The sequence below is a fragment of the Bacillus sp. JZ109 genome, assembly GCF_053903135.1.
This window is the reverse complement of record NZ_CP096388.1, coordinates 56652-114322: the sequence shown is the minus strand read 5'-3', so window position 1 is coordinate 114322 and position 57671 is coordinate 56652. Positions and strand designations below refer to the sequence as shown.

The following is a 57671-nucleotide window of genomic DNA, read 5'->3' as shown; positions in this document are numbered from 1 at the left end:
GTTCACCGTTGTCTTTCTTACAGAAAAGGTACCACCTTATAATAGGTCCGAGAAAAGAAGAAAGCAAATGAGGGGGATTTTACAATGGAACAGCAAGTAAAGGACGACATCCAGCGTGTCTTTCAGCTTCAGAAAAAACAGCAAAAAGCATTGCGCGCTTCAACAGCGGAACAGCGGAGAGAAAAGCTTCAACGCTTTTTAGATTCCGTCATCGCCCATGAAGAAGAAATCATCGAAGCGATCCGCAAAGACGTCCGCAAACCATATCACGAAGTCAAAAAAGCGGAAATCGAAGGAACAAAAAAAGCGATCAGAGATAATATGAATAACCTGGAACAATGGATGGCGCCTAAAGAAGTCGGTTCATCGTTAAGCCCTGACGCAAACGGAATTCTTATGTACGAGCCTAAAGGCGTCACACTCATCCTCGGCCCGTGGAACTATCCGTTTATGCTGACGATGGCGCCACTTGCCGCTTCTCTCGCAGCCGGAAACAGCGCGATTGTGAAGCTGTCCGATTTCACGATGAACACGAGCAACATTGCCGCTAAAGTGATAAGAGACGCTTTTGATGAAAAAGAAGTCGCGATTTTTGAAGGAGATGTTGAGGTGGCAACCGAACTACTTGATCAGCCGTTCGACCATATTTTCTTCACTGGAAGCACAAATGTCGGGAAAATTGTCATGACAGCGGCTGCCAAACACTTGGCATCTGTCACACTTGAGCTTGGCGGCAAGAGCCCGACGATCATTGACAGTGAATACGATCTGATGGACGCAGCGAAAAAGATCGCCGTCGGGAAATTCGTAAACGCCGGCCAAACCTGCATCGCACCTGATTACCTGTTCATTAAAAAAGACGTTCAGGACAGGTTCGCGGGGATTTTACAAACAGTCGTCAACGCTGGATTTATGGAGGATGATCATACCCCAGACCGCAGCAAATTTACGCAGATCGTCAATGACCGCAACTTCAACCGCGTCAAAGATCTGTTCGACGATGCCATCGAAAAAGGGGCGGAAGTGGTGTTCGGCGGCGTATTCGATGCCAGCGACCGCACGATCTCGCCAACCGTTTTGAAAAACGTCACGCCTGACATGAAAATCATGCAGGAGGAAATCTTCGCACCGATCCTGCCAATGATGAACTATGAAGACATCGACGAGGTCATCGATTACGTAAATGACCGCGATAAACCGCTTGCACTTTATGTGTTCAGCAAAAACCAAGACCTGATTGACAACGTCCTTCAGCACACGACATCAGGAAATGCGGCCATCAATGATGTCGTCGTCCATTTTAGTGACGTCAACCTGCCATTCGGCGGCGTAAACACAAGCGGAATCGGCTCCTATCATGGGGTATACGGATTCAAAGAGTTTTCTCATGAGAAGGGTGTATTTATTCAAGCCTCCAAATAATCGTAACGAAGAGAATCTGCATCATCTTGCAGGTTCTTTTTTTATCTTTATATCACCTAAATAAAGAGATTAAAAGTGATAAAATACCATTTTTACTACGAGACCAAACCTGCAGCCTCTAACGTATAATATCCCAGAAAACTTCAAAGGAGTAAAATGATACATGGAAAAACCAGCAGGATTTTGGATTCGGGCAGCCGCCTCTATTATTGATGTATTTATTATAGCTATATTCTCTTTCATTATGATTTTATTAACACCTTCATTGTGTTGCCACTCATTGATGCAGCAGGTACACACATGTCAGAAGCCCGATATGAGTTTTTCATGTTGATCATTGGCACAATCCCTGTTTTGGCCATCATATTTATTTTCGCTATTCTTTACTATAGCTTGCTGACTTCCTCAAACATGCAAGCAACATTGGGAAAAAAACTCATGGGCATCATCGTTGTCAATCAGTATGGCGAGCGAATTTCATTTTGGCACAGCTTTGGCCGTTTTTTCGCTTACATACCATCCGGAATTTTGTATATCGGTTACATTATGGCGGCTTTCCCCTCTAAACTGGCATTACACGATTATATTTGCGGGACAAAGGTTGTCTATAAAAATAAGTATCTTGATTGATCAAAAAACAGGCTGCCGAGTTAACCTCGCCAGCCTGTTTTACTATTTCCCAAAAGCCATCAGCTTCGTATAACTTCCTATATAAAGCGTTCCGTCCTCAGCGAGCTGAGGAGAAGACACGACGTTGCTGTCGGTTTGATAGCTCCATAATTCATTGCCGTTTGCGTCTGCCGCATAAACCTTCATATCATCTGACCCGAAATACACCGTTCCCTTCGCGTCAATCAGCGGCGCCGTTCTGACAGGGCCGTCTGTGTAGAATGACCAGTTCATATCCCCGTTTTTGCTGATGGAAAACAGCTCGCCGCTTCCTGAGCCGATGTAGATATTGCCATTATGATCAATCGCAGGAGATGAGCTGGAGAACCCGTTTAACGGGAATGTCCATTTCAAACTGCCTGTTGATGTATAGGCATACAGCTGTCCGTCTTGGTTGCCGGCATAAACGTTGCCGTCCTTATCAATCACCGGATATCCTTTAAACGCATTTGACGTCGTTCTGGACCATTTCACCTGTCCGGTTCCGGAGTTGATCGCATAAAACACGTAATTATATGTGCCGACATACACGGTGCCGTTTTTGGCAAGCACCGGCACAGAGCTGACGACACCATTTGTTTTCAACTTCCAGCGCTCTGTCCAGGTTGATTTTGACGTCGGTTTGATCGCGTGAACATAATTATCAAGTGTTGAGAAATACAACGTCCCGTCTGAACCGATCACAGTTTCAGAGCTTGGCCCGCCGCTTAACGGAACCGTTGTTAAAATTTCTCCCGTTTCTTTGTCAATAAAATAAATCTTTTTGTCATAGGATGCCAAATAGATAACGCCGTTGGTCCCAAGTACAGGAGATTGCGTATATGTTTTTCCAAGATTGCCAGTCACCCATTTGACTGAGCCGTCTGGATTAAAGGCTTTCATTTCCCCGTCTCTGGAATGAAGATATACTGTGCCGTCTCCGTCAATCACAGCCCCCGCTCCATTTTGCGGAGTCGTTCTGATGTCGTTTTGCCATTTCAGCGTCCCGTCTGTATTTCCGGCGAACCGGCTTTCGCGTGACCAGTTAAACATGGCAGGCGCCATCGCTTGTACATCATATCTTCCTGGCAAAAAGCCAGATGCTCCATTATTTTGAGAAAACACCGTTTCCGCCGCATAAGCAGCTATCGGCTGAAGCACTTTGGCAGTGGGCACATCAGAAACAGCGCCGGCCGAAACAGCCGCCGCCACCGCAGCTCCCGCAATCAAAGCTTTCATACGAAATGACTTGACCATCATTGAGACCCCCATTATATGTAACTTCTAATTTGTGACCATCATAACATATTCATCCATTTTATAAATCTATTTCACAAAACCATCACAAACTAGAAAACTATGTAAGTGTATGCGCAGACGTTTTTTCAGCACCCGGCCGAAATGCAGACACAAACCAAATGACGTTGACAGCAGCCGCAGCGAGACTAATTCCGAAAACAAAGATCACCTCAGAAAGCAGATGGTCACTAAAGAAACTAAACATCAAGATAAAACCGGCCGAAGACAAATGAATCAAAAGCCCGAAGCCGCAAAGCACCGCCATGACATACCTCATTGCATCGACTCCGAGCATATAAACGAGAAATGGAATGAAATACAATACAAGGATCATACCGACAGCTGACCACATGCCAACTGAATTAAACTGATTGGCCGCCGCTCCCGTTCCGGCCAGCGGCGAAAGTGAAGCCGCCACGATCACAGCACAAAAAAGAAACGCAGAAATGGCTGTCATGATCGCCACGCTGTTTTTTCTAGACATCAAACTCCTCCTTAGATAGAAATATTAACCTTTTCATTATAAAAGAGCTGTGTAGAAAATTCATTATTTATTAAAAAATTCCAGAATGCATACACAAATGCTATGCTTCTTTCTAGTATATTTATATAGTAAAAAACAAAGGATAAAAGACTCATTTTTCTGTAATATCAGGATTTTATCACCATACCATATTGCATGTACTTGTTTTTCAAAGTATACTATTCCAGATTAATTCAGAGGAGAGAGAAAAATACATGGAAAAACCAGCAGGATTTTGGATTCGTTTTTTAGCTTATTTTATTGATGGCATTATTGTATCTGTTCCTAGTTATATTATTCTATTTGTGATCAATTCTGTTTTTGTAGCTGGGGCTGTGGCAACAAACCCTTACATGACGGAAGAAGAGTATTTAGTGAAATACATGACGCTTGCATTTTTGCCTACTATGCTGATCATGATCGTCATCAGCGTATTATATTACGGGCTGCTCACAGCTTCTAAAATGCAAGGCACACTTGGCAAAAAAATTCTTGGCCTGAAAGTGGTCAATGAACAAGGCGAACGGGTTTCTGTCGGACAGGGAATTGGCCGTTACTTTGCCTATATCTTATCTGGAATCATCTTTTATATCGGGTTTATCATGATCGCCTTTGGAGAGAAAAAAGGCCTGCATGACATCATTTGCAAAACACGTGTCGTGTATAAATAATAGAAAAAAGTCTAGACGCCAATAGGCATCTAGACTTTTGTTTTCTTTACAATAGGCTGCCACGACAGATACGTAGCGCTTCTCCACAGCCACTCAAACGGCCCCATCCGAAAGACACGAAGCCAAAGGTGGCTGAAGACCATTTGAACGGCACAAACAGCAATTGTAATGAGCACGCCCGCAGCAGGGTACACTTTTCCATACAGGCCCAAGCCGTAATGATAAAAAATCCAAGTACACACAATAGACTGCATCAAATAATTGGTAAATGCCATCCTCCCAACAGCGGAGAATGATTGCAACACTGTTCTCACTTTTGTTTTATGATAAAGATAGACAACCGTTGTAACATAGAAAAACATGAGGAAAGGCGCGCCAATCAGCAGAAATAGTTCCTTTTCCGTTACACTGTACAGCACATGGGCGCCGATGCCGATGACAAGCCCAGCCATCCATAATCGTTTTAATCCTTTGCGATGCTTTTCCGGTTCATGCAAATACCGTGATTTTGCTGCCGCAGCTCCCAGCAAAAACATGCTGAAATATGGAATGGATGCAAAGAAAAAGTTGAGCGGATTATACGTAAGCATGCCATTCGAAGACATGTAAACAAGACGATCATGGATCCGTTGTTCTGCAATGTCCCTCAGGCTGCCGCTTCCATAAACATGAATCGCTTGTTTTGCCTGCTGTGTTACCGCTTGTACCCATTCCTGTCCGTTTGATTGATCAAAACTTGTCAACATGAACGGAATGGAAAACAGAAGATACAAAGAGACCGCCCATATCAGCAGTGTTTTCGGCTTTGCTTTTCGAAACAAGAGCAGGACAAAACCGAGCAGGGCATATTCTGTTAAAATATCCCCGTCCCATATCAAAAAGGCATGAATCGTTCCAAACAAGAGAAGCGCCATTAACCTTCTCACATATAACGGAACAAACCGTTTCCCTTTGTTTTCTGCTCTCTCCATCATGACAACCATGCCAAATCCAAATAAAAAGGAAAACAATAAAATACATTTTGTTTGAATGAAGAATTTCAGTATGTCTGCGGCGGCAAAATCAGCTTCAGACCACTTATCCATGAAAAAATTCTCTTTTCCAAGCATAGACAAATACATATCCGGATAACTAAAATGTGCCAGATTGACAAATAAGATGCCGAAAATCGCCATTCCTCTCAGCACATCAAGCACACCGATCCGCTCATTTGTTAAAGTCGGCTGTAATGAAGACATAGCCATCACGCTCCTTTTTTCTGTACCTTAAGGGTATGAAAAAATGAAGCGCGGAAACATCGATTTAGGTGTCAGGCCGGCATGAAAACCTTACAATCTTGTCATCTTTATGGTTTCATCACCTTTAAATCTAATGCTTCGATATTCTGCAAAACGCGATCAAAGCGCAAAGCCTGAGGCTCACATGGGAAGATGTGGCCTTCATACGGGTCGCCTAACGTCCGGAAAAACGGTTCAAATAAACCAGGAACCAATACGCCCACCATCTTTGTATAGTAAGAATCAAGGCGATAGGAGTGAACGGTATTTGCAGGGACATGCAGGAAATCTCCCGGATTCAGCTGAATTTCCTGGCCATCTGCCCACATCGTCATCTGACCTTCAAGGCAATAAAATGTTTCTGTATGATGTTCATGGTAGTGATCAACGATTCGGTCACCTTTAGGGCCTTCAGAGGATACGACGATAAACTGGCCATCTGTATTTTTTTGTGCAGCCACAATGCGGTGAAGCTGATCTCCAGTCAACAGGCGATCTCCTTCTCCAGATTCAAGAACGTATGGAACCGCTCCATCTGGCAGCTCTGTAAGTTCCGCTAATTTGGCCGAACATGCAGGCTTTCCTTCATCTAGAAATACAATGTCCGCTACAGCGGCTGCTTCTGCAAATCGCTCGTTTGAGACTTCTTCGCTTGCGTACGGCGGATGTTCAGCGTGATCATACGGATTCCCAATAACGGAATACAAGTGCGCTACGTTTCCTTTCATCGTAAGATACCAGTCTTGTTCTGTGGCTCTGCATCCGGTAGCTGTGCGGTGTTCCCGCCGGAATGTTCGCATAATCACCTGATATTAATAAATAGCGTTCACCATCAAGTGTCAGTTCCAGTTTCCCGTCCAAAACGAGAATTCCTTCATGTGTGTCCTTGTGGACGTGAAGCGGAAAGGCATCTCCTTTTCCCCCGGAAAGAAGCACGATCTCAAACAAATCACCTGTGCTCCTCCCATTCGCCATCACCGTGGCAACCTGTCTGCCGAACAGATAGCGCTCGCCTTCTCCGCTCCGGAGCAAATAAGGCATTTTTTCTTTAGGCAATGAATGTGTACATAATGTTTTCATATTATCGCTTCCTCCAATTTAGACCAGTCTATATATTATCATTTATTTGTCTAGACCGTTCTATATAATTGTAGGAGAAAGGATAACAAAATGCTACCCTTTTTTTCTCACCAGCACTGGTATTTGTTCGGCAATGAGAAGAAGAGGCGTTTTGTCTTTATTCGTTAACGAAAGCATGATGCCGCCCTCAATCATCGAATTAATCAGCGTTCCAAGCTGATTTGCTTCTTCTTCTGCAAATCCGTTTTCCATTAATTTTCTGGCAAAAACCGCTTCCCAGCTTTTAAACACCTTCATGCAAACCGTCCGCAGCGGTTCACTGATTAACGCTGTCTCACTCGCCAGCAAACCGACTGGAATACCTTTAATGCTTTCTGTGTTATCAAATTGGCTGGCTGTTTTTTTGATAAAAAGCTGAATCGCTTCAACAGGATCAGAGGATTCATCCATGCTTTTCTGTATCAGATGTTCAACGATCTTACCTGTATATGTAACCGCTTCAATTGCTAGTTCTTCTTTGCCCTTCGGAAAAAAGTGATAAAGCGATCCCTTAGGAGCACCGCTTTCTTTTACAATCTGGTTCAAACCTGTCGCGTGATATCCTTGCAGCTGGAACAGACGTGACGCCGTGTGAAGGATTTTTTCACGTGAATCTCCTCTGCTAGTCATTAAAACATTCCCTCCTAGGTATGGTAGAGCGACTTATATAATATAAAAAAGAACCCTGTGATTGTCAAAAGGGGTAAGACCCTTCCGGATGGGGTAATGTACAAAAACAGCGTCTAGGAGGGATCTCTCAATGACAATCGATCATTCAGTCACGAATACAGAACAGCTTGAACGACAAAACCCCGCCATAAAAACAAAGCTCAAACTGAAAAAGCTTAAGGATCAGGTGATCGTCATTACCGGCGCTTCAAGCGGTATCGGACTTGTCACGGCGAGAATGGCAGCTGAAAAAGGCGCAAAGGTCGTGGCAGCAGCGCGAAATGAAGAGGCGCTGAAGGAGCTCACTGATGAACTAAAGGAAAAAGGGCACGACGCCATATGGGTAAAGGCGGATGTCGGAAAAGAAGAGGACGTCAACCGCATCGCAGAAACCGCGATCAGCACATTCGGCCACTTTGACACATGGGTCAACAATGCGGCCGTCTCGACTTTCGGACATGCCATGGACGTCACCGTCGAAGACATGAAGCGCATGTTCGACACAAATTTCTGGGGACCTGTTTACGGAACAAGAGCGGCTGTCAAACACTACACCGGCAGAGGTGTGCCGGGCGCACTCATTAATGTAGGAAGCCTGTTCGGAGACAGGGGAACGGTCATTCAATCCACATATGCGTCTGCCAAATTTGCGCTTCACGGCTGGACGGAAAGCATCCGAATGGAGCTCGAAAAGGAACAGGCGCCCGTCTCGGTAACGCTCATCCACCCGGGCAGAATTGACACACCTTATAACGAGCATGCGCACAGCTACCTCGACAAACAGCCGGCTCATTACCGCTCCATGATCTATCCACCGGAAGCAGTCGCCGAAGCGATCCTGTTTGCCGCCGAACACCCTAAGCGCGACATGTACATCGGCTCACAGGCCAAAGCCATCGCCATGCTGGGCGCGCTTTTCCCTCGTCTGACCGACAGACTGATGGAAAAAATCATGTATCACAGCCAGCATGCCGAAAGACCGTCCAAACCGCGAGAAGAAAGCGCTCTTTATGATGCGGGCTGCGGTATGCATGACAGAGGCACAAATAAAGGATGGATGAGGTCAAGAAGCTACTACACAAAAGCGACGAAGCGCCCCATTGTATCGGCGGCTGTTGTTGCCGGACTAGTGGCTTGGGCTGCCGCCAAACGATGCAGATAATCTCTGACCATAAGAAAAACCCATGCTGTTCCAGCGAACCATGGGTTTTTCAGCAGTTAATCGATAAAAGCCTTGTTCATACGCTGCAGCAGCTCGCCAAACATCTCTTTTTCCTGTGTTGACCATTCTTTCAGCATCTGTTCATAACGTTCAAGGCGCTTTTGCTGATCGGCTTTTAATAGTTGTTTGCCGAGTTTTGTAATGGTAAACAGGCTGACTCTCCCATCAGACGGGTCTGAGAAACGATAGATGAGCTCCTTTGCCTCTAATGCAGCTGCTTGTCTTGAAAGAGTAGAAATATCAAGCTTAAACGATTCAGCCAATTCCTTAACACGAGCAGGCCCAAACTCATCCAATTGTCTCAGTAATAAGTACGAAGATCTCTCCAAATTCCCTGTTCTTTTCTCTGATTGATCCAGATAAACAGCTCTCCTGATAAAAGTCGTCAGCTCATATTCAATTAATTCAACTGGATTTTGATTTTGCAATCGCTCTCGCTCCCTATTCCAATCTCCGGCATTGACAACATCATATATACTTGTATAATACAAATGTACATTAACTGAATAAATACAAGTCGTTATATGAATAAATCAATCATTATACTTGTATAGTACAATCATATAAAAAGAAAGTAAAGCGATTCCTCAGAACCATCCTAGAAGCAAGCACCAGAAAGGAGGAAGCTGTTCTGATTGGAGAGCAGCACTTGATGTGAAAGTCATACGAATTATCTTGCAAGTGTTGATATTATATGTATTTTTTATGATCGGGGAAGCCATTCAGCATCTGTTTCATTTACCTGTATCAGGAAGCATCGTTGGATTGGTATTGCTTCTGATCTGCTTGGGCCTCCGTATTGTTCCCGTCTCCATCATTGAAGACGGAGCAGGGTTTTTATTATCCTTCCTTCCATTGTTGTTCATCCCGGCAATGACAGGAGTGATAAACTATCCGTCTCTCATTTCATTCAATGGTCTGATGCTGCTGATTACAGTCGTTCTGAGCACCATCGTCACGATCATTGCGGCTGGATTCGCCAGCCAGCTATTAGAGAAAAAAGCAAAAAAACGGGAGGAGAAAGAGAAATGCAGCAAGCATGTATAGCGATCATTATAATTCTTTTAACAGTTGCCGCTTATTTAGCGATGGTCAAACTCTATAAGCGATTCCCGCTTCCATTTCTTATCCCCGTTCTCACAACGACCATTTTGATTGTAGCGGTTTTGACGATGTTCCATGTTTCCTATGAAGGCTATATGATCGGGGGGAAATGGATCAATTCTTTGCTTGGGCCGGCTGTTGTGGCACTGGCCTATCCGCTATATAAACAATGGCATATCATTGTCAAACATTGTGTTCCCATTTTAGGCGGCGTCCTGGTCGGATTATGCATGGGAATGATCAGCGGGCTGATCTTCGCAGAAGCATTCGGGATTGATCATGATCTCTTATTATCCATTCTGCCAAAGTCGATCACAACCCCTGTCGCTATTCAGATCGCCGCCGGTCTTGGCGGCGTCCCTTCCATGACAGTCGTATTTGTCATGATTGCGGGCTTTTCAGGCGTCATCCTCGGGCCTCTTTTCCTAAAATGGCTTCGCATACGCAGTTCCCTTGGACAAGGCATTGCATTAGGAAGCGCCTCCCATGCACTGGGTACCTCCAAAGCGTTGGAATATGGGGAATTGGCCGTATCCATGAGTTCCGTCTCCATGACGCTTTGTGCGGTGCTCGGCTCATTCTTCGGCCCGCTCGTCGTCTGGCTGTTTCATATTTAACATAGAAAGACTGCCCCGGGGGAGGGCAGTCTTTTTCGTTTAAGAAGCAAAAAAATCAATCAGCGGCTGAAAGTCCTTAGATAAATCAACGTCATTCGGTTCTGCTTGAAGCAGGCGGTCAATCATGCGCTCCAGCTCCTCAACATCATTCTTATCCGTATATTCAATGAAGTTTAAGCTTTCAAGCCAATCCCGATATGAATGTTTGGCTTTGCCATAGCTGTTTCCAAAGACAAGGCAAGGTGTTTTGGTGATAATCGAGAAAATCATCGCGTGAAGGCGGTCGGTAATCACCAATTTACTGGAGCCGATGCGGTCCAGCATCTCCATAAAATGCTTTTCACGATCAGCGTAATCGATGGTGTCTACCGTATCCAGCACCGTATCGGTACGCTCTGTGTAAGTTGTTTTTTCTGCCCATTGCTTCATCTGTGAAATAAAATCTTCGTCAGTCACTTTCTCCTTATCCGCTCTTAAAATAAAGAGAACGCCGTCCCGCTCGAGCTCTCGCGGCACAATATCCAAGGAAAGCACCATGTCCGGTGTAAAGATCACATTGGAGTTGAAGGTCTCTTTCACAACATCCAGTGTTTGCGTCTCACGCGCAGCAATCGTTAAGTTTGTATTTTGATGGTACGCATCCTGTGTTTTTTTCTTTTCCTTCTGTCCTTCCTCTGTATCCTCAAAATAAACGGATTGTGGCAGAGAAATTGATTTGTAGTCTTTAAACGCCGAAAAGACCTTTCTTCTGTCTTCCTCAATATCAAGATAAAGGTTTCCTAAATTCCCTCCGCCTGTAAAGCAGACAATATCGTCTTCACGAATGATCTCCTTCACCAGTTCAATGCCCTCATCCGTCGCATAATCCATAATCTCAATGTATTCATAATACGGAAAATGATTTTTGACAAATTTCTCTTCCGCATACGCAATCGCTTGGTCGCCAATGTTTGTGTAACTAGGGGAACCAAACAAAAATACTTTTCGTTTATCATTTAACAGAGCTTCCGGCTCCACATTTGGCGCAATGCCTTTTACTAGTTTTTTGCCTTTGATTTCTTGTACAGTCATATCTGCGTCCTCCTTCTGGGATGAATTCCTCATTGTGTGTTAACTGTCTCTACCCAAAAAGAAGGATGGCTATGCATTGGCATGTGCATCGGCTATATCAGAAACATCGTTTTCGCCAATTTGATAGACGCTGCAATGTCCCGCGCCGTTCTTTCCATATATTCCGCGGCATGTTCAAACGCATCTTCTAGCGGCACGGCTCCGGGGACGATGCTGAAAAGCGCATCGATCCCGTGTTGATAGACGGCATCACTGTCTCGTGATACTGATCCCGCAATACCGATGACAGGCACATCGTATGATTTAGCCGCCTTGGCTACGCCGATCGGCGTTTTTCCATGAACCGTTTGGCTGTCGATCCGTCCCTCGCCGGTAATCACAAGATCTGCATCCTGAACGATACTTTCAAAATCAATCGCATTAAGGACAATATCAATGCCTCTTTTCAGGTCAGCCTGAAGATAAGTCAGCAGGCTCCATCCAAGACCGCCCGCTGCACCGGCGCCCTCTGTATCTCGGAAGGTTGATCCGAGCTCTTTTTCTGCCATATCAGCGAAATGGCTTACGTTCTGGTCTAGTACATCCAGCATGTCGGCCGTCGCGCCTTTTTGCGGCCCGAAAACAGCCGTAGCACCCTTTGGTCCTGTTAACGGATTGTCCACGTCACAGGCAACTTCCAGTTTGACATTCCGCAATCTGGAATCAAGCCCGCTAACATCTATTGATGCAAGCTGAGATAACGCGCCGCCCCCTGGGCCAATCTCGCGGCCTGAGTTATCAAGAAGCCTTACGCCCAATGCCTGAATCATCCCGGCTCCCCCGTCGTTCGTGGCGCTTCCACCGATTCCGATGATCAAACGCTCCGCTCCTGCATCAAGAGCTGCCCCGATTAATTCTCCCGTTCCCCTTGTTGTAGTGATGAGCGGATTTCGCTTATCTACAGGCACCAGATGCAGCCCTGAAGCAGCAGCCATTTCAATCACAGCTGTTCTCCCATCTCCCATCATGCCAAAGAAAGCTCTAACCGGTTCCCCCAGCGGCCCTGTGACAACTTGCTCTATGATCCTTCCATTGGTCGCATCGACCAGAGATTGAACGGTTCCCTCGCCGCCATCCGCCACCGGCAATTTTCTGTAATCAGCACCCGGAAAGACCGATTTGAAACCTCTTTCTATCGCTTCGGCTGCCTCCAGAGCTGATAAGCTTTCCTTAAAAGAATCAGGTGCAATGATGATTTTCATCCAAATCGCCTCTTTCAAAACATGATTCACTTAACCTATTGATCTCCAATGTACCATACTTGATCTGGAAATACATACCATGCAATATGGGAAAAATTTTATTAAAAATTAGAAATGAAAGTGTTTGCATAAAAGAAATATTCACGTTATCATACTTGTATACAAGTATACTCCTTGAGTGAGGAAGGTGAGTGTATGCTAGACTCCAAAGACCTGTTGTATCCCACAAAATGGCTCTCAAAAGCGTCAACCGGGGTTCGTGTCGCATACGAGCTGAGAATGCGGATCGTTTCAGGCCTGATTGAAAGCGGTACCATTTTATCAGAAAATACAATCGCCGCCGAGTTTTCAGTAAGCCGTTCGCCGGTTCGCGAAGCGCTAAAAATACTCGCATCCGAAAAAATCATCCGCTTAGAACGAATGGGAGCGGTCGTAATTGGTTTAACTGAGAAGAAAATCGCGGAAATTTATGATGTGCGGTTACTATTAGAAACATTTGTCTTTGAACGGCTTGTCAAAATAGACATTGAGCCTTTAGTTAAGGATCTCAGCAAAATTCTTGAAATGATGAAAGTCTCAATCAAATATGAGGACGCTGACGAATTTTCATTTCAAGATGTGCTGTTCCATGAAACCATTATCCGAGCGATTGATCATTCATACATTCAGATGATCTGGAACAATCTAAAACCCGTCATGGAAAGCTTTATTCTTTTATCGATGCGGGTACGGTTAAAGGAAAAGTATGAAGACTTCACAAGGATTTTAGATAACCACGAGCTTTATATTCAAGCCATCAAAACAAAGGATAGGGCGCTGATGATTCAGTCTCTTCACCAAAACTTTGATGATGTGCAGGATAAGGTAGAAGACCTATGGCTCTCACAACAAATGCTGGCAAAAGGAGCTGAATACAGCAATGACTAGTTATATGTTAGGAATCGATATCGGCACGACAAGCACAAAAGCTGTGCTGTTCAGTGAAAACGGAGATGTGGTACAGAAAGAAAGCATCGGCTACCCGCTCTATACACCGGACATCTCAACAGCTGAACAAAATCCGGAAGAGATTTTTCAGGCAGTCATCCATACAACAGCGAGAATTACAAAACAGCATCCCGAAAAACAGATCTCTTTCATTTCATTCAGCAGCGCCATGCACAGCGTCATTGCAATCGACGAAAATGACAAGCCGCTGACGCCATGCATCACATGGGCCGACAACCGAAGTGAAGGCTGGGCGCATAGGATCAAAGAGGAATTGAACGGACATGAGGTGTACAAACGGACGGGAACACCGATTCATCCGATGGCACCGTTAAGTAAAATTGCCTGGATCACGAATGAAAGAAAAGAAATCGCTTCCAAGGCAAAAAAATATATCGGCATCAAGGAATACATTTTTAAACAGCTGTTCAATGAGTATGTCATCGATTACTCCTTGGCATCAGCGACAGGCATGATGAACCTGAAAGGCTTGGATTGGGACGAAGAGGCACTGCGCATCGCAGGCATCACGCCGGATCACTTATCCAAACTCGTGCCGACAACCCAGATCTTTCAGCACTGCAGCCCGGAAATAGCGATCCAGATGGGAATCGATCCGGAAACGCCTTTTGTCATCGGGGCCAGCGACGGCGTGCTGTCCAACCTCGGCGTCAACGCCATTAAAAAGGGCGAAATCGCCGTCACCATCGGAACAAGCGGTGCCATCCGGACGATTATTGACAAGCCGCAAACCGATGAAAAAGGGAGAATTTTTTGCTATGCCTTGACGGACAAGCATTGGGTTATTGGAGGACCTGTGAACAATGGGGGCATCGTCCTTCGCTGGATCAGAGACGAGTTTGCCTCCTCCGAAATCGAAACAGCGACACGGCTGGGCATTGATCCATATGACGTGCTGACGAAAATTGCCCAACGCGTCAGACCCGGTTCTGACGGTCTGCTGTTCCACCCATATCTCGCCGGAGAACGCGCTCCGTTGTGGAATCCGGATGTACGCGGCTCATTTTTCGGCCTGACCATGTCGCATAAGAAAGAGCATATGATACGCGCGGCATTGGAAGGCGTCATTTACAACCTGTACACGGTGTTCTTGGCGTTAACTGAATGCATGGATGGCCCGGTAACCCGCATCCAAGCGACAGGGGGATTTGCAAGGTCGGAGGTTTGGCGCCAAATGATGTCGGATATCTTCGAATCAGAGGTTGTCGTTCCGGAAAGCTACGAAAGCTCATGTCTCGGCGCCTGCATTTTAGGCCTGTATGCAACAGGAAAAATTGACTCATTCGACGCCGTGTCCGACATGATCGGCAGCACATACAGACATACGCCGATCGAAGACTCAGCCAAGGAATACAGAACATTAATGCCGATTTTCATCAATCTATCAAGATTATTAGAAAATCAATATACACAAATTGCAGATTATCAGAGGGGCTTAATCACACACAAATAGTACATGACATGAAGGGGAGGGCATTACCATGCCGTTAATCATCGTTGCACTTGGGATCTTAGCATTACTATTTCTGATTATGGGCTTAAAATTAAACACATTTATTTCCCTGCTGGTCGTATCGTTCGGCGTGGCACTGGCACTCGGGATGCCGTTCGATAAAGTTGTCAGCTCCATCGAAGCAGGAATAGGGGGGACTCTTGGCCACATCGCTCTCATCTTTGGACTCGGTGCGATGCTGGGCAAGCTGATCGCGGATTCAGGAGGCGCACAGCGCATTGCGATGACGCTCGTCAACAAATTCGGTGAGAAAAATATTCAATGGGCCGTTGTCATTGCCTCATTCATTATTGGGATTGCGTTATTTTTTGAAGTAGGACTGGTTCTATTAATTCCGATTGTCTTTGCGATTTCAAGAGAATTGAAGATTTCTATTTTATTTCTCGGAATCCCGATGGTCGCGGCACTATCCGTCACACACGGTTTCCTGCCGCCGCACCCGGGACCTACGGCGATCGCCGGTGAGTATGGCGCAAACATTGGAGAAGTGCTGCTGTACGGCTTTATCGTTGCTGTTCCGACAGTGCTCATCGCAGGGCCGTTATTTACAAAGTTCGCGAAAAAAATCGTTCCTGCATCATTTGCGAAAAACGGCAATATTGCATCACTCGGCACACAAAAAACGTTTAACCTTGAAGAAACACCCGGCTTTGGAATCAGTGTCTTTACTGCAATGCTCCCGATTATCATCATGTCGGTCGCGACCATTATCGACCTGCTTCAAGAAACAATCGGGTTTGCAGATAACGGAGTTTTAGCTTTTATCAGATTGATTGGAAACGCATCGACTGCTATGATTATTTCGTTATTGGTCGCAGTCTATACAATGGGCATCAAGCGCAACATTCCAGTCAAAACCGTGATGGATTCTTGTTCAACTGCCATTTCACAAATCGGCATGATGCTTTTGATCATCGGAGGAGGCGGCGCCTTCAAACAAGTGCTGATCAACGGCGGTGTCGGCGATTACGTAGCAGACTTATTCAAAGAAACGGCATTATCGCCAATCATTCTGGCATGGCTCATCGCGGCGATCCTGCGCATTTCTCTAGGATCAGCAACTGTTGCCGCACTAAGCACAACAGGTCTGGTCATCCCGTTATTGGGCCATTCTGATGTTAACCTGGCGTTAGTCGTGCTCGCAACAGGCGCTGGAAGTGTCATCGCTTCACACGTCAATGACGCCGGCTTCTGGATGTTCAAGGAATACTTCGGATTAAGCATGAAAGAAACATTTGCCACATGGACATTGCTGGAAACCATTATTTCCGTTGCTGGACTGGGATTCATTTTATTGTTAAGTTTAGTTGTATGAAATTAAGAAGGAGCTGTAACACATGTTCAATACGATTGGTGTCATAGGCTTAGGCGTAATGGGAAGCAACATCGCCTTAAACATGGCAAATAAAGGCGAAAACGTCGCTGTCTATAATTACACCAGAGATTTAACGGACCAGCTTATCCAAAAGCTGGATGGACAATCTCTCAGCCCGTATTACGAGCTTGAGGACTTTGTTCAATCGTTAGAAAAACCAAGAAAAATCTTTTTGATGGTCACAGCGGGAAAACCCGTAGATTCCGTCATCCAATCATTAAAGCCTTTGCTTGAAGAAGGCGACGTCATCATGGACGGAGGAAACTCCCACTATGAAGACACAGAAAGAAGATATGACGAGCTGAAGGAAAAAGGGATCGGCTACCTGGGAGTCGGCATTTCCGGCGGTGAAGTCGGCGCATTAACAGGGCCTTCCATCATGCCGGGCGGAGATCGCGACGTCTATGAGAAAGCCGCTCCTATCCTGACAAAAATCGCAGCCCAAGTCGGAGATGACCCTTGCTGTGTCTATATCGGACCAAAAGGGGCAGGGCACTTTACAAAAATGGTGCACAACGGCATTGAATATGCCGACATGCAGCTGATTGCAGAAGCGTATACGTTTCTAAGAGAAACGCTTCGTCTGCCGCTCGATGAAATTGCATCTATTTTTGAAACATGGAATCAAGGTGAGCTTAAAAGCTATTTAATAGAGATTACAGCTGAGATTTTACGCAAAAAAGACGAAAAAACAGGGCAGCCTCTGATCGATGTCATTCTTGATAAAACCGGACAAAAAGGCACTGGGAAATGGACGAGCATGCAGGCGATTGATAACGGTATCCCGTCCACGATCATCACAGAGTCCTTGTTCGCCCGCTACTTGTCATCCTTAAAAGAAGAACGGATGGCAGCTCAAGACGTATTAGCAGGCCCGGAAGCCGAAGAAAAACACTTGGATAAAGACACCTGGATTGAATACGTCAGACAGGCTCTTTACATGGGGAAAGTATGCGCCTATGCACAAGGCTTTGCCCAATATAAGATGTCATCTGAGCTTTACGGCTGGAATCTGCCGCTCAAAGACATTGCCTTGATTTTCCGAGGCGGCTGCATCATCCGCGCTGATTTCCTTAACGTGATCAGCGAAGCATTCAGTGAGCAGCCAAATCTGGCAAACCTGCTGATCGCGCCTTATTTCACAGATAAGCTCCATGCCTATCAAACAGGCCTGCGAAAAGTCGTTTGCGAGGGAATCAGCACTGGAATCTCCTTCCCATGCTTAACTACCGCGCTCTCTTATTACGACGGCTACCGCACAGGGCGTTCCAATGCGAACCTCTTGCAGGCGCAGCGCGATTACTTTGGCGCTCATACGTACGAACGGACTGATATGGACGGCGTCTTCCATACGAATTGGTCTGAATAACCTGTCATCAAAAACACGGTCAGTTTTCAACTGAACCGTGTTTTTTTCTTCTATCCCAAACAACAGAAGACATAAGTTATGTTTTAAATATCATAAACAGTGATACAATAATAGCTAGAAACAATCCCCAAGATCATCATGTGACAGCAGCTTGCTGTTCCGTTCTATTCTGCTTTTGGCCATTGTCCTTTGCCCTTGACCATGGTGTCATAAAATGTTCAAATGCCAAAACGGCCTGTCATTCTGATTTACAAAAGTCCCTGAAAACCTTGTCTAATTGAGAATCAGCCTCTCATTTGTTATAAAAGAAATGCATAAATCCTACCTGTCACACCTTTAGTAAGATGAAAAAAAGTAGGTTATGGCTTGACAAAAAATATATATTAATTAATAATTCATATATAATTAGAATTATTATTGAAAGCGAATATGCTTTCTAATACATTTTTAGGAGGAATATACATTATGTCTTTAATCGGTAAAGAAGTACTTCCATTCGAAGCAAAAGCATTCAAAAACGGTGAATTCATCGATGTAACAAACGAAGATTTGAAAGGCCAATGGAGCGTATTCTGCTTCTACCCAGCAGATTTCTCTTTCGTATGCCCAACTGAGCTTGAAGATCTTCAAGAACAATATGCTGCTCTTAAAGAATTAGGTGTTGAAGTATACTCTGTTTCTACAGATACTCACTTCGTACACAAAGGCTGGCATGACAGCTCTGAAAAAATCAGCAAAATCACTTACGCAATGATCGGTGACCCATCTCAAACGATCTCTCGCAACTTCGATGTTCTTGACGAAGAAACTGGCCTTGCTGACCGCGGAACATTCATCATCGATCCAGACGGCGTTATCCAAACTGTTGAAATCAATGCAGGCGGTATCGGCCGTGACGCAAGCAACCTTGTAAACAAAGTAAAAGCAGCTCAATACGTTCGTCAAAACCCAGGTGAAGTTTGCCCGGCTAAATGGGAAGAAGGCGGCGAAACTCTTACACCTAGCCTTGATCTAGTAGGTAAAATCTAAGGAGTGCATTCAATTGGTACTTGATGCAAATATCAAAGCACAATTAAATCAATATATGCAGCTAATTGAGAATGACATTGTTCTCAAAGTTAGCGCAGGCGAAGATGACATTTCAAAGGACATGCTGGCTCTCGTTGATGAGCTGGCTTCCATGTCATCGAAAATTTCAGTTGAAAAAGCTGAATTAAACAGAACGCCAAGCTTCAGTGTCAATCGTGTCGGAGAAGACACTGGCGTAACTTTCGCTGGTATCCCTCTGGGCCACGAATTCACATCATTAGTGTTGGCGTTGCTCCAAGTGAGCGGCAGACCGCCTAAGGTGGACCAAAAAGTCATTGATCAGGTGAAGAAGATCAGCGGTGAATACCACTTCGAATCTTATATCAGCCTGACATGCCACAACTGTCCTGATGTTGTACAAGCTTTAAACATGATGAGCGTGCTGAACCCGAACATTACGCACACGATGATTGACGGTGCAGCATACAAAGCAGAAGTTGAAAGCAAAAACATCATGGCAGTGCCGACCGTTTACCTGAATGGCGAATCCTTCGGAAGCGGCCGTATGACGCTTGAAGAAATCCTTGCGAAAATGGGCAGCGGCGCAGATGCATCTGAGTTTGCTGACAAAGAGCCGTTTGACGTTCTTGTTGTCGGAGGCGGACCTGCTGGTGCAAGTGCAGCGATTTACACTGCACGTAAAGGCATCCGCACTGGTGTTGTCGCTGAGCGCTTCGGCGGACAGGTGCTCGACACCATGAGCATCGAAAACTTCATCAGCGTCAAAGCGACGGAAGGACCGAAGCTAGCGGCAAGTCTTGAAGAGCATGTGAAGGAATATGATATTGATGTCATGAACCTTCAGCGTGCGAAACGCCTTGAGAAGAAAGATCTGTTCGAACTTGAACTCGAAAACGGCGCTGTCCTGAAAAGTAAAACAGTGATCCTTTCAACAGGTGCACGCTGGCGCAATGTCAACGTACCTGGTGAACAAGAGTTCAAAAACAAAGGTGTCGCATACTGCCCGCACTGTGATGGTCCATTGTTTGAAGGCAAAGACGTTGCGGTAATCGGCGGCGGAAACTCTGGTATCGAAGCAGCGATTGATCTTGCAGGTATTGTGAATCACGTTACTGTGCTAGAATTCGCGCCGGAACTGAAAGCAGACGAAGTCCTGCAAAAACGTCTCTACAGCCTGCCTAACGTCACTGTCGTGAAAAACGCACAAACAAAAGAAATCACAGGTGATCAGAGCGTTAACGGCATCACATATGTAGACCGCGAAACAGGCGAAGAAAAACACGTTGAACTTCAAGGTGTATTCGTCCAAATCGGTCTCGTGCCAAACACAGAATGGTTAGAAGGAACGGTTGAACGCAACCGCATGGGCGAAATCATCGTCGACAAACATGGCGCAACAAGCGTACCAGGCTTATTTGCTGCCGGCGACTGCACAGACAGTGCGTACAACCAAATTATTATTTCTATGGGATCAGGTGCAACTGCCGCTCTCGGCGCGTTTGATTACCTAATCCGTAACTAATATAAGAAAGCCGCAATATTGCCAGATTGGCAGCATTGCGGCTTTCTTTTTTATTCCAAAAATATTGCAAGTTTTATACAACTGTAATATAGTTGTAATGTTAGTGAATGGTCACTTCACACTCAGCATATTTGCTGTTTTTAAAGCGATACGCACTGATTTTCTATTTAACGTGCCCTGATACTTTTTGACCTTTTTTTTCAGATCTTTAATGGTTTTTTCCTTTTTGGCATTTTCTAATGCCATCAGCGCTTCCCAGCGTTTCGCTGTTTCTGTGGAACTGCAGCCGCTAACTGTAGTCACAGGCGGAAGAAGCTTCGTGTTAGATAGTTTTTCGTCAAAAGGAACGGTATCAGGAATCGCTTTCTCTTTATAAATATGGTCTAATTCATTTTGATTCAAGAAGCTGATGAAATGGTCAAAGTTTTGCGCTTGCCGTTTCTCAGGCTGATGAAAATCAAGTGTTTCAATTAATTCTGACAGTTTTGTCTGATCGGTTATCTCATTTGCCATGACATGCGTTAATTGATGGTACTCAGCTAATTCACGCATTCTGGCATCTTTCGGAAGCAACAGGCTCGGTGTACCGGCAATCGTCGCTGCGATATTTCCATGCAGCCTTGCGCCAAAGCTCAAATCGGCTTTTCTCAGGAAATCCAGCCAAGTCGGCACATTTAAAAAGAATCGGACTCTATCATTCTGATAAGCCGGGTCTTCCATGCTGACCGGATAATTATCAGCAGGCTTCGCTAGCGCAGGCGCACCCGCATACGTCAGAATCATTTCTTTTCGCCATTGCGGGATAAAGTAATGATTCGGGAACTCTTTCATGCTTCTCGTAATGAAGTCCAGTACATGCTTTGGAGACAGTCTTGATGAGTTAACCGTCACCATAGATTCTGTTGTGATATTAGTTTCTCTTATCTTCAGTTCTCTGCCAAACGCATACATAGAAGGACACCCAATCACCGTATGGTCAATGCCTTCACGGAAGCCTAATCTGGAAAGGTATTTCCCTGTAATTTCACCGCGGACACCGATCATATTTGATCTCTCCAGCACAGCACTTACAAACGCTTTTACATCCTCATCAAAAGGAAAACCTTCATTTAATTTTGGTTCAAACGGAGCCCGCAAACCAACACCAATCACAACAACCGGAATGGTTAGTTTCTTAATTAATTGGGTATATTTCCGTAAAGAAGGCACGAAATCCTCGCGGAATGCATCTGCCAGCGGAATAATATACATATCATAATTTTTATTAATTTGTTCAGCATCCGCTGGATTAATCCGATAATAATCAGGAGTAATCGTCGTTCCTTCTGTCATCAGCGTGCGAAACACACTGTAGGCATATACTAGGTTTCCTACGTTGCCGCCAATGGAGTTGCGAACAATCATTTCAGCTGCATTAAATGTATCAAATGGTGATATGCCAGCTCTTATTAAAATGTTTTTCAATGTGATGTTGCCCCTTCCTCGCCAAATTTTTTTCAGGAGATTTGCTTAGGGAACTCTATCATGATCTTAAAACTTCAGCCGGACACCCGCTTTCATCCCTTTTTACTCACAAACTCTCTCCCTTTCTTCCATTCTAATATTAAATTATACAAAAAAGGATCTTACAGGTGAAATCATAACATAGCAATCAGAGCTAGTAATCTATTCCCATTATTGGATATCGGATCGGATCATGCCAAAAACCCGAACCAGGCACTCCGGTAAACGTGCTCGATTCGGGCCAGCTTCTTATAGGTCCTCGCCATTCGTTTGAATGACATTTTTGTACCACTCAAAGGAATCTTTCTTATACCGCTTCATGGATCCGTTTCCTTCATTGTCACGATCAACATAGATCATGCCGTAGCGTTTTTTCATTTCGCCAGTTGTGAAGGAGACAATATCAATAATGCCCCACGGCGTGTAGCCAATTAAATCAACACCATCGTACGTGACCGCTTTTTTCAATGCTTCAATATGCGATTTTAAATATTGAATGCGTTCCGGATCATGAACCTTGCCGTCCTCCTCCAGCGTATCCACTGCGCCAAAGCCATTTTCAACGATGAATAACGGGATTTGGTATCGGTCATAAAAACGATTTAACGTATATCTCAGCCCGGTTGGATCAATCGCCCATCCCCAGTCACTCGAAGTGATGTACGGATTTTCGACACCATTCGGCAAGCCGCCATTTACAATATCGCCAGTGTTATCATTTTTCACATCGCTTTTCACAGTTGTTGACATGTAATAGCTGAAGCCTAAGTAATCGACGGTTCCGTTTCTTAAAATCTCATCATCGCCGTCTTCGAATGTGATGTTGTAGCCTTCGCGTTCAAATTCCTTCAACGCGTAGCTTGGATAATAACCGCGAACCTGCACATCAGGGAAGAAATAGCGCTGCCTCATTTCTTCTTCAGCCAGCATCACATCTTTAGGATTGGAGGAGAAAGGATAAATCGGCACGTGTGATACCATGGCCCCGATCTGGAACTCTGGATTGATGTCTTTTCCTTTTGCCACTGCTAATGCGCTCGCCACTAATTCGTGGTGCGCCGTTTGATACATGACTTCCTTGGCGTTTTCGTTTTCGCCAACCACAACACCTGAATTCGTCCATAGGAACAACGGATTGTTCACATCCATTTGGTTGTTGATCTCGTTAAATGTCATCCAGTACTTCACTTTCTCTTTGTAACGGGTAAAGCAAGCCTCTGCAAAGTTGACGAAGAAGTCCACGACTTTCCGGTTTCTGAAGCCTCCATATTCTCTTGCCAGGTGCAGCGGCATTTCAAAGTGAGACAGCGTAATGACCGGCTCGATCCCATGCTTCAGCAATTCATCAAACACATCATCATAAAACTGCAAACCCACTTCGTTCGGTTCAGCCTCATCGCCTTTCGGAAAAATCCGGCTCCAGCCGATGGACGTCCGCAGACATTTTAATCCCATTTCCGCAAACAAAGCGATATCTTCCTTGTATCTGTGATAGAAATCAATGGCTTCATGGTTTGGATAAAATTCGTTTTCTTCAATCGTATCCGTGATTTTTCTCGGCACGCCGTGCGCACCCGCTGTCATCACATCGACGACACTCGGCCCTTTACCGCCTTGATTCCATCCGCCTTCAAATTGGTGGGCAGCTAAAGCACCGCCCCATAAAAAATCCTTTGGCATGTTTCCCATGTTTAATTCCTCCTCAGCTTACGACTGTAAATATTTTTTGATGTAATGCACTTTCCTCAATCTCTTCAATGAAAGCTTTATCAAACTCAACAAGCACTTCGCCTTCTTTTACCTTCAAGGAAAAAGGCCTGCCGTCTAATGTCACCGTATCCAGCCCGATGTGCGCAAGCAATTCGACGCCGGACGCTGAACGCAGCTTTGTAGGCGCCACCATGACAACCGTAATGACGCCGGGATGGTGGCATCAATTTCACGATATCCTTCGCTTTAGGGGTAGACCGCTTCAGCACCAATCGAAGTCTGGTAGCGCAGCGAGAAGCCCCAATCACATTCTCTCCCCCGCCTACGGCCTCTAAAATGTCTTTTGCTAGTCTCGTATAATCTCTCACTTTCCCCGACATTTTCACCCACCCCTTCGTTTTGGTTACGCTTTCATTATAATTGTACCGGTATAATTTATCAATGCCGAAACAAAATATTTACGCACTTACTATAATTGCAAGCGGTTTATGCTATAATTTTGACAAGTGAACTAAACGAATAAATGAGGAATGCGTATGTTAAAATACCAGCAAATCGCAGCGGAAATTGAAACATATATAGAAGAACACCAGCTTCAGCAGGGAGACAAACTGCCAGTCCTAGAAACCCTCATGGCCCAGTTTGAAGTCAGCAAAAGCACCATCACAAAGTCCCTCGAGCTATTAGAGCAAAAAGGCGCGATCTTTCAGGTCAGAGGAAGCGGCATTTTCGTCAGAAAACATAAACGAAAAGGCTATATCAGCCTTCTGTCGAATCAAGGATTTAAAAAAGACCTCGAGGATTTCAACGTCACCTCAAAAGTTATCGAACTAGACGTGAGAAAGCCAACTCCGGAAGCGGCGGAAAACCTGAACATCGGAATGGACGAGGACATCTACTATGTCAAAAGGGTCCGTTACATCAATGGCCAGACCCTTTGCTACGAAGAATCCTATTACAACAAATTGATCGTGACGTATTTAAACAACGAAATCGTCTCCCACTCCATCTTCCATTACATCCGGGAAGGACTGGGGTTGAAGATTGGTTTTTCTGATTTGTTTCTGCACGTGGACCAGCTTAATGAGGAGGAAGCGGAATACTTGGGATTAGAGGCTGGACTGCCGAAGCTGTATATAGAAAGTATTTTTCACCTGACGAATGGGCAGCCGTTTGATTACTCGAAGATTTCGTATAATTATAAGCAGTCGCAGTTTGTCGTACAGGCTAATAGTTTTTTATTATAGGGCTGCTTCACTATGGAAGGTGGTCGACATGTACAAAATCATCATTCCTGCAATACTAGCCATCTTTGCGCTCTGGATACTCTTACAGATTTCACTAGAGATGAGTATCGTTAAGAATCCGATGAACTACTTTATCGTATTCATTATCTTTTTCCTCTTTGTAAAGATGGTGAAAGAAAAACAATAATAGTTTGGGCGATGCAAACAGAAAAACATCCTTCCCTTAACAAACTCAGCCAGTCACATGCATTAATCTTGATGTTAATGATATATAGGTACACATAAAAAGCTACTTCATTGTGAAGTAGCTTCCTTTATTAAATGCCCATTTTGATCCATCTAGTTTTAGAAAAGCGAAGGATAATCGCATTTATGATAATAATTGAAACTAAATAAAAAATAATAAATAAAACATCATTACTCCCAAGTGTCATGTTATCAGATTGCAGCACTCTTTCTATTCGGGGATACATAGTGTTACCTGCCTCAAAAGGAGCAATGAAACCAAACGTTTTATTGCTTATAGCTACTAAGATAACAGAAGTCATCCAATAAACGATACTGACACCTATACTAATTAATATATTAGGACATAACATGCTTATAGTTCCGATAATTAGAATATACTGCAGTATAACTGCAGAAAATAAAAAAAGTAATAATGCAAAATGCGAAAAATCATGGTACATCAACGATATGATTAGCAGGCCTAGCGCTATAAATGCAAAACATTCTAAAAATAAAACAGCTATCTTTTTATAAAAGAAAGTATAGATGTTCTCTCCAATTAACTTGTAAAAGAGAATATTTTTGTTTGAATACTCTCTATTAATAAAGAAAGCTATAACAAATGAAAATAACATCAAACCAAACTGGGTCGCAACAGTATAGGAGCTAAAGAAAAACATTTCAGGTGTAACATTGCTGACTTTATCAATTCCAACAAGTAAAAAATAACCCAGCAAAAATAAAAATACAAACATTGCTCCTAAAATAATGATAACTTTATTGCTAATACTCTTTTTAAACTCTAATTTCATCTCAAGCCCCCACTGTTTTATTACTCGTTTATATACACTTCAATTAATTTATCCACTGAATGATATTGTTGAATTTCTTGGTGATTAAATATATAATAATCCCCTTCTATCGCCTTTAAATCAGACAAATCATGTGTAATGTTGATGATAATCTTCTCGGGGTTCTCCTGAATATACTTGTTTAAGAAGCCATGAATCTCTATAACCGTTTTTTTGTCTAATGAATTCGTTATTTCATCTAAAACAATAATATTTTTATCCTCTAATAAGAAACTGAGCAATTTTAATTTTTGCTTTTGTCCATCACTCAAATTTTTGATCAGAACTTTTCCATCAATATTATCCAGATTAAGTAAATGTGCGATTTTATCTATCATTTCTGCATCAAATTTTTTACTCAAAAAGTGTAATAAAAAGTCCTTAGAAACATCATTAGGTATATTCGAAGAGCTGGATATTAAAGAAACATTTTGACGAATATCTCTGCCGATTCTTTTGCTATTATTCAACAAAAAGTCTTTAGCAAGCTGTGATTTACCGACTCCATTTTTTCCGACAACGTGATTAATTTTCCCGCTCGAAAAATGCAAGTCGGTGTCCTGAAGTAACGTTTTGCCTTTCACTTTTAAAGTGTAATTCGCTATATTCATATACATACTCCTAGGAAATATTTGCATAATAATAAAATGTTCTGCCTTGTGATTTGTTACTAATGTCTAAGCTTTTGAGGTACCTCTTTCGTTTCCGATCTGGAAGCGCAAGAAATGTTTTTAGATGGCTAATTTGGAGATCTTTTACTCTAGTTTACAATATATAATATCCAATGTACAACTGAATTCACTGCAAGGCCAATCCCTATAATTTGAATCGTAAGAACTAACCAATGATTTGTCTTAAAACGGCTATATTCATCTAAGCTCAGAAAAGCTAAAAGAATTTTGTAACCATCAGAATTCAGTATTGGAATTAAGTTCCACAATAAAGTAGACGAGAAAAGCATAAATGCCATAGTTAATGCTTCACTGGAAAATGTAAATTGATTTATTAATTCTAATGTGTTTATTAAAAAATAATTGATAAACAAGCCAAATAAATGAACGATTATCTTTTCATTTCTTGATAGCATATAGGTTTCATTCAATTGGACATAAAAAGCAGGAAATACATAAAAATTCAGTTTGAATCCCACTTTATCAAAGTTTTTCCCGAAAAATTTTAAGGAATAAATATGTCCCAGTTCATGAAGCACTATATTCATTATAAAGTAAATAACTATAATTATCCACATTTTCCAGCCGTAAAATACTGAGGACAATCCATTTTGCAATTTTATTAAATGAATATAATTTAATATGAACATGAGAGCCGTAAAGGATAAGAACAGATAAAAAAACTTTGGTGATACTTTCTCTTTATACATTTTAAAACGTAATAATTGTTCATCTGACAGAGAATTTAAACTATTTTTATAGTATTCTCCGCTTTTTTTGTCTTTTATAAATACGTTGTTTTGCACAAGCACTTCATATTTTTCATCTTCATACTTTAAAATTTTCATTATAGTATTTTTCCATATAAGGATAGAAGTAGTTTATTTTTTCTGCAGAGTTGAATAAGGAACCACAAACTCCACAAATAGAGGAAAATTCATAAGGAATGTCAAATTCCTCTATCTTGTTATTCTCTTTTAAAATATTCAAAAACCATTTGAATCCTTCTTTTCTAAGAATAAATAATAGCAAATTGGAATTTAACTTTTCCACGGTTCTTTCGAAACTTTGGTTATATTCTTCCCTTAGGGTTATTTTCGTTTCAAAAATAGCAGGGGAACAACATGGGTAAATTTCTCCATCATGATGATATACAATGTCATATCCGGGACAATGTAAGGAATCTTCATCTTCAAGACTGTAAAATTTATGTATGTTTTCTTGCTTAATTCTAGTTTTAGCAGCGCCAACTGATATCATTGGAAATTTTGTTATCTTTACACCTAAGATTGAATCCCCCAATTCCTCTAAAATATGGTTGGACATTTTGTCTTTGGTAACTGCCATATTAAGAGAAATATCGATATCAGGGTATTTCCTGCTATGTTCTAATATGTTTTTAATACTGGAAGACTTGACAAATGGAGCATGGTACTCATCATAACTTATAGTCAGTGCTATCACATTTAAAGAATTCATATCATGAAAGTACTCCTGGACCTTTTTCTTGCTCAAACCCCAAAATCCATTAGAGATCAACGTTATTTGTTTTTCATATGGTTTAATGATTTCCATTAGTTCTTTTAAAAATTTATAATCTAAAAAAACTTCCCCACCTGTAAAAGAAATCACTTGAATGGTTTTGTTTTTTGCAAATTCAGTTACTAACTCTCTTATGTATTCTTTTTCCATCCTGGTTGTTGAAGTTGGTGAACTAGAAAAACAACAATGGTCACAGGATGCATTACACCTTGAATCTAAATTGATTGATACAGTTTTATTATACATGAAATATCCCCCAACAAATGGTAAAGGAGAGTTAGACTCTCCTTTGTACCCCTCTAATTAATGACCACTTCCAAGAATCCAGCGATTTTCTTTTGATTTTACAAAATACCAAAGATCATTCACTTTTGCTAACTTTTGTGATTCATCTAATAGACCCTTAAATTCTAAGTTTTTCACAGTCTCATTGTTAGTGTTTTCCTTTTTCATATTATCCCTCCTTCTTTTCTAATATAAACCAATTATTCTATATGATTCAATACATGTCAATATATTGTACCTAAAAAATCTGAAAAATGTTACTATTCTTGGTATATAAAGCCTATAGTCCTCTAGCCCCTCTAAGCTATACCGAATGAAAGGCCATAGTTTGATTTAAAGCTTCGTAATGAAAAGTAAAACATCAATATTGACTACACTAGTTAAGGGATATAAAGATTTTAAGTGGAAGAAATGAGGCAAACAATCTTACCCTAAACCAACCTGTACTGAAAAGCTGTTTTAAGCTCTTGCTTACCCCATTTGGCACCTCTTTCACTCGTTTCAATTGTCTATAAAAGCAGTTATGCGGTACTATCATATAAAGGTCCAATGTTTAAAAATAATGTCATACTTTTAAATTCACCTTATCATGCACATGCTCATAAATAGGGGTTTATTCTAAAAAGGGGATGGACGGTTTTGGAAAGCAGGTACCTAGATCTACTCGCACAAAAATACGATTGTGAAGAAAAAGTGGTAACAGAAATCATCAATTTGAAAGCGATACTGAACCTGCCAAAAGGCACCGAGCATTTTGTCAGTGATTTGCACGGGGAGTATCAGGCATTCCAGCACGTGCTGCGCAATGGTTCAGGACGAGTCAAAGAGAAGATACGCGACATCTTCAGCGGTGTCATTTACGATAGAGAAATTGATGAATTAGCAGCATTGGTCTACTATCCGGAAGACAAACTGAAGTTAATCAAACATGACTTTGATGCGAAAGAAGCGTTAAACGAGTGGTATAAAGAAACGATTCATCGAATGATTAAGCTCGTTTCATATTGCTCCTCCAAGTATACCCGCTCCAAATTACGCAAAGCACTGCCTGCCCAATTTGCTTATATTACGGAGGAGCTGTTATACAAAACAGAACAAGCTGGCAACAAGGAGCAATATTACTCCGAAATCATTGATCAGATCATTGAACTTGGCCAAGCCGATAAGCTGATTACCGGCCTTGCTTACAGCGTTCAGCGATTGGTGGTCGACCATCTGCATGTGGTCGGCGATATTTACGACCGCGGACCGCAGCCTGATAGAATTATGGAAGAACTGATCAACTATCATTCTGTCGATATTCAGTGGGGAAATCACGATGTCCTTTGGATCGGCGCCTATTCCGGTTCCAAAGTGTGCCTGGCCAATATTATCCGCATCTGTGCCCGCTACGACAACCTGGATATTATTGAAGACGTGTACGGCATCAACCTGAGACCGCTTCTGAACCTGGCCGAAAAATATTATGACGATAATCCAGCGTTCCGTCCAAAAGCAGACGACAACAGGCCAGAGGACGAGATTAAGCAAATCACAAAAATCCATCAAGCGATTGCGATGATTCAATTCAAGCTTGAGAGCCCGATTATCAAGAGACGGCCGAACTTTAATATGGAAGAGCGGCTGTTATTAGAGAAAATAGATTATGACAAAAACGAAATCACGCTAAACGGAAAAACATATCAACTGGAAAACACCTGCTTTGCGACGATAAATCCGGAACAGCCAGATCAGCTATTAGAAGAAGAAGCAGAAGTCATAGACAAGCTGCTATTCTCTGTCCAGCATTCCGAAAAGCTGGGCCGCCATATGAATTTTATGATGAAAAAAGGCAGCCTTTATTTAAAATATAACGGCAACCTGTTGATTCACGGCTGTATTCCTGTCGATGAAAACGGCAATATGGAAACGATGATGATTGAGGATAAACCGTATGCGGGCCGTGAGCTGCTCGATGTATTTGAACGATTCTTGCGGGAAGCGTTTGCCCACCCGGAAGAAACCGATGACCTGGCGACAGATATGGCCTGGTATTTATGGACAGGCGAGTACTCCTCCCTCTTCGGAAAACGGGCCATGACGACATTTGAGCGCTATTTCATTAAAGAAAAGGAAACACATAAAGAAAAGAAAAACCCGTATTATTATTTACGCGAAGACGAGGCAACCTGCCGAAACATCCTGGCAGAATTCGGCCTCAATCCAGATCATGGCCATATCATCAACGGCCATACACCCGTAAAAGAAATCGAAGGAGAAGACCCAATCAAAGCAAACGGAAAAATGATCGTCATCGACGGCGGCTTCTCCAAAGCCTACCAATCCACAACAGGTATCGCCGGCTACACGCTCCTATACAACTCCTACGGCATGCAGCTCGTCGCCCATAAACACTTCAACTCCAAGGCAGAAGTCCTAAGCACCGGAACTGATGTCTTAACGGTGAAGCGATTAGTGGACAAAGAGCTCGAGCGGAAGAAAGTGAAGGAAACGAATGTGGGTGAGGAATTGCTGCAGGAAGTTGCGATTTTGGAGAGTTTGCGGGAGTATCGGTATATGAAGTGAGGGATGTGGGGTTCAGGGATTATTCTCTGAGCTCTTTTTTTACGTTACGAACTAAGAAGTCTCTTTCCCTTCCCACTATATTTGAGATGTACTCATATCCAACATTCATTTTTTGCATCTCTATTTGATATCTTGAAAGAATGATTTAAAATGGTGAGTGCTACCTGATGTAAAACCGTTACATCTATTCGTAACCACTTCGCCTCGCCTAACAGGAACACCCCCAACATCCAGCCATTCATTGGCAAGTGACTGACAAGATAGGACGTTAACATGATCCCAATCGCAGTTTCCGCAATACGATGAAAAAAAAAAGCGAATCGACTGATCTATCGTTGGCTGCAAACATAAGATAACAGATAGCAGCGCTAAATATGGATGATCAGAGCACACCAGTTTTACCGCTTCCCAAGAAACAGCAGATGCAATCGCCATCTTGCAAACCAAAGATGTTTTGTTTTGGATTTTTTCACTTTTCATCATACGCCCCCTCCTTTCAGAAACCTTTCCAATAGGTTTCCGTTACGCAAAGGGATTTATACTGTCGTATGGAAAAAGCGAAAAGAAGCCGTTGCTCAAAGGGGGATTCTTGAATGCCGGCTTCTTTCCGATTATTATTGACAAATTATGATTAAGCGCAAACACAAGGGCGTCTAGAGTAGTTAATAAAATGATTTTTCACAACTAGTAACCATTTCAGACACAATGAAACATTACCTTAACCACATTTGCTCCCTTTCTAAATGAGTATTGCAGTAAATTAAAACTTATACAAAGTATGCTGTACCTCATTTTACTGGTTACAAACTTTTACATCTAAAGATTTAATATCATTAATCAATACCGCTTTTAAAAATCAATTTTCGAGGAAAAACTTTCAATATTTTCTTTAACACCTGGTGTCACCTTCATAATACTGAGCATTGAGGCTGTTTTTTCCGTACAATCCTTAATTGCTGATTTAATAACCTCTCTAGTGTTTAATCCATCTTGAACAGCAGGGATTAATGAACTTACAAAAGGCGAAATTATATTAAGAGGTATCTCCCATAAGTCAACAGCGTTTTCCAAAGATACATCAGATTTGAAACATAAAGAAAATTGATCTTTTATTTTTATACCCAATATACTATCTATTCCGCTAGATACAGCCGCAATTAGTAACCAAACAGCTCCTCTAACAATTAAAAAGTCATGAATTTCCTGTTCTGTTTTTTCTAAATTTCCCTCTTTGTTTTTATTCTTTAATTGACTTTTCTTATTTTCTATAGCTAGATAAAGAGAATACACATATATAATATGGTCAGCACTTGTTTTTTCAGAAAATATTCGCGAATACAGTGTATTATTCCTCCATATTTCCTTTTTTCTGTTATATGCAGTGCCCGGATCTTGATGGTATGCAGTTAAACATTGTGCGACTACATCGTGCGGAATTAAATTACTATAGCGTTTTATTTTATCTTCACTGCCTCCTCTTCTTCCCCCAAGATACATTACATTATTAATAGTTTCAAACTCTTTTCTCAATCGATCTTGTACTTCATCTGTACTTCTAAAATCTGACGATTCCACAACATTTTGTTTATTATTATATTCAATAATATCCCTTAAAATGTTTTGGTCATCACATTTAATAAACCTAACAGTAACCAAGGCATTTTCAACCGGTTTACTAGTAACAGACCCTATAGCCCCTGTAGTTTGAGCGCCATTAACTATAGACATACCTTGAATTTTTATTGATTTCTCTTTTATTTCTTTTATATCATTAACTACAATTGTTAATCCATTATTGTAAATCAAAAAGTTAGAAGGTTTTGTTTCCACTGTTCTTTTAATCCCATTATTAATATTGTTTTTCTTGTTTAAACTACCCAAATACCCCCTAATATTGGAAGAGAATAAATCATCTTTGTATTTATGATAATTATCATATAAAAACGTTAAAGGAATAGATGTCATATAACTTTTCCAATTTTCTCCTTCCACTTGGTATCCACCGTTGATAGTAGGGATTTCTAATTCGTCAGCTACTAAAATTGGTACCGAAGATGATTGATACCATTTGTTTAAAGTTTCATTCCCTACCTCAATTTCAATTACATTGATAGGCTCTTTCAAGTACTGTTCTATAGAAGTAATACAGGATAATTTTACAGCATTCAATTCTTTTTTTACATTTTCTGATTCTGGACAATTGTGTACATACCAGATTTGGATAGTATTTATTTTACTTGATTTTAGTGCATTTCTAAGTTGATATGCCGCTGCTTTTATATCAATTGGTAAGTTATCAAAATTCTCATTCAATAACCATGTTATAGCCGTATTTAAATCACTTGCTTTATTTGAAGGAGCTGACTTTCTTTCTTTTTTCGACATATATCCTTGCGCAATTACTGCTATTCCATCTTCTTCGGATATGTATACTAAATCACATTTCTTATCATCGTTTCCGTCTGTTAGAGCGTCTGTAGCAACTCCTTTAATATCTTCTATCTGTAATCTTAATTCTAAAGCATAAAGTAATAGCGCATTATCTCCGTATTTATCTGTTAAATCATTTCGTCCTTTAAAATTTTCGAAGTACTCCATATCAATACCCCCAATATATATTTAAAACTATTGTAAATCTAATTAATTTGAATCAATAGAATTAAAAGTAGTAAATAACATCAACAGAGTTTTTAGATTTTATGGATATTATCTATATCCCACTCACTTATACTTAGACTCTCCGTGAGTAGTCCGAGTTAGTTTTTTATATTTCACCTGATCGCTTTAATAAAGCTGCTAATGTAGAGTGTTCAATTACTTCGATTGGCCAATTCAAAGTATCTTTTAATTTTTTTATATAATTCATTAAATTTTCGGAACACCTTTTCGCTGTTACAAAAACCACTACACAATTTTTAAATTCAATAAATGGCCTAACTATTTGATATGCAATATCAACAGGCACCGTAGTGTCTCTAATTTCAACACCCGATTTAAATGGTAAACACATAAAGTACCTTTTACCTCTAAACATTATTGGTAATTCCATGTCGGAAATTTCAAATGCACCATGAGGTTTTTGAGATTCTCTAAGTAGAACTCTTTCCTCTACTCCATTTACAGTCTTTGAGAATTTTATTCTTAATTCATCATCTTTCATTTTTAAAAGAGCTTCGATATCATCTTGCGTTACCGTAGAGATATTAAGTTGGTTCAATCGGAATACTTGATTTACAAATTCATCTACATTATATAAGCTTAATTCTTCGAATAAGCCTAATTCTTCAAACACTATTGGTTTATCTAAAGAGTAATAATTCGATAAGGATCTTAAAAATAATATCTTTTCTAAAATGCCCATTTGATCTAACGTTTCATTTAATTCATCGATTTTCATAATAAAAAACTCTTTGAATTTCTCTATATCGATTTTAAATAAATTTGAAAGAATTCTTAACGTACTAATAGTACGTTCGTTTTTTATTGAATCTATATCTACACTATAAGATACTTCTTCATTAACTAATAATTTCAAATCAAGAATTAGATTATCAACAAAAAACTTCAGCTGTTTATTTCTACTCAAAATATCTTTTACTAATTGTAAATCAATAAAATCTTTTAGAATTTTATCTAATACTGACAACAAGTTACTTACATTATGTGAGTATTTATTTTTAGCTGTTTTCTTATATAAAATTAGAGTCTGCAACATATTACAAACACAATATAAACTCGGAACATAATATTCCTCTAATTCATTTTTATAAATATATGTAAAAGCCCATGTGCAATTTTCCATTCTAGTAAAAAAATAATCTTCTGTTGATGAACCTAAATCACTTTCAGTATCAGTAATAGAAATAATGTTTATCAACATAGCCATTACGTCTAAATTAATTTTCTGAAATTGTATTTGAATTTCTTCTGGATCGCCATTCTTTACTTTTCTATAAGCATAATAAAAACTCGAATAATAAAATAATGAACTTTCATCATAAACTATTTTGAAAATTTTATTTAGATTCCTTTTTAGAATAACATCTTCATGTGGTTGGAAATTAGAATTCTTTAATAAATTTTTTATAGTTATATACGCTTCACCCAAATTAGCTCTAACACTCATATTATTACTTTCATTATTTGTCTTGTTTAAAATATAATTATGTATATCTAAAATAAGACTCTTAAATAAACTAATATGTTCTTTTTTCATATATAATTTCTCCATTTAATAATATTTGTTTACTAAATTCTGTAGGGAATTTTTTCATTTTATGATATTCATTTAATGTTAAACAAATTAGATCTAATTTTTTTGATACATTTAATTTCCTAGCAACATAGTCAATTCTTTTTGCACTATACATTGAATCAAAGTCATCTGATATAATCAGTAAATCAATATCCTTACTTTTACTAGATCTATTACCAAATAGCACTATCTTTTCTATATCTAGAAACAGTAATAAAGTACATAAATTTAGTTTCTCCATCTTCCTACACCACACGATATTATAACAAAAATTATATCTAGTTAATTATTCTTTTATTAATTCAAATAGAAATAGTCCAACTAATTACTTTAATCAAACTGTTGAATTCAGATTTTCCCATAGATACTAATAAAAACTACTCTCACTTATGATAAGGCTCCCCACGATTAATCCGAAAAGCCCGATAAATCTGCTCCACCAAAATCAACCGCATTAACTGATGAGGAAACGTCATTTTCGAGAACGACAGCTTGTCATCCGCTCGCTTCATCACCGTGTCACTCAATCCGAGTGATCCGCCGATGACGAAGGTGACTTTGCTTTTTCCATATGTAGCCAGCTTATCTATTGTATCGGCTAGTTCTTCGGATGTTTTCATTTTTCCTTCGATGGCGAGGGCGATGACATGGGCGTCGGGGCTGATTTTGGATAGGATGCGGTCGCCTTCTTTGTCTTTTATGATTTTCATGTCCTGGTCGCTTAGGTTTTCCGGCGCTTTTTCGTCCGGGAGTTCGATGATGTCGATTTTTGCGTAGGCCGAAAGTCGTTTGGTGTATTCTTCAATGCCTTGCCTGAGGTATTTTTCTTTTAGTTTTCCGATTGTCACAATATTGATATTCACAGGTCATCCCCACTTTAAAAACAAGTTATTCATATATGTTGTCCACAATTGTGGATATCTTTTCTGTATTTTGTGTAAGATCATTCGTTCCCCACTATATATACTGCGGGGTCTCCACATAATTCACAGGCTGTGGATAAACTGTTAGTATGTTCGATTTTTCTGATTTCGGGCGGCAGCTCGTGGTCGTCTATGTACATATCCAGCACCGTTTCGATGTGTTCTTCACAGGAATAATACGCTTGTTTCATGTTCAAATCCTCCGATGATTTCTTCCATTTTTACAAATGTTCTCTTCTCAATATAACCTATTTATTCACATGTTAGTAGTGCTTCGGGCTGAGTTTTATCCACAATTCGACAAACAAGCTGTTGATGACTCTATTTCGCTCGTGTGTTAGTTTGGATGTAACCGATGTGTGGGGAGGTCTGCATTTGCGCTTTAGATGGGTTTGGCTTTTTGTGATCATGTTGCTGCTTGCTGGGTGTCAGCCGTCTTATTGGGTGTTGGAGAAGGATCGAATCGGTGAAGGCAGTCCAGACTTAGAAATATACGCTAATTATCTCCAAATACATGATGACGTGAAAGGATATCAAGTCTTCACCATTTTAGAAGGGAGAAAAATGGTTATTGTGTCTCTCGGAAGCAGCGAGAAAGATAAGAAGCTTGAAGTGTCAGACGTCAAATTCTCACCTAAAGAAACGATTGTAACTGTGAAACGAAAACCTGCTCCTACGGCAAATGAGAAAAACCCTTATATTTTGATTGGACTGGACAAAATCGAAGGGGACTTAATTGTCCAAGACGAAACAGGAGATCGCTTTGAAGAAACGGATTACCAGCAATAAAGCCGGCGTTCTGAGAACGTCCGGCTTTTTCTTTTACTTCAGTGTTCCATGCGGGTCGATGACGAATTTTTTGGCTGCGCCTTTGTCGAAGTCGCTGTAGCCTTTTGGCGCGTCGTCCAGAGAAATGACGGTGGCATTGACGGCTTTTGCGATCTGCGCTCTGCCGCTCAGGATCGCTTTCATCAAATTGCGGTTGTATGTCATGGCGGGCGTTTGTCCGGTGACGAAGGTATGGGCTTTGGCCCAGCCGAGTCCGAAGCGGATTTTTAGTGACCCTGTTTTGGCGTCCTCATCCTTTGCACCGGGATCTTCGGTCACGTATAAGCCTGGAATGCCAAGGCTGCCTCCGACCTGGGTGACGTCCATGATTGAGTTCAGCACGGCGGCAGGCGCTTCTCCTTGATTGCCGTGTCCGGATGCTTCAAAGCCGACACAGTCCACTGCAGCATCAACGGTCGATTCACCTAGTATTTGTTCAATTTGCTCGCCGAGGCGGTCATGTTTTTGTACGTTGACCGTTTCACAGCCGAAACTTCTCGCCTGTGCCAGTCTGTCTTCGTTCAAATCGCCGACAATAACCGTCGAGGCGCCAAGAAGCTGGGCAGAGTGAGCAGCTGCTAAGCCGACAGGTCCCGCTCCAGCGATATAGACGGTTGAACCTGTTTGCACGCCCGCTGTGTATGCCCCGTGAAAGCCGGTCGGAAAAATGTCGGATAACATGGTCAAATCGAGAATCTTTTCTAACGCCTGTTCTTTATCAGGGAATACCAAAAGCTGAAAATCAGCATACGGCACCATGACGTATTCCGACTGGCCGCCGACCCAGCCGCCCATATCGACGTAGCCGTAAGCCGATCCCGGCCGATCTGGGTTAACATTCAGGCACACATGCGTTTTCTGCGTTCTGCACATCACACAGCGTCCGCAGGCAATATTGAAAGGAACGGATACGATATCACCCTTTTTGATAAATTCGACATCACGCCCCGTTTCAATAACTTCTCCGGTGATTTCATGTCCGAGCACCAAGCCTTCAGGCGCCGTTGTGCGGCCTCTGACCATATGCTGGTCGCTCCCGCAAATGTTGGTTGTAATGACTTTGAGAATAACCCCATGCTCACATTTTCGATTCACATTCGCCTTCGGGACGCCGGGCCCGTCCCTCAAGATTAACTCCGGATAACCGATATCCTCCACCGCTACAGTCCCTTTGCCTTTGTACACAACCGCTTTGTTTCCTGTCAACGCCATTCCTCCCATTCATGTGTTTGGACTCTCCGTCCTTGAACATGACTTCGGTTCGGCATGACTCTTTCCCTTTTTCACGACTGTTTTTTCTGTATTCTTACAACAACAAATATGCCAAGAAAGCATCCAATAATGGTTCCGCCGATGTCTAAGAAGTCGACTTTACATCCATTTAACAAGAACACAGTAATGGCCGAAACCAGGCAGATCATAACTGCCAGAAGAATAACCCGTTTGGTTTTCATGTAATTCCTCCTTTAGATTCGTTTCTAAAACATACCCAAAATCTCTGCAAACTTCGGTTCAACAAAAAAAGAGACTTCATACCAGTCTCTTCATAATTTGAGATCACTCAAAAAATTTCCTGAGAAATAATGTGACAATACTGGTTACTAATGCAATCCCCGTATACATAACAACCCAAAACATGAATGAGCTATTGCCCGAAGCTAACGTAACTAACAATATCAAGCTCGCGATAAGAACGATGAGCGGTGCCACCCAAAATCTTTTAAATAAAAAATGACCCGCTATACCAAATACACCTGCGATGATCGGAAAACCAAAAACGATAAATAAAACGGCGATGGCTCCCATACTACCCTCCTTGCCTTAAAACCTCTTCATCACCTCAACATCATACAGCTTCAAATGACTCTTCGGCGTCACGACATCCTTTACCTTCCTAATCTCTTTATCTTTCATTTTCTTTCCGGTTTTCAAACTGTACTGTTCAATGTAGGCAGGCTTGTTATACGTGTATGTGAAGAAATAGAGGCTGCTGCCTTTTTGGGTGATTTCTTTGAAATCGGCTTTCATTTTGTCCTGGGAAAGGGTGAAGGCGATGTTTGTTTTTCCTGTCTTGGCATCGATTTTGTGTACCTTTCCGAAGCCGTCAATGAAATACAGGTTCCCGTCATAAGGGAAAAAGCTGTTTTTAAAGCTGAAGGGCATGGAGCTGTATATCGTTTGTTCGTCGTTTTTGTATTCGGCGATGTCGTGCAGCTCTACTTTGCCGCTTTTTTTGTTGATCTTGACCATTTGATAGAGATTGCGGGCTTTTTGGCCGCGAACCATGACATACACAGCTTGGTCGTCCACAGCAAGCTGGGATTCGACTGAGGCTCCTTCCCGGTACTGCCATTCCGTTATCTTGTGATAAGTGAGCTTCCTTTGATCTGCTTGAATCTGAAGGAGCCCATAGCCTTTTTCGTCAGCTGTCGGGACAAGTGCGTAAATGGCGCCGTCATGGAAACCGGAGGCTCGGATGTAGTAGGGGATGACGTCTTTTTTCCACTCACCGTCCATCTGCCGGTACAGCTCTGAGCGGTATCCGTCTTTCTTTTTGTCGTAGCCGGAGTTGTATAAGGTGTAAAAGCCGTCCGTGTTTTGCAGAAAGCCTGCGCTGTCGCCTGTGTGCTGATAGGCTCTTTTATGGGAGCGCAGGCCGTTTTTGATCGTATAAATCGTGTTTTTGTCCTCCAGCATCACGCTGTCACTGTGAACCTTTGCTGAGCCCAGCTCAAGGCCCTTCATCTGAAAGGAAGACAGCGTCCCGTCATGGCTGATAAACAGGGCGTAGCTTTTCCCGCCGCCAAATGCATCTTGATCCGCAGAGGATGAAAAATACAGCAGGACTTCTTTGTCATCCAGGAAATCGGGGTTTCTGAGATCCTGCTGACCAACGGTTTTATGGTTTTTGAGAGGAGAAAGGAAGACAAATAGTGCGATTCCTGCGAGAATCAGCATGGCGATGGTAATCATCCACTTTTTCATATCCTTCTCCTTAGTAAATGGTCATGATGGTTGTCGTATACGAAGAACTTGTGATGTCGCGCGGATACACGCCTAAGCCTCCGTTGCTGTCTATATCAATGCCTGCTTTCAGCAAAAAGGCAGACCATAGGAGCTTTGAACAGTTTTTGGCGCCGTCATGGCCGGTATTTCTGTTATTGACGAAGTTAAATGAGTATGGGTCACCGACTTTTGATACCGCCCAGTCGGCAGCAGCTGTTTTTTGAGATGAGGATACGCTGACGGTTTGCACAATGGAGTTGTCTTCCACGTCTCTGGCATTATACGCGATCTGCCTGACGCCGTCGCTCGGGACAGATTCAACAATTTTGTCAGCGGCGGAGTACATGCCGACATGGCCGTGATTGTAGTAGGCTGTGTAGGAGTTCGTGTAATAGATATTGCCTTTCGCGCTTGTCGGGAGTTTTTTCGTGCCGGACGAGCCGCCCATGATAGACATGCCGCTTTCCTTGGCGAGCCGGTCTCCCTCTGCTTTATCAGCCGTGATTTCCTTATAGAACTGTTTTAGAATAATGTCCTGCTTTACGTGCTGCTGTTTGGCAATCTGGCTGGCAGATTTCATGATTTCTTCCGGTGTCGTGCCTGGCTGCAGTGCGGCGATTTCTTCAGCATAATTTGTGGTCTTTACGGCTTTGGCGGGAGAAACAAACAGGCCGCCGCACATTGTAAGCGCTACCAAAAACATCGACACTCGTTTCTTCAACTTCATTACATCTCCTCTTTTCTTGTGAGTGTAGGAAAGGTAATTTCCTCACCCACATTATATTAGGAAAATAAGGAAAGTAACTAGGTTATTTACAGAATTTTTAGAAATCGTTTACAGAAAAAGGCCTTTATCAGGCCCTTTTCGTTAAAGCTTCTTGCTCATCACTACGTCTGTTTCTTGAAATCCGGTTTGCTCATATAGCTTTCGAGCCGTCTGATTATGGGCAAAGACATGAAGGGACAGCTTGCGGATTCCCATACTGCGTGCCGCTTGATCTAATGCCGCCAATGCTTGCTTTGCGTAGCCCTTTCCCCGATACGGTTCATATAACCCGAAATCATAAATAAACGCTTCCTGCTGCGGATGCTCCGGTTCAGCATGTATCCAGAGCCAGCCAACGATATCCTTTTCATTCAGCTTGAGGCTCCACAAATGGTGATGGGGTGTTTCCAGCCCTCTCGGAAGCAGATTAGAAAACGCCTGCTTAGACAAAAGCTGTGCATCTTCAGGCAGCCATGTTCCCGCTTTTACCTTTTCTTTCGCGTAATGCTTTGTTGTGTACGTGAGATAAGACCGAAATTCTTCTGTCTGCATAGGGCTCAGCATAATTGTCATATCATCTCTCCTTCATATATTGACTAGAGGATTTTACATAAAATAGAAAGAGGTGTTACTATCAGAATAAGCAACTGAGATTGATAAGTCACTAGAGAAAGGAGTTTCACATGAATAAGATCGCACCCGCAGAAATCGCTAGCATGCTCAACGATTGGTACCTTGCCATCAAGAAACATGAAGTTGAAGAATCCTCCCGTTTATTTGAAGAAGTGAAGCCTTTATTGGATGACATGGAAGAGGATCAGGAGGTGCTTGCCTACTTCTCCTTATTGGAACTGCGCCACAAGGTTTTGCTTCACGAGGCGAGAGGACAGGGCTTTCAGCATGAGGAGCCTTCTCATATGAATGCTACGTCTGACATGCTGAAATATTACTTTTTTCTGTTTGAAGGCATGTATGAGGCCTATAAAAATAATTATGACATTGCCATTGGGCTGTATAAAGATGCAGAGCAGTATCTCGACAACATTCCCGATCCGATTGAGAAAGCTGAATTTCACCTGAAGGTCGGAAAGCTCTATTATAAGCTGGGACAAAATATTGTGTCCCTCAATCATACACGGCAAGCGGTCAAAACGTTCAGGGAAGAGACCGATTATAAAAAGAAGCTGGCTTCAGCCCTGATTACCATGTCAGGCAATTTTACAGAGATGAGCCAGTTTGAAGAAGCTGAGGCTTATTTGGACGAAGCAATTCGGATCACGAGTGAATTAGAGGATCATTTTTTTGAAGCCCAGCTTTTGCATAACTTCGGCCTCCTTCATGCGCAAAGCGGCAAATCAGAAGAAGCGGTTTCGAAATTAGAGGAGGCTCTACGGAACGATGAGTATGCCCGCTCCGACTATTATTATCATTCTGCCTACTTGCTGATACGAGAACTGTTTAAGATCAAAAAGAAAGAACAGGCCTTATCTTATTACCAAGTCGTGAAGGAAAAATTGACTGCTGAGCCGAATAGAATATGTGAGGCAAAAATAGACATTTTATATGCCATTTATGCAGAAGGGGGTCATGCGGAAACGTTTCACTTATGCAAACAACATATGGATGACTTGTTGTCCGAGAAAGAGTATGACAGTGTAAGAGAACTTTCCATTTTGGCTGGCGAACGGTATAGGGAACTTGAGCTTTACAAAGAAGCTGCCCACTTTTTTTATGAAGCATTACAAATTGAAGAACTGATTAAACGAACGGAGGTTATATAAATGAAAAGATTCCTGATTGGCGCAGGCGTCGCAGCGGTGATTTTATCAGGTTGGTTTATTGCAGACCATCAAACCCACTCACAGGAAATGAAAGTCGCTGAAAAAATGATTGGATAAATGAAAAACCCCCGCGGGTGCGGGGGTTTTCTTATTACAGCAGCTTCTTCCCTAACAGGGATTCTACCAGCTCTACTGCTGTTTTGCCCGTTTTGTTTTTGTGATCAAGGATCGGGTTAACCTCAACGAATTCGGCTGAGGTAATGATGCCTGCGTCATACAGCATTTCCATAGCCAGATGGCTCTCCCGGTAACTGATGCCGCCGACGACAGGGGTTCCGACACCCGGTGCGTCGTTCGGATCAAGCCCGTCCAGGTCAAGGCTCAGATGGACGCCATCACATGCTGATAAATAATCAAGGGTTTCTTCAATGACCTTTGTCATGCCAAGACGGTCGATTTCGTGCATTGTGTACACCTTCATGCCGCTTTCCTTAATGTACTTGCGCTCCCCTTCATCAAGTGACCGGGCGCCAATGATAACGACGTTTTCCGGTTTGATTTTAGGCGCGTAGCCTTCAAGGTTAACCAGTGACTCGTGGCCAATGCCGAGGCTGACCGCGAGCGGCATGCCGTGAATATTGCCCGATGGTGAAGTTTCAAGTGTATTCAAATCGCCGTGCGCGTCATACCAGATGACGCCGAGATTATCGTAATGCTTCGCTGTGCCTGCAAGCGTGCCGATCGCAATACTGTGGTCACCGCCCAGGACAAGCGGGAATTTTTTCTCTTCAATGACTTTGTTGACCTTTTGCGCGAGTTTTTCATTTCCCGCCAAAACGGAATTCAGGTTTTTCAGTTCCTCGTCATTTTTGATTTTTTCGCGGTTGATCGGAATGTCACCGAGATCTTCAACCGTATACCCCATGTCTGACAGCCTCTCGATCAGATGAGCGTACCGGATGGCGCTCGGGCCCATATCTACCCCGCGTCGTGCTTGTCCTAAATCCATTGGCATTCCAATAACCGAAATCGTTTTATCCATCTGTGATTCCACCTCAACATTTAAGATAATGTCCTATGCGGGTTCTAACAAAGATGACTTGCGGACAACGTTTTAAAGCTCTAGCTGACGATTCGCCTGCTGGCGTTTTTTAATGACGACATGATAAATGATGTAGCAAATGATCATAAACGGTACGCCGCAATACAGTGCGATACGCTGCTCCGGATCAAATGCAAGACTGATGAGCACGACCGTATTTAATGTTAGGCCGATCAGCGGAAGCACCGGGTACAGCGGTGTTTTAAATTTCAAATCTTCTATCTTCCCGCCTTCGCGGATATATTTGCGTCTGAACTTAATTTGGGAAAGCGAAATCGCGATCCAGCCGACCTGCGCACTCATGCCCGCCAATGATAACAGTACCATATATACGGTTTCAGCCGCCGCCACTTTTGACAGAAGCGACAGGCAAGCCACAGCCATCGTTACAATTAACGCGTTCAGCGGCACACCGCGCTGATTTGTTTTGCCGAGCGCTTTGAAGGCCTGTCCTTCATTGGCCATTGCGTACAGGATACGTGTCGATGCGTATAAACCTGAATTCGCAACAGATAACAGCGCGATTAAAATAACAAAGTTCATGATATCAGCTGCATATGGGATTCCGATTTGCTCAAATACGGCAACAAATGGACTTTCCACGACACCTGCCTGTTTCCACGGAATCATGCCGGCAATGACAATGATGGAAAGCACAAAGAACACAAGCGTTCTCCATACTGTCTGTTTGATTGACCGTGGAATCGTTTTTTCAGGGTCTTCACTTTCTCCGGCTGCAACCCCGATCAGCTCAGTCCCCTGAAACGCAAAGTTCACGGTAATCATCGTTATCAATATGGCCTTAATACCGTTCGGAAATAACCCGTCTTCATAAAAATGTGTCAAAAACGGCGCCTGCTCTCCGCCCTTCAGATCAATCAGGCCAAACATGGCAGCTCCGCCGAGAATAATAAATAAAAGGATAATCAAAATTTTAATACCTGAGAACCAGAATTCAGATTCCGCAAAGGCTTTTGTGGTGATCGCATTTAAAATAAACATCAGTGCCGCAAAGACCAGACACCAGATCCACACGTCTATATGCGGAAACCAGCGTTGCATCAGCTGCCCCGCTGATAAAAATTCAATGGCGCATGTAACCGCCCAGCCGAGCCAGTACAGCCAGCCGAACGCAAACCCGAAGGCCGGGCTGATAAATTTTGTCGCATAGGTCTGGAAGGACCCCGACACAGGAAAGGCGACTGCCAGCTCTCCTAAGCAGAGCATCGTCAAAAACATGATAAAGCCGCCCACTAAATAGGACAGAACCGCGCCGAGCGGTCCCGCTTGGTTAATGGTAAACCCGGTTCCAAGGAAGAAACCGGTTCCGATCACTCCGCCCAATGAAATCATGAACAAGTGGCGTGATTTCATTGTCCGCTGGAGCTGATTTCCGTTATCTTGGTTTGTATTCACATTCTGCACCCCTTCAGCAACTTGTATTGGATCTAAGCTGGAACATCTGCATGGTGCTATCCCAGTTTGCTGTCCAAAGAGCCTCTATCTATTTAATATAAAATTCACTTCTTCTCATAAAGATACATTATACTAAAATACTGTAGCTGAGCAAATAGGGAGTGCTGATTTTTCTGTTGTAAATTTATACAAACGAAGTGAATATCCCGCCATGGTGCGGATTTATGCGTTTCGCAGCACGTGCTTAATTTTCTCTATCGCCCAATCCAAGTCCTCTTTGGAAATGATTAATGGCGGTGCAAAACGAATGACTGTATCATGCGTTTCCTTGCATAAAAGTCCCTCTTCCTTCAAACGCTCACAATACGGACGTGCCGCTTCAGTCAATTCCACACCGATAAACAGCCCTCTGCCGCGGACTTCTTTAATGACAGGGCTGTCAATACTCTCAAGCTCGCTTTTAAAGTATTCACCAAGTTCAAGAGAACGATCCGCCAGCTTTTCATCCTCCAGCACTTCTAATGAAGCGATAGACACTGCACATGCAAGCGGGTTTCCACCAAATGTTGAGCCGTGTGAGCCAGGGTTAAACACGCCTAGGATCTCGCGGTCCGCCGCAATGCAAGAGATCGGGAACACACCGCCGCCAAGCGCTTTGCCCAAGATATACATATCCGGAACAATGCCGTCCCAGTCACAGGCAAACGTCTTGCCTGTACGTCCGAGACCCGTCTGAATTTCATCCGCAATAAACAAGACATTCTCTTCCTTACAAATCGCCGCCGCTTCCTGTAAAAATCCTTCAGGCGGAATCACAATGCCCGCTTCGCCTTGAATCGGTTCAAACAAGAATGCCGCTGTATTCGGCGTAATGGCCTGTCGAAGCGCTTCCACATCGCCGTAAGGAATGAGTTTGATTCCTGGAAGCATCGGGCCGAATCCTCGTTTATATTCCTCTTCAGAAGAAAGAGATACCGCCAGCATCGTGCGGCCGTGGAAGTTCCCGACACATGCGATAATTTCCGCTTGATTGTCAGCTACGCCCTTCACTTCATACGCCCAGCGTCTCGCCGCTTTCACCGCGGATTCAACCGCTTCGGCTCCTGTATTCATCGGCAGAATCATCTCTTTGCCTGTCAGTTTAGCTGTTTTTTCGTAAAACGGCCCAAGCTGATCGTTATGAAACGCGCGTGACGTGAGGGTGATTTTATCAGCCTGATCCTTTAATGCCTGAATGATTTTCGGGTGTCTGTGCCCCTGGTTTACCGCAGAGTAAGCACTCAGCATATCCATATATTCATTGCCTTCCGGGTCCTTTACCCAAGCACCCAGCGCTTCAGAAATAACAATCGGGAGCGGGTGATAATTGTTGGCTCCATAATGAGACGTCTGATCAATAATTTCTTTGGATTTAGATAAAGCTGACATATTTGAATTCCCCCTTGTTTTCTGTTTCAACATGTTATCCTGCTTTCCCTTTATATAAATGCAAGTTCTGTGCCAAATCAAGAATTCGTGTGTTTTCTACAATTTTCGAGGACAAGGTGCAAAAACATTCTGATATTTCGAGCAAAAATTCCAGCAAGTGCAAAATTCTTTTGCATATCCTCTCCATTTTTTTATAAAATAGAAGCAATATTAAGAAAATAATTGGGGGAGGTTCATACAGTGGTCAAAGACAGCGAATTCCTCACATTGGTTTTTCAGAGCATTTTAGATGAAATCGATGTTGGCCTGCACGTGGTAGACGAGCATGGAAACACAATCGTTTATAACAATAAAATGATGCAGATTGAAGATATGGAGAAGCATGACGTCCTGAATAAAAACCTGATGGATGTGTTTATGTTTTCAAAGCAGCAGGACAGCACACTGGTACAGGCTCTTCAGGAAGGCAAGACGATTAAAAACGTCAAACAGAGCTATTTCAATAATAAAGGCCAGGAAATTACGACGATCAATCATACATATCCCATCGTCCAAGACGGCAAAATCAAGGGCGCCGTTGAAATTGCCAAGGATGTGACAAAGCTTGAACGGCTGATCAGGGAGAATATGAACAAAAAAGGCAGCACAACCTATACGTTTGACAGTATTCTCGGCACCAGTCCGGCCATTCGAGACGTCATCGAAAACGCCAAGCGGGCAACCCGTACGTCATCATCTGTCCTTCTCGCAGGCGAAACCGGCACGGGAAAAGAACTGTTCGCGCAAAGTATCCATAATGGAAGCGATCGTTCTGGCGGCCCGTTTATTTCGCAAAACTGCGCGGCACTGCCAGACAGCCTTGTGGAAAGCATCTTGTTCGGAACGAAAAAAGGCGCGTTTACCGGCGCTGTCGACCAGCCCGGCCTGTTTGAACAAGCCCATGGCGGCACGCTGCTGTTAGATGAAATCAACTCGCTGAATCTCAGCCTTCAGGCGAAGCTGCTGCGCGCCCTTCAAGAACGGAAAATCAGGCGCATTGGTTCGACAAAGGATACACCGATTGACGTACGTATTATTGCCACGATGAATGAAGACCCAATTGATGCAATTGCAGGCGAACGAATGCGGAAGGACTTGTATTACAGGCTGAGTGTCGTCACACTGATCATCCCGCCGCTTCGGGAACGAAAAGAAGACATTTTGCTTCTCGCGTCGGAGTTCATCCAGAAAAACAACCATCTGTTCCAAATGAATGTTGAACACATTAGCGAAGACGTGAAGCAATTTTTCCTTTCTTATGACTGGCCGGGAAATATTCGCGAGCTTGAGCATATGATCGAAGGCGCAATGAATTTCATGACGGACGAGCAAACGATTACGGCTTCCCATCTGCCCTATCAATACCGAATGAAAATCAAGCCGGCTGACATCCCAGAGCCTGAAACACCAAGACACCAGCCGGCCGCGGACTTAAAAGAAAAAATGGAAAGCTTCGAAAAATATGTGATAGAGAACGTGTTAAGAAAACACGGCCATAACATCTCGAAAGCTGCTCAGGAGCTTGGCATCAGCAGACAAAGCCTCCAATATCGGCTGAAGAAATTTTCTCACTCTTCTAACGAATAATCCGGAGCAGGAAGCCTGATCAGAAAAACAGTGCCTCTGCCGATTTCACTTTTCACTTCAATCGTCCCATTGTGGCTAACGATAATCGATTTGGCAAGGCCTAATCCCGAACCTCCATATTTCCGGGAGCGGGATGGGTCTGCCTTGTAAAACCGGTCAAACACTAAAAAACGTCACTTCTTATGCATTGAAGAAAGAAAATGGCACCTATGTGTATCACAGCCAGCAACCACACGGTACAAACCATTAAAGTCCATGCAAATAACGGAAGTATTTGCAGCTAACTGCTATTTGCTGTTTCACGTGTAACATCCATCTTGTATTTTTCTTCATATTCGATATATCCTTTTCAACTGAACGGGTGTAACCCTCGTTCAGTTTTTTTGCATATCAAAACAGCCTGGCAACGATGCCAGACTGCTATGATTAACTGCCTAATTGGTCTGCAGAGGACAGCTTGATGTCTACAGATTTTTCTTTTCCGCCGCGGTAAAACTTCACCTTCACCCGGTCACCGACTTTTTTCTGATAAAGCCGTTTTCGCAGGTCAACAATATCATTTACTTTGTATCCGTCAAATTCCGTGATGACATCCAGTTCCTTCAGCCCCGCTTTCCCGGCAGGTGAAAAGGCGTCTACACCCATCACAACCGCTCCAGTGGTGACATTCTTAGGAAGCTTTAATGTTTCATCCCAATGATAGCTTGCAATGTCGCTTAGCGATTTCATCTCAATGCCAAGGAACGGGCGTTTGACCTTTCCGTATCTCTCTAAATCCTCTATCACAGGGATCACGAGCTTAGAGGGAATCGACAGGCCAATCCCTTCAACCGCCGACTCTGCAATTTTCATTGAATTGATGCCAATGACCTTCCCATCCATATTTAACAAAGCACCGCCGCTGTTCCCAGGGTTAATGGCCGCATCTGTTTGCAGGACTTCTGCGTTCCAGTCAGGCTGTCCGTCACCGTTTGAATCCACTGGGATCGCCCTCTCCGTACCTGAGATGACGCCTTGTGTGACAGAGCCTGCAAACTCAAGGCCTAACGGGTTCCCGATCGCAATAACCGGCTCCCCAGACTTCACTTTATCTGAATTTCCGAAATCGGCGACTGCTTTAATCTTATCGCTTTTCACCCGTAAAACGGCAAGGTCCATCAGCTGGTCGCTGCCGACAAGATCAGCTGATACACGTGAGCCGTCTTTCAAGCTGATTTCAATTTGGGAAGCGCCTTCGATGACATGATGGTTGGTCACGACATAAGCGGAATGGTCATTTTTCTTATAGATGACGCCAGAGCCGCTCCCAGCCTCGCCGCTCTCTCCCCAAATATCTGATTTTTGGATGTTCACAACACCGACAACGGCGGGCGACACATTGCTGACAATCTTGGTGACGGCATTGTTGACACTGACATTCACCGTCCTGATTGATTCCCGGCCATTGTTGTTTTGCTGCTGATCTAAGGCGCCTGTATCCAGCCCTTCATTTGAAAGGTACGGCATGATAAACGCCATTAATACGGCACCGACAATCACGCCAATCAGACTCGAAAGAAAATATCCTTTTTTGCTTCTCTTTGGCTGTTCAGGAGTAGTATGTTCTTCCTCACGTTCGTAATCCACCATATTCCATCCTTTCCAAGAACGTTAATATGGTTATATTGTGGGTTAGAAACTCCTAGAATAGTCATGATTTACATAGAAAAATTATACAGCGCAAAGCGGAGTGGCCTTCTTCGGATCGGTGTCGTATAAGTCAAATGTCTCACCCGTCACAAATCCTTTAGAAGCCAATGTCTGCTGCACAGACATTCTTGCCAGCTCCTTCATGTTGTTGTCCTGGCTCAAATGCGCCAGGTAAATACGAGACGTCTCATCGCCAATGACATCCGTCATCGCCAAGGCAGCATCTTCATTTGACACGTGCCCGACGTCACTTAAAATCCGCCGCTTAATGCTCCATGGGTATCTCCCCATTTGCAGCATACCGACATCGTGATTGCTTTCAAACACAAATACATTCGCTGAACGGATAATGCCTTTCATCCGGTCGCTGACATATCCCGTATCTGTCATTAACGCGAGCTTTCGGCCGTTATAATGGAACACATAAAACATCGGTTCCGCCGCATCGTGGGAGACGCCAAACGATTCAACATCAAGTCCGCCAAACGACTTCACCGTCTCCATTGGAAATACAAACTTTTGATCGGTGTCAATTTTGCCGATTTGATTCTCCATCGCTTTCCAAGTCTTCTCATTCGCATAGATCGGCAGCTTGTACTTTCTGGCGACGACACCAAGGCCCTTAATATGGTCACTATGCTCATGCGTCACAAAAATGCCGTCTACATCATCCAGCTTACGCCCGATCTGCGCCATCAGCCCATCCATGGCTTTTCCGCTCAAACCGGCGTCCACTAAAAATGCGTGATCCTCTGTTTCGAGGTAAAACGCATTTCCCGTACTCCCGCTCGCAAGTACGCTAAATTGCAAGCTCATGTTTGTCTCACTCCATTATTTTCATTGATCTGTATCTAAAATCGTACTCTCCAAAGCATTCACAGTAAAATACTCTTGTACTGTCTTTTTCTCACCGTTCACTTTTTTCTCGTACTCGACCGTAATTCTCCATACCGGCGCCAGCACCTGCGTACTTGTCAGCGGATATTGTGCTACATAGCCGAATTTACAGCTCTTCACAGTGCTGTATTCTTTTAATTGATTTTGATAGTACAATAGCTCAACCGCATCCATTTCAGTAATTAAGCTTTCTTTCTGGATTTGCTTGAAGGTCTCAAGCGTAGTCTGGTCGTATGACACAACCTCGTTTTTACCGTTTAAGTGCAGCACCACTTGCCCGATCATATTAGAGGGATTGTCGGTCTTTTGGTAAATATAATGACCTTCGTACGTTTGGAAGAAAATAATTTCTTTCTTCGATTTATCAACCTTCCAAAGCTTATATTTTTCGCCATCTTGAATTTTCGAAGAAACAAGTGCCTGAGCATCGTCCTCGATATCCTTCTTTGATAGTGCGATTGGATTTGCAAACTTCATTTTCAGGCTCGTTACTTTATGATCATCACTAGGCATGTCCATCAAAGGCTTTTGATCCTTCAGCGCCTCAATTTCCTCCTTGGAGAAAGACTTTTGATTTGCCGTGATCCGATAGCCTTCTGTCGCTTCCTTATTCAAACCTTCATACGTGATATGATCGGCCTTCATGTCATGCTCGACATCATTTTTAATGACTTCATATTCTTTGCCGGTAGCCTGCCATTTTTGAAAAAACTGATAGCCTAAGAAAATATCTAAAATGAGGAAGGCAACGATGAAGATTGATTTTGTCTTATTCCACTCCACTGTTAGCCCCCTCCTTCCTCAATAAATCCTTTGTAATCGGCACAATTTTTCCATTTACTTTCATCGCCCAAACCGGTTCCAGTTCAACGAGAGGATCATCGTTGGTTGATGTTGATACCAATTGATAAGCAAGGAAGATCTGATCAATTTTGTCCGTATCATAAGCGGTTTGTTTCGAAAGCAGCATCCTCACTTCGCTGCCGCTCATGAGCTCTGTTTCACTTGTTTTAATCGGATTCGTTCCGAGACTGTAATTCGGCCGCTTATAGCTGAGAATATCATCATTCGCCCATTGCACCGTAATCGCCGATGTCGCCCCGAAAGGTTTGGCGGTGCTGTTAATGACCGGGATCTGATCCATAAAGATATAGAAGCTCAACTGCTGGCTGTCATTGATATTGAAAAATTGATAGTGATCCGTCCAGCTTCCGGTATCCTCAAGGTATTTTTGGCTCTTTTTGATTAATTCACCTGTTTGATAGGATGTGCTCTGCACCAAATTGCGCTGCTGAAATTGCACCTGTCGCTGGCTTAGATTCACATCTAACCGGCTGATCCCATCTGTCAGCACATTTCTGTTGTTGTAATTCGAATCTTCTCTTACAATGCTCGGATCACTAAACAAAGCCTGCTTAAAGGTATTTGTTTTAATCGATTCTGTGACAAATTCTTTTTTGTCCATCGTAAGCGGTTTGTTCGGCAGCAAGAACTCTTTCTTTGAGCCAATGGAGAACAAACTGAACGCCGGCATATTTGATTGCCTGTTTTTCAAGTCGTTCATAATGTTCCGGTAGTTTGCTGATTCAACCGTCACTTCAAGAATGAGCTGCTTGCTGTATGACACCAAATAGATTTTCTTGTTCGCTTTTGTTTCATTGAACGGGATCAGAATATGGTCAAACGAACTGTATTCAAACGACTGATTAGACCATTTAAACAACGTTTGGAAAATATCAATCGGGATCGTATCGCTGAATTGCAAGTCAAGCTTGGCTTCAGAACCGCCTATTCCATAAAACCAGCTTTTGAATCCAGCCTTGTCATACTGATCCGAAATATCTTTAATTCCTTTCACATCCCAATGCGGCAAGTCAGACCAAATTTCTTCATAGAGGGCATTGTCATCCACTTTGTAATGAGCGCCGTCATCATGGATAAACATGTCCCTTGGCCTTACCGTTTCAGACAGCTTTTGGGTGGTTTTTTCGATTTTATGTTTCACACGAACAGTAGACTCTGTTGAGGATGAGCCTTCAGAAAAGTTTGGCTGGAACGTCCATATCCCCCATGTAAAAACAAGACTGATGACGACGAGTACCGTAAGTAATATCGTTTTTATATTTTCACGCTTCATCCCAATCATCCTCTTGTTCCTCTTTATATGGAAGAGTAAATGTAATCGTCGTGCCTTTTCCTTCTATGCTGTCCGCCCAAATATCTCCACCGTGCGCCTGTACCATTTCCTTGGCAATCGCCAATCCCAGACCGGTGCCGCCAAGTTTTCTCGTTCTCGCTTTATCCACCCTGTAGAAGCGGTCAAAGACTTTTTCGACATCTTTTTTCGGAATGCCAATCCCTTCATCCTTCACGCTGATATAAAGAAGTTCTTCCTCTTCATTGACATCAATCGAGAACGTGACATGTCCGCCTTCCGGTGAATATTTTAAAGCGTTAGAAATAATATTATCGAGCACCTGCGTTATTTTATCCTGGTCAATCTCGACATACAGATCTCTGTCCGGCAGATTGCGGATAAACTCCACATGCTGCTCTTTTGTCATTTCAAAACGGTCAATAATAAGTGACATAAACCGGACAATCTGAATCCATTCCCGGTTAAATTGATAATCTTTACTGTCAAATTTCGACAGCTGAAGCAGATCATTGACAAGCCGGATCATACGCTCTGTTTCATTTTGCGTCACCATTAAGAAGCGCGGAGCAATGTCTTTATTTTCCCACGCGCCTTCAGCTAACGCTTCTAAATAGCTGCGCATTGTCGTAAGCGGCGTCCGCAGCTCATGTGATACATTCGCAACGAATTCTCTGCGTTCCTGATCCATTTTCTCTTGTTCGGTTACATCGTAAATGACAGCGATTAAACCATCAATTTTGCCGTGTTCCCTTTGAATCACAGAGAAATTCACGCGAAGCACCGTTAATTCATCATCGCGCTCTATTTCAAGCAGCATAGAATCCTGCTGCTCCACTAAATCTTCAAAAGTATAATTCTCTTGAAGCCCCAGCAAACTCGTAATCGGCATTTCTAAGGCTGTTTCACGTGAAACGTTCAACAGCTCCAGCGCCGGGCTGTTTAAGAGAATAATCGCTCCGTTTCGGTTTGTGGCGATTACGCCGTCTGTCATATAGGCAATGACAGAGGCTAGCTTTCTGCGTTCTCCTTCAGTCATCGCCTGGGCATCTTCAAGCTCTCTTGTTAAGTGGTTAAACGTTGTGGCCAGCTGCCCAATTTCATCATGCCCGTACTTTTTAACCTTCCTCGAGAAATTCCCTTTCGCAAGCTCCATCGCCTGCTTTCGCATATCTGAAAGCGGGTGGGTAATGGTTCTTGCCAGAAAAATACCGAGAAGAGCCGTCAAAACAAGTGCCAAACCTGTGCCGGACGCCAGTATCGTGTTGATCGTCTTCATTTGATTAAAGACATCTTCCATACTCGCGACAACATAGATCGCGCCGACAACCTCTTGATTTTCAGTCATGACGGGCTTCGCGGAAATAAGAACTCTGATTTTGCTTTTCGGGTCATAATATTTTCTTAAATACGACTGTTTGGTAGAGAAAATTCTTTTGAAAATCAGATCGGTCGTTTGTTTCCCAGCCACTTCCTCACCGTACGGCTTTGAAGAACCGACCACTTCATAGCTTTTATCTACAAAGCTAATTTCCCGAACCTCATCACTTTTCGTGAAGTCATTCAAAATACGGCTGACGTCATCCTTTATGACGGTGCTGTCGTTATCGCTCTTATATTCTTGTTCGATATAATAAGAAAGGTTGTCGATTCGCTGATTCAGCGATTGTTCATAAGAGCTGATCAGCGACTTCTCTACCTGATTGACAAAATACACACCAATGATTTGCATGGCAATGATAATCAAAAGCACATAAATCAAGGTAATCTTAAATTGGATCGACCGAAAAAAACCAACCTTATTCATATGGGCATTAATCCTGTTCTGGGTTTCTCAAGTAATAACCTACACCGCGGCGTGTGACGATCCAATTTGGATGGCTCGGGTTGTCCTCGATTTTTTCACGAAGCCGACGGACTGTTACGTCAACCGTTCTGACATCGCCGAAGTAATCATAGCCCCAAACGGTTTGAAGCAAATGTTCACGGGTCATCACTTGTCCGATATGTTTTGCTAAATAATGAAGCAATTCGAACTCACGATGAGTCAATTCGATTGTTTCGTCTCGTTTTGATACAACGTACGCGTCAGGGAAGATGACGAGAGAGCCGATATGAATCTCGTTAGAGGAAGGCTCTTCCTCCGCAGGCGCTGTCGTCAGCTGGCGACGCAGGTTCGCTTTTACACGCGCCAAGAGCTCGCGTGTGCTGAATGGTTTTGTGACATAGTCATCAGCACCGATTTCAAGCCCGATAACCTTGTCAATTTCTGAATCCTTAGCCGTCAGCATAATGATTGGCATATCGTATTTCTTTCTGACTTCACGGCATACTTCAACGCCGTCTTTATTCGGAAGCATAATATCTAAAAGAATTAAATCAGGCTGAAGCTCTTCTACCATTTCAACGGCTTCGTTTCCGTCGTGGGCACAGTGCACTTCATAGCCTTCTTTTCTTAAGTTAAATTCCAATATATCTGCAATCGGTTTTTCATCATCTACTACAAGGATCTTTTTATCCATCATTTTGATTTTCCTCCTGCCGAATGACTTCATTTCATCTATATAACATTCGTTTCATCACTTATGGCCCATGTAAAGAATGGGTCCTTGTCTATTATAACGGTTTAAGGTCAAAAGATAAAAAAAATAAAGGTTTAGAAAAAAAACACATGTTTCACCTTTATCGCCAGTTGTTTATCTATTGTCATGCTGGTCAACTTTTTTTAAAAAAGATAACTTTATTGAAACCTCCCCTCACCGGAGTGCGTCTTTATCAATGACGTCTTCTTCTTTGAACCGGCCGCAGGGCCGGTTCTCCCTTTTTCTTCTATTATAACACTCCTCATGTTTGCCTTTTTCCTAAAAGAAAAAACGCACCTACGATTGCAGATGCGTTTGGTAAGTGGCTCGGGACGGAATCGAACCGCCGACACACGGATTTTCAGTCCGTTGCTCTACCAACTGAGCTACCGAGCCAAATGTTTTATTTTTCTCTACTAAGTAAAGTAAAATGGCGGTCCGGACGGGACTCGAACCCGCGACCTCCTGCGTGACAGGCAGGCATTCTAACCAACTGAACTACCGGACCTTACAGTAATTGCCCGGAGAGCTGTCGTGTCAGCTCTCACAGACAAATAAGGAATTTAGCAATAACGCTAAAGTAAATCAATGACCCGTACGGGATTCGAACCCGTGTTACCGCCGTGAAAGGGCGGTGTCTTAACCGCTTGACCAACGGGCCTTCACGAAATGGTGAGCCATGAAGGACTCGAACCTTCGACCCTCTGATTAAAAGTCAGATGCTCTACCAACTGAGCTAATGGCTCTTAAAGATGTCGGAATTTCTATAGAGCAAACGACTTAAATCTAGTTCTCATCTTGTACTCTATTGAAGCAGTTTCCGTAACAACGAGATTTATAATATCACGAACAAATAGAAGTGGCAATAACTTTTTTGGTTTTTTTTCATATTTTTTTCTCAGACCAACTTATATGCGGCTTTCAAACAAAAAACAAGCCCCTGATATAGGGCTTGTTGGCATATTCTATTTAGTTCGCACGGTACACACTGCGAAGGACATTTGTTTGTGAGCGGTCTGGACCGACAGAGAAAATAGAAAGCGGAATGCCTGTCAGCTGAGACACACGCTCAAGATAATGGCGCGCATTCTCCGGAAGCTCGCTCAAGCTCTTCGCACCTGTAATATCCTCAGTCCAGCCTGGCATTTCTTCATATACCGGCTCACATTCAGCAAGTGCCTTAAGACTTGCTGGGAATTCTTCAATGATTTCGCCTTTGTAGCGGTATGCCACACAGATTTTCAACGTTTCAATTCCTGTTAGGACGTCAATTGAGTTCAGAGAAAGATCTGTAATTCCGCTCACACGGCGGGCGTGGCGGACAACAACGCTGTCAAACCAGCCGACACGGCGCGGGCGGCCTGTTGTTGTTCCATATTCGCGTCCGACTTCACGGATTTGATCGCCGATTTCATCTTTCAGCTCAGTCGGGAAAGGACCGTCGCCGACACGAGTCGTATATGCTTTTGATACACCGACAACGTGCTTGATTTTGGTCGGGCCGACACCAGAACCGATCGTGACACCGCCGGCAACCGGGTTAGATGACGTAACAAACGGGTATGTTCCTTGGTCGATATCGAGCATAACCCCTTGTGCGCCTTCAAATAATACACGGCGCCCTTCATCAAGAGCATCGTTTAAGACAACAGATGTATCGCAAACATATTTTTTAATCTGCTGGCCGTACTCATAATATTCGTCTAAGATATCCTCAAGTTTAAACCCTTCTGTCTCGTACATTTTCTCGAGAAGACGGTTTTTTTCTTCAAGATTGCGCTCAAGCTTTTCCGCAAACGCGTCACGGTCTAACAGATCCGCGATGCGAATTCCGATGCGGGCTGCTTTATCCATGTAAGCAGGGCCGATTCCTTTTTTCGTTGTGCCGATCTTGT

The 57671-nt window shown here is 42.9% G+C and carries 54 protein-coding genes, 4 tRNA genes and 6 pseudogenes (1 of these 64 only partly in view); 19 read left to right on the top strand and 45 right to left on the bottom strand.

Features of this window, described 5'->3' with window-relative positions; genetic code table 11:
• Positions 1-84: 84 nt before the first annotated feature.
• Complete coding sequence (locus M1D94_RS00650; protein WP_128740869.1) at positions 85-1422, top strand: aldehyde dehydrogenase family protein; 1338 nt, start codon at positions 85-87, stop codon at positions 1420-1422.
• 163 nt (positions 1423-1585) lie between these two features.
• Positions 1586-2052, top strand: a pseudogene (locus M1D94_RS00645) (RDD family protein).
• Positions 2053-2094: 42 nt separating this feature from the next.
• On the opposite strand, the gene M1D94_RS00640 reads toward M1D94_RS00645, so the two are convergent.
• Both M1D94_RS00640 and M1D94_RS00635 read right to left on the bottom strand, forming a co-directional pair.
• Entirely contained in the window at positions 2095-3327 is a 1233-nt protein-coding gene (locus tag M1D94_RS00640; RefSeq protein WP_456270524.1) for an outer membrane protein assembly factor BamB family protein, read from the bottom strand.
• A 100-nt stretch (positions 3328-3427) separates the two neighbouring features.
• Positions 3428-3853 carry a DUF5391 family protein gene (locus tag M1D94_RS00635; protein WP_021481044.1) on the bottom strand — a complete coding sequence of 142 codons (426 nt, stop codon included), beginning with the start codon at positions 3851-3853 and terminating at the stop codon, positions 3428-3430.
• Between the two features lie 254 nt (positions 3854-4107).
• Between M1D94_RS00635 and M1D94_RS00630 the strand changes: the two genes are divergently transcribed.
• Positions 4108-4563: an RDD family protein gene (locus M1D94_RS00630; protein ID WP_015250840.1), complete on the top strand. Its 456-nt coding sequence runs from the start codon at positions 4108-4110 to the stop codon at positions 4561-4563.
• 29 nt (positions 4564-4592) lie between these two features.
• Here M1D94_RS00630 and M1D94_RS00625 read toward each other — a convergent pair whose 3' ends face one another.
• From M1D94_RS00625 to yxaF, 3 genes and pseudogenes are all read right to left on the bottom strand, one after another.
• Complete coding sequence (locus M1D94_RS00625; protein WP_032725023.1) at positions 4593-5801, bottom strand: DUF418 domain-containing protein; 1209 nt, start codon at positions 5799-5801, stop codon at positions 4593-4595.
• A 107-nt stretch (positions 5802-5908) separates the two neighbouring features.
• Positions 5909-6920: pseudogene (qdoI, locus tag M1D94_RS00620) on the bottom strand (quercetin 2,3-dioxygenase).
• Positions 6921-7013: 93 nt separating this feature from the next.
• A complete protein-coding gene (yxaF, locus tag M1D94_RS00615; RefSeq protein ID WP_032725021.1) occupies positions 7014-7589 on the bottom strand; it encodes a transcriptional regulator YxaF in 576 nt (191 codons plus the stop codon).
• Between the two features lie 130 nt (positions 7590-7719).
• Here yxaF and M1D94_RS00610 point away from each other — a divergent pair, with 130 nt between their 5' ends.
• A complete protein-coding gene (locus M1D94_RS00610; protein WP_049140847.1) occupies positions 7720-8790 on the top strand; it encodes an SDR family oxidoreductase in 1071 nt (356 codons plus the stop codon).
• 56 nt (positions 8791-8846) lie between these two features.
• Here M1D94_RS00610 and M1D94_RS00605 read toward each other — a convergent pair whose 3' ends face one another.
• On the bottom strand, positions 8847-9278 hold the full coding sequence (locus M1D94_RS00605) for a MarR family winged helix-turn-helix transcriptional regulator (RefSeq protein WP_003243994.1): 432 nt from the start codon (positions 9276-9278) through the stop codon (positions 8847-8849).
• A gap of 226 nt (positions 9279-9504) precedes the next feature.
• Here M1D94_RS00605 and M1D94_RS00600 point away from each other — a divergent pair, with 226 nt between their 5' ends.
• Together M1D94_RS00600 and M1D94_RS00595 are read left to right on the top strand one after the other, a co-directional pair.
• A complete protein-coding gene (locus tag M1D94_RS00600; protein ID WP_077670851.1) occupies positions 9505-9897 on the top strand; it encodes a CidA/LrgA family holin-like protein in 393 nt (130 codons plus the stop codon).
• On the top strand, positions 9879-10571 hold the full coding sequence (locus tag M1D94_RS00595; protein ID WP_077670850.1) for an LrgB family protein: 693 nt from the start codon (positions 9879-9881) through the stop codon (positions 10569-10571). The genes M1D94_RS00600 and M1D94_RS00595 overlap by 19 nt, the downstream gene beginning before the upstream one ends.
• A gap of 39 nt (positions 10572-10610) precedes the next feature.
• Here the strand turns inward: M1D94_RS00595 and M1D94_RS00590 are convergent, their stop codons facing one another.
• Positions 10611-11642 carry a polysaccharide pyruvyl transferase family protein gene (locus M1D94_RS00590; protein ID WP_021481049.1) on the bottom strand — a complete coding sequence of 344 codons (1032 nt, stop codon included), beginning with the start codon at positions 11640-11642 and terminating at the stop codon, positions 10611-10613.
• Positions 11643-11734: 92 nt separating this feature from the next.
• Positions 11735-12883 (bottom strand): glycerate kinase, encoded by a 1149-nt coding sequence (locus M1D94_RS00585; protein WP_411262877.1) that lies wholly within the window; start codon positions 12881-12883, stop codon positions 11735-11737.
• A gap of 195 nt (positions 12884-13078) precedes the next feature.
• Here M1D94_RS00585 and gntR point away from each other — a divergent pair, with 195 nt between their 5' ends.
• From gntR to ahpF, 6 genes are all read left to right on the top strand, one after another.
• Entirely contained in the window at positions 13079-13810 is a 732-nt protein-coding gene (gntR, locus tag M1D94_RS00580) for a gluconate operon transcriptional repressor GntR (protein ID WP_456270381.1), read from the top strand.
• Entirely contained in the window at positions 13803-15344 is a 1542-nt protein-coding gene (gene gntK / locus M1D94_RS00575; RefSeq protein ID WP_087961420.1) for a gluconokinase, read from the top strand. The genes gntR and gntK overlap by 8 nt, the downstream gene beginning before the upstream one ends.
• A 28-nt stretch (positions 15345-15372) precedes the next feature.
• Positions 15373-16719 carry a gluconate permease GntP gene (gene gntP / locus M1D94_RS00570; RefSeq protein ID WP_024571486.1) on the top strand — a complete coding sequence of 449 codons (1347 nt, stop codon included), beginning with the start codon at positions 15373-15375 and terminating at the stop codon, positions 16717-16719.
• Between the two features lie 22 nt (positions 16720-16741).
• A complete protein-coding gene (gene gnd, locus M1D94_RS00565) occupies positions 16742-18148 on the top strand; it encodes a decarboxylating NADP(+)-dependent phosphogluconate dehydrogenase (RefSeq protein ID WP_029318564.1) in 1407 nt (468 codons plus the stop codon).
• Between the two features lie 465 nt (positions 18149-18613).
• Positions 18614-19177 carry an alkyl hydroperoxide reductase subunit C gene (ahpC, locus tag M1D94_RS00560; RefSeq protein ID WP_003243686.1) on the top strand — a complete coding sequence of 188 codons (564 nt, stop codon included), beginning with the start codon at positions 18614-18616 and terminating at the stop codon, positions 19175-19177.
• A gap of 13 nt (positions 19178-19190) precedes the next feature.
• Positions 19191-20720, top strand: a complete 1530-nt coding sequence (ahpF, locus tag M1D94_RS00555) for an alkyl hydroperoxide reductase subunit F (RefSeq protein ID WP_017697262.1) — start codon at positions 19191-19193, stop codon at positions 20718-20720.
• A gap of 111 nt (positions 20721-20831) precedes the next feature.
• Here ahpF and M1D94_RS00550 read toward each other — a convergent pair whose 3' ends face one another.
• The 4 genes and pseudogenes from M1D94_RS00550 to M1D94_RS00535 form a co-directional block, all read right to left on the bottom strand.
• Positions 20832-22184, bottom strand: a complete 1353-nt coding sequence (locus M1D94_RS00550; protein ID WP_021481055.1) for a polysaccharide pyruvyl transferase family protein — start codon at positions 22182-22184, stop codon at positions 20832-20834.
• A gap of 288 nt (positions 22185-22472) precedes the next feature.
• Positions 22473-23912, bottom strand: a complete 1440-nt coding sequence (gene bglA, locus M1D94_RS00545) for a 6-phospho-beta-glucosidase BglA (RefSeq protein ID WP_456270380.1) — start codon at positions 23910-23912, stop codon at positions 22473-22475.
• Between the two features lie 13 nt (positions 23913-23925).
• Positions 23926-24126, bottom strand: a complete 201-nt coding sequence (locus tag M1D94_RS00540) for a PTS glucose transporter subunit IIA (RefSeq protein WP_120028572.1) — start codon at positions 24124-24126, stop codon at positions 23926-23928.
• A 25-nt stretch (positions 24127-24151) separates the two neighbouring features.
• Positions 24152-24313, bottom strand: a pseudogene (locus tag M1D94_RS00535) (PTS transporter subunit EIIB); the annotation flags it as partial.
• A gap of 156 nt (positions 24314-24469) precedes the next feature.
• Here M1D94_RS00535 and M1D94_RS00530 point away from each other — a divergent pair.
• Together M1D94_RS00530 and M1D94_RS00525 are read left to right on the top strand one after the other, a co-directional pair.
• On the top strand, positions 24470-25180 hold the full coding sequence (locus M1D94_RS00530) for a GntR family transcriptional regulator (protein ID WP_021481059.1): 711 nt from the start codon (positions 24470-24472) through the stop codon (positions 25178-25180).
• 28 nt (positions 25181-25208) lie between these two features.
• Positions 25209-25367 (top strand): hypothetical protein, encoded by a 159-nt coding sequence (locus tag M1D94_RS00525; RefSeq protein WP_009968424.1) that lies wholly within the window; start codon positions 25209-25211, stop codon positions 25365-25367.
• A gap of 130 nt (positions 25368-25497) precedes the next feature.
• Here M1D94_RS00525 and M1D94_RS00520 read toward each other — a convergent pair whose 3' ends face one another.
• From M1D94_RS00520 to M1D94_RS00500, 5 genes are all read right to left on the bottom strand, one after another.
• Positions 25498-26220: a peptide ABC transporter permease gene (locus M1D94_RS00520; RefSeq protein WP_021481060.1), complete on the bottom strand. Its 723-nt coding sequence runs from the start codon at positions 26218-26220 to the stop codon at positions 25498-25500.
• A 20-nt stretch (positions 26221-26240) separates the two neighbouring features.
• Positions 26241-26870 (bottom strand): ATP-binding cassette domain-containing protein, encoded by a 630-nt coding sequence (locus M1D94_RS00515; RefSeq protein WP_014481448.1) that lies wholly within the window; start codon positions 26868-26870, stop codon positions 26241-26243.
• A gap of 149 nt (positions 26871-27019) precedes the next feature.
• The gene (gene liaK / locus M1D94_RS00510) at positions 27020-27778 is read right to left on the bottom strand and encodes a zinc metalloprotease LiaK (protein ID WP_017697257.1); all 759 of its coding nucleotides are present in this window, start codon (positions 27776-27778) and stop codon (positions 27020-27022) included.
• Positions 27759-28718: a YydG family radical SAM peptide epimerase gene (locus tag M1D94_RS00505; protein WP_003242609.1), complete on the bottom strand. Its 960-nt coding sequence runs from the start codon at positions 28716-28718 to the stop codon at positions 27759-27761. Before M1D94_RS00505 ends, liaK begins: the two co-directional genes overlap by 20 nt.
• 57 nt (positions 28719-28775) lie before the next feature.
• Positions 28776-28925, bottom strand: a complete 150-nt coding sequence (locus M1D94_RS00500) for an epipeptide YydF family RiPP (protein ID WP_014478520.1) — start codon at positions 28923-28925, stop codon at positions 28776-28778.
• Between the two features lie 471 nt (positions 28926-29396).
• Here M1D94_RS00500 and fbp point away from each other — a divergent pair, with 471 nt between their 5' ends.
• On the top strand, positions 29397-31322 hold the full coding sequence (gene fbp, locus M1D94_RS00495) for a fructose-1,6-bisphosphatase (RefSeq protein ID WP_456270379.1): 1926 nt from the start codon (positions 29397-29399) through the stop codon (positions 31320-31322).
• Positions 31323-31468: 146 nt separating this feature from the next.
• On the opposite strand, the pseudogene M1D94_RS00490 reads toward fbp, so the two are convergent.
• From M1D94_RS00490 to M1D94_RS00465, 6 genes and pseudogenes are all read right to left on the bottom strand, one after another.
• Positions 31469-31805 (bottom strand): annotated as a pseudogene (locus M1D94_RS00490) (aromatic acid exporter family protein); the annotation flags it as partial.
• 366 nt (positions 31806-32171) lie between these two features.
• Positions 32172-33920, bottom strand: coding sequence for an AIPR family protein (locus M1D94_RS00485; protein WP_282627199.1), 1749 nt, complete (start codon positions 33918-33920; stop codon positions 32172-32174).
• Positions 33921-34086: 166 nt separating this feature from the next.
• Entirely contained in the window at positions 34087-35538 is a 1452-nt protein-coding gene (locus M1D94_RS00480; protein WP_456270378.1) for a hypothetical protein, read from the bottom strand.
• Entirely contained in the window at positions 35519-35818 is a 300-nt protein-coding gene (locus M1D94_RS00475; protein ID WP_282627201.1) for a hypothetical protein, read from the bottom strand. The genes M1D94_RS00480 and M1D94_RS00475 overlap by 20 nt, the downstream gene beginning before the upstream one ends.
• A gap of 142 nt (positions 35819-35960) precedes the next feature.
• On the bottom strand, positions 35961-36440 hold the full coding sequence (gene rlmH / locus M1D94_RS00470; RefSeq protein ID WP_424934857.1) for a 23S rRNA (pseudouridine(1915)-N(3))-methyltransferase RlmH: 480 nt from the start codon (positions 36438-36440) through the stop codon (positions 35961-35963).
• Positions 36441-36520: 80 nt separating this feature from the next.
• Positions 36521-36691, bottom strand: coding sequence for a CxxH/CxxC protein (locus tag M1D94_RS00465; RefSeq protein ID WP_003219122.1), 171 nt, complete (start codon positions 36689-36691; stop codon positions 36521-36523).
• 184 nt (positions 36692-36875) lie between these two features.
• Between M1D94_RS00465 and M1D94_RS00460 the strand changes: the two genes are divergently transcribed.
• Complete coding sequence (locus M1D94_RS00460) at positions 36876-37289, top strand: hypothetical protein (RefSeq protein WP_124047777.1); 414 nt, start codon at positions 36876-36878, stop codon at positions 37287-37289.
• A gap of 33 nt (positions 37290-37322) precedes the next feature.
• Here the strand turns inward: M1D94_RS00460 and fdhA are convergent, their stop codons facing one another.
• From fdhA to M1D94_RS00430, 6 genes are all read right to left on the bottom strand, one after another.
• Positions 37323-38549 (bottom strand): formaldehyde dehydrogenase, glutathione-independent, encoded by a 1227-nt coding sequence (gene fdhA, locus M1D94_RS00455; RefSeq protein ID WP_456270377.1) that lies wholly within the window; start codon positions 38547-38549, stop codon positions 37323-37325.
• Positions 38550-38611: 62 nt separating this feature from the next.
• Positions 38612-38782: a hypothetical protein gene (locus tag M1D94_RS00450; RefSeq protein ID WP_043940249.1), complete on the bottom strand. Its 171-nt coding sequence runs from the start codon at positions 38780-38782 to the stop codon at positions 38612-38614.
• 103 nt (positions 38783-38885) lie between these two features.
• Positions 38886-39134 carry a DUF2651 family protein gene (locus M1D94_RS00445; RefSeq protein WP_043940250.1) on the bottom strand — a complete coding sequence of 83 codons (249 nt, stop codon included), beginning with the start codon at positions 39132-39134 and terminating at the stop codon, positions 38886-38888.
• Positions 39135-39149: 15 nt separating this feature from the next.
• Complete coding sequence (locus M1D94_RS00440) at positions 39150-40313, bottom strand: hypothetical protein (protein WP_456270376.1); 1164 nt, start codon at positions 40311-40313, stop codon at positions 39150-39152.
• A gap of 10 nt (positions 40314-40323) precedes the next feature.
• Complete coding sequence (locus M1D94_RS00435; RefSeq protein WP_021481070.1) at positions 40324-41061, bottom strand: YiiX/YebB-like N1pC/P60 family cysteine hydrolase; 738 nt, start codon at positions 41059-41061, stop codon at positions 40324-40326.
• 141 nt (positions 41062-41202) lie between these two features.
• Entirely contained in the window at positions 41203-41673 is a 471-nt protein-coding gene (locus M1D94_RS00430) for a GNAT family N-acetyltransferase (protein ID WP_021481071.1), read from the bottom strand.
• A 110-nt stretch (positions 41674-41783) separates the two neighbouring features.
• Between M1D94_RS00430 and rapG the strand changes: the two genes are divergently transcribed.
• Positions 41784-42881, top strand: a complete 1098-nt coding sequence (rapG, locus tag M1D94_RS00425; RefSeq protein ID WP_172861697.1) for a response regulator aspartate phosphatase RapG — start codon at positions 41784-41786, stop codon at positions 42879-42881.
• Positions 42882-42998, top strand: a complete 117-nt coding sequence (locus M1D94_RS00420) for a Phr family secreted Rap phosphatase inhibitor (protein WP_003226961.1) — start codon at positions 42882-42884, stop codon at positions 42996-42998.
• A 34-nt stretch (positions 42999-43032) separates the two neighbouring features.
• Here M1D94_RS00420 and rocF read toward each other — a convergent pair whose 3' ends face one another.
• The 3 genes from rocF to rocD form a co-directional block, all read right to left on the bottom strand.
• Positions 43033-43923 carry an arginase gene (gene rocF, locus M1D94_RS00415; RefSeq protein WP_003226959.1) on the bottom strand — a complete coding sequence of 297 codons (891 nt, stop codon included), beginning with the start codon at positions 43921-43923 and terminating at the stop codon, positions 43033-43035.
• A 72-nt stretch (positions 43924-43995) separates the two neighbouring features.
• A complete protein-coding gene (locus M1D94_RS00410) occupies positions 43996-45399 on the bottom strand; it encodes an amino acid permease (protein WP_021481073.1) in 1404 nt (467 codons plus the stop codon).
• Between the two features lie 222 nt (positions 45400-45621).
• Positions 45622-46827, bottom strand: a complete 1206-nt coding sequence (gene rocD / locus M1D94_RS00405; RefSeq protein ID WP_163136036.1) for an ornithine aminotransferase — start codon at positions 46825-46827, stop codon at positions 45622-45624.
• Between the two features lie 240 nt (positions 46828-47067).
• Here rocD and rocR point away from each other — a divergent pair, with 240 nt between their 5' ends.
• Positions 47068-48453 (top strand): arginine utilization regulatory protein RocR, encoded by a 1386-nt coding sequence (gene rocR / locus M1D94_RS00400; RefSeq protein ID WP_268553803.1) that lies wholly within the window; start codon positions 47068-47070, stop codon positions 48451-48453.
• Here the strand turns inward: rocR and M1D94_RS00395 are convergent.
• The 13 genes and pseudogenes from M1D94_RS00395 to purA all read right to left on the bottom strand — a co-directional run.
• Positions 48435-48617: pseudogene (locus M1D94_RS00395) on the bottom strand (ATP-binding protein); the annotation flags it as partial. The gene rocR and the pseudogene M1D94_RS00395 overlap by 19 nt on opposite strands.
• A 116-nt stretch (positions 48618-48733) precedes the next feature.
• Positions 48734-48860, bottom strand: a pseudogene (locus M1D94_RS00390) (hypothetical protein).
• A gap of 19 nt (positions 48861-48879) precedes the next feature.
• On the bottom strand, positions 48880-50082 hold the full coding sequence (htrC, locus tag M1D94_RS00385) for a serine protease HtrC (RefSeq protein ID WP_071581801.1): 1203 nt from the start codon (positions 50080-50082) through the stop codon (positions 48880-48882).
• 81 nt (positions 50083-50163) lie between these two features.
• Positions 50164-50958, bottom strand: a complete 795-nt coding sequence (locus M1D94_RS00380; RefSeq protein ID WP_003226939.1) for an MBL fold metallo-hydrolase — start codon at positions 50956-50958, stop codon at positions 50164-50166.
• Between the two features lie 21 nt (positions 50959-50979).
• A complete protein-coding gene (gene walI / locus M1D94_RS00375) occupies positions 50980-51822 on the bottom strand; it encodes a WalRK two-component regulatory system regulator WalI (protein ID WP_003244037.1) in 843 nt (280 codons plus the stop codon).
• Complete coding sequence (walH, locus tag M1D94_RS00370; protein ID WP_032722849.1) at positions 51809-53176, bottom strand: WalRK two-component regulatory system regulator WalH; 1368 nt, start codon at positions 53174-53176, stop codon at positions 51809-51811. Before walH ends, walI begins: the two co-directional genes overlap by 14 nt.
• Positions 53166-55001, bottom strand: coding sequence for a cell wall metabolism sensor histidine kinase WalK (gene walK, locus M1D94_RS00365; protein ID WP_009968432.1), 1836 nt, complete (start codon positions 54999-55001; stop codon positions 53166-53168). The genes walH and walK overlap by 11 nt, the downstream gene beginning before the upstream one ends.
• A gap of 7 nt (positions 55002-55008) precedes the next feature.
• Complete coding sequence (gene walR, locus M1D94_RS00360; RefSeq protein WP_003244363.1) at positions 55009-55716, bottom strand: cell wall metabolism DNA-binding response regulator WalR; 708 nt, start codon at positions 55714-55716, stop codon at positions 55009-55011.
• A 383-nt stretch (positions 55717-56099) separates the two neighbouring features.
• Positions 56100-56172: transfer RNA gene (locus M1D94_RS00355), tRNA-Phe, on the bottom strand.
• A 35-nt stretch (positions 56173-56207) separates the two neighbouring features.
• Positions 56208-56284: transfer RNA gene (locus M1D94_RS00350), tRNA-Asp, on the bottom strand.
• An 81-nt stretch (positions 56285-56365) separates the two neighbouring features.
• Positions 56366-56437, bottom strand: a tRNA-Glu gene (locus M1D94_RS00345).
• Between the two features lie 9 nt (positions 56438-56446).
• Positions 56447-56522 (bottom strand) — tRNA-Lys (locus M1D94_RS00340).
• Between the two features lie 223 nt (positions 56523-56745).
• A protein-coding gene (purA, locus tag M1D94_RS00335) for an adenylosuccinate synthase (protein ID WP_003226929.1) crosses the window boundary here: on the bottom strand, positions 56746-57671 show its 3' portion. Its footprint extends 367 nt past the window's final position; 926 of the gene's 1293 nt are visible here — the last part of the coding sequence; the start codon falls outside the window, past its right edge; its stop codon occupies positions 56746-56748.

Excerpts from the sequence above, each read along its gene's own strand:
- htrC (WP_071581801.1), bottom strand. The coding sequence starts at position 50,082 with ATGGTGGATTACGAACGTGAGGAAGAACATACTACTCCTGAACAGCCA.
- M1D94_RS00505 (WP_003242609.1), bottom strand. The coding sequence starts at position 28,718 with ATGTATAATAAAACTGTATCAATCAATTTAGATTCAAGGTGTAATGCA.
- M1D94_RS00540 (WP_120028572.1), bottom strand. The coding sequence starts at position 24,126 with ATGGTGGCGCCTACAAAGCTGCGTTCAGCGTCCGGCGTCGAATTGCTT.
- gntR (WP_456270381.1), top strand. The coding sequence starts at position 13,079 with ATGCTAGACTCCAAAGACCTGTTGTATCCCACAAAATGGCTCTCAAAA.
- M1D94_RS00585 (WP_411262877.1), bottom strand. The coding sequence starts at position 12,883 with ATGAAAATCATCATTGCACCTGATTCTTTTAAGGAAAGCTTATCAGCT.
- M1D94_RS00630 (WP_015250840.1), top strand. The coding sequence starts at position 4,108 with ATGGAAAAACCAGCAGGATTTTGGATTCGTTTTTTAGCTTATTTTATT.
- M1D94_RS00440 (WP_456270376.1), bottom strand. The coding sequence starts at position 40,313 with ATGAAAAAGTGGATGATTACCATCGCCATGCTGATTCTCGCAGGAATC.
- M1D94_RS00635 (WP_021481044.1), bottom strand. The coding sequence starts at position 3,853 with ATGTCTAGAAAAAACAGCGTGGCGATCATGACAGCCATTTCTGCGTTT.
- M1D94_RS00475 (WP_282627201.1), bottom strand. The coding sequence starts at position 35,818 with ATGGAGAAACTAAATTTATGTACTTTATTACTGTTTCTAGATATAGAA.
- M1D94_RS00445 (WP_043940250.1), bottom strand. The coding sequence starts at position 39,134 with ATGGGAGCCATCGCCGTTTTATTTATCGTTTTTGGTTTTCCGATCATC.
- M1D94_RS00450 (WP_043940249.1), bottom strand. The coding sequence starts at position 38,782 with ATGAAAACCAAACGGGTTATTCTTCTGGCAGTTATGATCTGCCTGGTT.
- fdhA (WP_456270377.1), bottom strand. The coding sequence starts at position 38,549 with ATGGGAGGAATGGCGTTGACAGGAAACAAAGCGGTTGTGTACAAAGGC.
- rocF (WP_003226959.1), bottom strand. The coding sequence starts at position 43,923 with ATGGATAAAACGATTTCGGTTATTGGAATGCCAATGGATTTAGGACAA.
- M1D94_RS00590 (WP_021481049.1), bottom strand. The coding sequence starts at position 11,642 with ATGACTGTACAAGAAATCAAAGGCAAAAAACTAGTAAAAGGCATTGCG.
- gntK (WP_087961420.1), top strand. The coding sequence starts at position 13,803 with ATGACTAGTTATATGTTAGGAATCGATATCGGCACGACAAGCACAAAA.
- walK (WP_009968432.1), bottom strand. The coding sequence starts at position 55,001 with ATGAATAAGGTTGGTTTTTTTCGGTCGATCCAATTTAAGATTACCTTG.
- M1D94_RS00520 (WP_021481060.1), bottom strand. The coding sequence starts at position 26,220 with ATGAAATTAGAGTTTAAAAAGAGTATTAGCAATAAAGTTATCATTATT.
- M1D94_RS00430 (WP_021481071.1), bottom strand. The coding sequence starts at position 41,673 with ATGACAATTATGCTGAGCCCTATGCAGACAGAAGAATTTCGGTCTTAT.
- M1D94_RS00530 (WP_021481059.1), top strand. The coding sequence starts at position 24,470 with ATGTTAAAATACCAGCAAATCGCAGCGGAAATTGAAACATATATAGAA.
- M1D94_RS00500 (WP_014478520.1), bottom strand. The coding sequence starts at position 28,925 with ATGAAAAAGGAAAACACTAACAATGAGACTGTGAAAAACTTAGAATTT.
- gntP (WP_024571486.1), top strand. The coding sequence starts at position 15,373 with ATGCCGTTAATCATCGTTGCACTTGGGATCTTAGCATTACTATTTCTG.
- M1D94_RS00610 (WP_049140847.1), top strand. The coding sequence starts at position 7,720 with ATGACAATCGATCATTCAGTCACGAATACAGAACAGCTTGAACGACAA.
- M1D94_RS00435 (WP_021481070.1), bottom strand. The coding sequence starts at position 41,061 with ATGAAGTTGAAGAAACGAGTGTCGATGTTTTTGGTAGCGCTTACAATG.
- rapG (WP_172861697.1), top strand. The coding sequence starts at position 41,784 with ATGAATAAGATCGCACCCGCAGAAATCGCTAGCATGCTCAACGATTGG.
- M1D94_RS00515 (WP_014481448.1), bottom strand. The coding sequence starts at position 26,870 with ATGAATATAGCGAATTACACTTTAAAAGTGAAAGGCAAAACGTTACTT.
- M1D94_RS00485 (WP_282627199.1), bottom strand. The coding sequence starts at position 33,920 with ATGGAGTACTTCGAAAATTTTAAAGGACGAAATGATTTAACAGATAAA.
- M1D94_RS00525 (WP_009968424.1), top strand. The coding sequence starts at position 25,209 with ATGTACAAAATCATCATTCCTGCAATACTAGCCATCTTTGCGCTCTGG.
- bglA (WP_456270380.1), bottom strand. The coding sequence starts at position 23,912 with ATGGGAAACATGCCAAAGGATTTTTTATGGGGCGGTGCTTTAGCTGCC.
- M1D94_RS00420 (WP_003226961.1), top strand. The coding sequence starts at position 42,882 with ATGAAAAGATTCCTGATTGGCGCAGGCGTCGCAGCGGTGATTTTATCA.
- walH (WP_032722849.1), bottom strand. The coding sequence starts at position 53,176 with ATGAAGCGTGAAAATATAAAAACGATATTACTTACGGTACTCGTCGTC.
- rocD (WP_163136036.1), bottom strand. The coding sequence starts at position 46,827 with ATGTCAGCTTTATCTAAATCCAAAGAAATTATTGATCAGACGTCTCAT.
- gnd (WP_029318564.1), top strand. The coding sequence starts at position 16,742 with ATGTTCAATACGATTGGTGTCATAGGCTTAGGCGTAATGGGAAGCAAC.
- ahpC (WP_003243686.1), top strand. The coding sequence starts at position 18,614 with ATGTCTTTAATCGGTAAAGAAGTACTTCCATTCGAAGCAAAAGCATTC.
- liaK (WP_017697257.1), bottom strand. The coding sequence starts at position 27,778 with ATGAAAATTTTAAAGTATGAAGATGAAAAATATGAAGTGCTTGTGCAA.
- yxaF (WP_032725021.1), bottom strand. The coding sequence starts at position 7,589 with ATGACTAGCAGAGGAGATTCACGTGAAAAAATCCTTCACACGGCGTCA.
- M1D94_RS00595 (WP_077670850.1), top strand. The coding sequence starts at position 9,879 with ATGCAGCAAGCATGTATAGCGATCATTATAATTCTTTTAACAGTTGCC.
- M1D94_RS00640 (WP_456270524.1), bottom strand. The coding sequence starts at position 3,327 with ATGGTCAAGTCATTTCGTATGAAAGCTTTGATTGCGGGAGCTGCGGTG.
- M1D94_RS00650 (WP_128740869.1), top strand. The coding sequence starts at position 85 with ATGGAACAGCAAGTAAAGGACGACATCCAGCGTGTCTTTCAGCTTCAG.
- M1D94_RS00625 (WP_032725023.1), bottom strand. The coding sequence starts at position 5,801 with ATGTCTTCATTACAGCCGACTTTAACAAATGAGCGGATCGGTGTGCTT.
- M1D94_RS00380 (WP_003226939.1), bottom strand. The coding sequence starts at position 50,958 with ATGAGCTTGCAATTTAGCGTACTTGCGAGCGGGAGTACGGGAAATGCG.
- M1D94_RS00480 (WP_456270378.1), bottom strand. The coding sequence starts at position 35,538 with ATGAAAAAAGAACATATTAGTTTATTTAAGAGTCTTATTTTAGATATA.
- walR (WP_003244363.1), bottom strand. The coding sequence starts at position 55,716 with ATGGATAAAAAGATCCTTGTAGTAGATGATGAAAAACCGATTGCAGAT.
- M1D94_RS00465 (WP_003219122.1), bottom strand. The coding sequence starts at position 36,691 with ATGAAACAAGCGTATTATTCCTGTGAAGAACACATCGAAACGGTGCTG.